56 protein-coding genes (2 of these 56 only partly in view) are annotated in these 54433 nt (G+C 68.3%); 37 read left to right on the plus strand and 19 right to left on the minus strand.

Annotation, left to right across the window (positions count from 1 at the left end; genetic code table 11):
- The 7 genes from ACUVYZ_RS08760 to ACUVYZ_RS08790 form a co-directional block, all read right to left on the minus strand.
- On the minus strand, positions 1–3302 hold the 5' portion of the coding sequence (locus ACUVYZ_RS08760) for a winged helix-turn-helix transcriptional regulator (protein ID WP_439934228.1). It extends 394 nt beyond the left edge of the window; 3302 of the gene's 3696 nt are visible here — the first part of the coding sequence; the start codon lies at positions 3300–3302; the stop codon falls past the left edge of the window.
- A gap of 97 nt (positions 3303–3399) precedes the next feature.
- Positions 3400–3837 (minus strand): barstar family protein, encoded by a 438-nt coding sequence (locus ACUVYZ_RS08765; protein WP_439934229.1) that lies wholly within the window; start codon positions 3835–3837, stop codon positions 3400–3402.
- The gene (locus tag ACUVYZ_RS08770) at positions 3834–4223 is read right to left on the minus strand and encodes a ribonuclease domain-containing protein (protein ID WP_439934230.1); all 390 of its coding nucleotides are present in this window, start codon (positions 4221–4223) and stop codon (positions 3834–3836) included. The genes ACUVYZ_RS08765 and ACUVYZ_RS08770 overlap by 4 nt, the downstream gene beginning before the upstream one ends.
- Positions 4224–4339: 116 nt before the next feature.
- On the minus strand, positions 4340–4699 hold the full coding sequence (locus ACUVYZ_RS08775) for a Lin0512 family protein (protein ID WP_439934231.1): 360 nt from the start codon (positions 4697–4699) through the stop codon (positions 4340–4342).
- Positions 4700–4728: 29 nt separating this feature from the next.
- Positions 4729–5712, minus strand: a complete 984-nt coding sequence (locus tag ACUVYZ_RS08780) for an NAD(P)H-quinone oxidoreductase (RefSeq protein ID WP_439934295.1) — start codon at positions 5710–5712, stop codon at positions 4729–4731.
- A 64-nt stretch (positions 5713–5776) separates the two neighbouring features.
- Positions 5777–6505: an enoyl-CoA hydratase/isomerase family protein gene (locus tag ACUVYZ_RS08785; protein WP_439934232.1), complete on the minus strand. Its 729-nt coding sequence runs from the start codon at positions 6503–6505 to the stop codon at positions 5777–5779.
- Complete coding sequence (locus ACUVYZ_RS08790) at positions 6502–7116, minus strand: cysteine dioxygenase (RefSeq protein WP_439934233.1); 615 nt, start codon at positions 7114–7116, stop codon at positions 6502–6504. Before ACUVYZ_RS08790 ends, ACUVYZ_RS08785 begins: the two co-directional genes overlap by 4 nt.
- A 168-nt stretch (positions 7117–7284) precedes the next feature.
- Here ACUVYZ_RS08790 and ACUVYZ_RS08795 point away from each other — a divergent pair, with 168 nt between their 5' ends.
- From ACUVYZ_RS08795 to ACUVYZ_RS08815, 5 genes are all read left to right on the plus strand, one after another.
- Entirely contained in the window at positions 7285–8313 is a 1029-nt protein-coding gene (locus ACUVYZ_RS08795) for an aldo/keto reductase (protein WP_439934234.1), read from the plus strand.
- A 16-nt stretch (positions 8314–8329) separates the two neighbouring features.
- The gene (locus ACUVYZ_RS08800) at positions 8330–9550 is read left to right on the plus strand and encodes a class I SAM-dependent methyltransferase (RefSeq protein WP_439934235.1); all 1221 of its coding nucleotides are present in this window, start codon (positions 8330–8332) and stop codon (positions 9548–9550) included.
- Positions 9547–10881 (plus strand): FAD-binding oxidoreductase, encoded by a 1335-nt coding sequence (locus tag ACUVYZ_RS08805; RefSeq protein ID WP_439934236.1) that lies wholly within the window; start codon positions 9547–9549, stop codon positions 10879–10881. The genes ACUVYZ_RS08800 and ACUVYZ_RS08805 overlap by 4 nt, the downstream gene beginning before the upstream one ends.
- A gap of 39 nt (positions 10882–10920) precedes the next feature.
- Positions 10921–11349 carry a carboxypeptidase-like regulatory domain-containing protein gene (locus ACUVYZ_RS08810; RefSeq protein WP_439934237.1) on the plus strand — a complete coding sequence of 143 codons (429 nt, stop codon included), beginning with the start codon at positions 10921–10923 and terminating at the stop codon, positions 11347–11349.
- A gap of 114 nt (positions 11350–11463) precedes the next feature.
- On the plus strand, positions 11464–11670 hold the full coding sequence (locus ACUVYZ_RS08815; protein ID WP_439934238.1) for a hypothetical protein: 207 nt from the start codon (positions 11464–11466) through the stop codon (positions 11668–11670).
- A gap of 3 nt (positions 11671–11673) precedes the next feature.
- Here the strand turns inward: ACUVYZ_RS08815 and ACUVYZ_RS08820 are convergent, their stop codons facing one another.
- From ACUVYZ_RS08820 to ACUVYZ_RS08835, 4 genes are all read right to left on the minus strand, one after another.
- A complete protein-coding gene (locus tag ACUVYZ_RS08820) occupies positions 11674–12441 on the minus strand; it encodes a fumarylacetoacetate hydrolase family protein (RefSeq protein ID WP_439934239.1) in 768 nt (255 codons plus the stop codon).
- 143 nt (positions 12442–12584) lie between these two features.
- Positions 12585–14021, minus strand: coding sequence for an efflux transporter outer membrane subunit (locus tag ACUVYZ_RS08825; RefSeq protein WP_439934240.1), 1437 nt, complete (start codon positions 14019–14021; stop codon positions 12585–12587).
- On the minus strand, positions 14011–17217 hold the full coding sequence (locus ACUVYZ_RS08830) for an efflux RND transporter permease subunit (protein WP_439934241.1): 3207 nt from the start codon (positions 17215–17217) through the stop codon (positions 14011–14013). Before ACUVYZ_RS08830 ends, ACUVYZ_RS08825 begins: the two co-directional genes overlap by 11 nt.
- Positions 17218–17234: 17 nt before the next feature.
- Entirely contained in the window at positions 17235–18389 is a 1155-nt protein-coding gene (locus ACUVYZ_RS08835) for an efflux RND transporter periplasmic adaptor subunit (protein ID WP_439934242.1), read from the minus strand.
- Positions 18390–18576: 187 nt separating this feature from the next.
- Here ACUVYZ_RS08835 and ACUVYZ_RS08840 point away from each other — a divergent pair, with 187 nt between their 5' ends.
- The 4 genes from ACUVYZ_RS08840 to ACUVYZ_RS08855 all read left to right on the plus strand — a co-directional run bounded on the left by ACUVYZ_RS08840 (position 18577) and on the right by ACUVYZ_RS08855 (position 22448).
- Complete coding sequence (locus tag ACUVYZ_RS08840) at positions 18577–19290, plus strand: TetR family transcriptional regulator (protein ID WP_439934243.1); 714 nt, start codon at positions 18577–18579, stop codon at positions 19288–19290.
- Between the two features lie 77 nt (positions 19291–19367).
- Positions 19368–19763: a hypothetical protein gene (locus tag ACUVYZ_RS08845; protein ID WP_439934244.1), complete on the plus strand. Its 396-nt coding sequence runs from the start codon at positions 19368–19370 to the stop codon at positions 19761–19763.
- A 276-nt stretch (positions 19764–20039) separates the two neighbouring features.
- On the plus strand, positions 20040–20699 hold the full coding sequence (locus ACUVYZ_RS08850; protein WP_439934245.1) for a DUF6781 family protein: 660 nt from the start codon (positions 20040–20042) through the stop codon (positions 20697–20699).
- A 60-nt stretch (positions 20700–20759) separates the two neighbouring features.
- The gene (locus ACUVYZ_RS08855) at positions 20760–22448 is read left to right on the plus strand and encodes an ABC1 kinase family protein (RefSeq protein WP_439934246.1); all 1689 of its coding nucleotides are present in this window, start codon (positions 20760–20762) and stop codon (positions 22446–22448) included.
- 102 nt (positions 22449–22550) lie between these two features.
- On the opposite strand, the gene ACUVYZ_RS08860 is transcribed toward ACUVYZ_RS08855, so the two are convergent.
- Positions 22551–23567 carry an alpha/beta fold hydrolase gene (locus ACUVYZ_RS08860; RefSeq protein WP_439934247.1) on the minus strand — a complete coding sequence of 339 codons (1017 nt, stop codon included), beginning with the start codon at positions 23565–23567 and terminating at the stop codon, positions 22551–22553.
- Positions 23568–23741: 174 nt separating this feature from the next.
- On the opposite strand from ACUVYZ_RS08860, the gene ACUVYZ_RS08865 reads away from it, so the two are divergent.
- On the plus strand, positions 23742–24023 hold the full coding sequence (locus tag ACUVYZ_RS08865; protein ID WP_439934248.1) for a CopG family ribbon-helix-helix protein: 282 nt from the start codon (positions 23742–23744) through the stop codon (positions 24021–24023).
- On the plus strand, positions 24011–24304 hold the full coding sequence (locus tag ACUVYZ_RS08870; RefSeq protein WP_439934249.1) for a type II toxin-antitoxin system RelE/ParE family toxin: 294 nt from the start codon (positions 24011–24013) through the stop codon (positions 24302–24304). The genes ACUVYZ_RS08865 and ACUVYZ_RS08870 overlap by 13 nt, the downstream gene beginning before the upstream one ends.
- A 56-nt stretch (positions 24305–24360) precedes the next feature.
- Here ACUVYZ_RS08870 and ACUVYZ_RS08875 read toward each other — a convergent pair whose 3' ends face one another.
- Entirely contained in the window at positions 24361–25398 is a 1038-nt protein-coding gene (locus ACUVYZ_RS08875; RefSeq protein ID WP_446033053.1) for a diguanylate cyclase domain-containing protein, read from the minus strand.
- 167 nt (positions 25399–25565) lie between these two features.
- Here ACUVYZ_RS08875 and ACUVYZ_RS08880 point away from each other — a divergent pair, with 167 nt between their 5' ends.
- Positions 25566–25979, plus strand: a complete 414-nt coding sequence (locus ACUVYZ_RS08880; RefSeq protein WP_439934251.1) for a hypothetical protein — start codon at positions 25566–25568, stop codon at positions 25977–25979.
- A 459-nt stretch (positions 25980–26438) separates the two neighbouring features.
- Entirely contained in the window at positions 26439–26783 is a 345-nt protein-coding gene (locus tag ACUVYZ_RS08885) for a type II toxin-antitoxin system VapC family toxin (protein WP_439934252.1), read from the plus strand.
- Between the two features lie 161 nt (positions 26784–26944).
- Here the strand turns inward: ACUVYZ_RS08885 and ACUVYZ_RS08890 are convergent, their stop codons facing one another.
- Together ACUVYZ_RS08890 and ACUVYZ_RS08895 are read right to left on the minus strand one after the other, a co-directional pair.
- Complete coding sequence (locus ACUVYZ_RS08890; RefSeq protein ID WP_439934253.1) at positions 26945–28255, minus strand: MFS transporter; 1311 nt, start codon at positions 28253–28255, stop codon at positions 26945–26947.
- Entirely contained in the window at positions 28245–29213 is a 969-nt protein-coding gene (locus ACUVYZ_RS08895) for a transcriptional regulator GcvA (RefSeq protein WP_439934254.1), read from the minus strand. The genes ACUVYZ_RS08890 and ACUVYZ_RS08895 overlap by 11 nt, the downstream gene beginning before the upstream one ends.
- A 147-nt stretch (positions 29214–29360) precedes the next feature.
- On the opposite strand from ACUVYZ_RS08895, the gene ACUVYZ_RS08900 reads away from it, so the two are divergent.
- Positions 29361–29531: an RSP_7527 family protein gene (locus ACUVYZ_RS08900; RefSeq protein WP_439934255.1), complete on the plus strand. Its 171-nt coding sequence runs from the start codon at positions 29361–29363 to the stop codon at positions 29529–29531.
- A gap of 198 nt (positions 29532–29729) precedes the next feature.
- On the opposite strand, the gene mdeB is transcribed toward ACUVYZ_RS08900, so the two are convergent.
- Positions 29730–32378 carry an alpha-ketoglutarate dehydrogenase gene (gene mdeB, locus ACUVYZ_RS08905; RefSeq protein WP_439934256.1) on the minus strand — a complete coding sequence of 883 codons (2649 nt, stop codon included), beginning with the start codon at positions 32376–32378 and terminating at the stop codon, positions 29730–29732.
- Between the two features lie 132 nt (positions 32379–32510).
- On the opposite strand from mdeB, the gene ACUVYZ_RS08910 reads away from it, so the two are divergent.
- Together ACUVYZ_RS08910 and ACUVYZ_RS08915 are read left to right on the plus strand one after the other, a co-directional pair.
- Positions 32511–32624: an AsnC family transcriptional regulator gene (locus ACUVYZ_RS08910; RefSeq protein WP_439934257.1), complete on the plus strand. Its 114-nt coding sequence runs from the start codon at positions 32511–32513 to the stop codon at positions 32622–32624.
- A gap of 175 nt (positions 32625–32799) precedes the next feature.
- A complete protein-coding gene (locus tag ACUVYZ_RS08915; protein WP_439934258.1) occupies positions 32800–33522 on the plus strand; it encodes an SDR family NAD(P)-dependent oxidoreductase in 723 nt (240 codons plus the stop codon).
- 4 nt (positions 33523–33526) lie between these two features.
- Here the strand turns inward: ACUVYZ_RS08915 and ACUVYZ_RS08920 are convergent, their stop codons facing one another.
- A complete protein-coding gene (locus ACUVYZ_RS08920) occupies positions 33527–34456 on the minus strand; it encodes a 2-dehydropantoate 2-reductase (protein WP_439934259.1) in 930 nt (309 codons plus the stop codon).
- Positions 34453–37341, minus strand: a complete 2889-nt coding sequence (locus ACUVYZ_RS08925) for a bifunctional diguanylate cyclase/phosphodiesterase (protein WP_439934296.1) — start codon at positions 37339–37341, stop codon at positions 34453–34455. The genes ACUVYZ_RS08920 and ACUVYZ_RS08925 overlap by 4 nt, the downstream gene beginning before the upstream one ends.
- Positions 37342–37587: 246 nt before the next feature.
- Between ACUVYZ_RS08925 and ACUVYZ_RS08930 the strand changes: the two genes are divergently transcribed.
- From ACUVYZ_RS08930 to tatC, 16 genes are all read left to right on the plus strand, one after another.
- A complete protein-coding gene (locus tag ACUVYZ_RS08930; RefSeq protein ID WP_439934260.1) occupies positions 37588–38757 on the plus strand; it encodes a pyridoxal phosphate-dependent aminotransferase in 1170 nt (389 codons plus the stop codon).
- A 9-nt stretch (positions 38758–38766) separates the two neighbouring features.
- Positions 38767–39882, plus strand: a complete 1116-nt coding sequence (locus ACUVYZ_RS08935; RefSeq protein ID WP_439934261.1) for an aminopeptidase — start codon at positions 38767–38769, stop codon at positions 39880–39882.
- Positions 39876–40394 (plus strand): CoA-binding protein, encoded by a 519-nt coding sequence (locus ACUVYZ_RS08940; protein WP_439934262.1) that lies wholly within the window; start codon positions 39876–39878, stop codon positions 40392–40394. Before ACUVYZ_RS08935 ends, ACUVYZ_RS08940 begins: the two co-directional genes overlap by 7 nt.
- 87 nt (positions 40395–40481) lie before the next feature.
- Entirely contained in the window at positions 40482–41150 is a 669-nt protein-coding gene (gene hisG, locus ACUVYZ_RS08945; protein WP_439934263.1) for an ATP phosphoribosyltransferase, read from the plus strand.
- The gene (gene hisD, locus ACUVYZ_RS08950) at positions 41143–42447 is read left to right on the plus strand and encodes a histidinol dehydrogenase (RefSeq protein ID WP_439934264.1); all 1305 of its coding nucleotides are present in this window, start codon (positions 41143–41145) and stop codon (positions 42445–42447) included. Before hisG ends, hisD begins: the two co-directional genes overlap by 8 nt.
- Positions 42448–42452: 5 nt before the next feature.
- A complete protein-coding gene (hisC, locus tag ACUVYZ_RS08955; protein WP_439934265.1) occupies positions 42453–43589 on the plus strand; it encodes a histidinol-phosphate transaminase in 1137 nt (378 codons plus the stop codon).
- 52 nt (positions 43590–43641) lie between these two features.
- Complete coding sequence (gene hisB, locus ACUVYZ_RS08960; RefSeq protein WP_439934266.1) at positions 43642–44229, plus strand: imidazoleglycerol-phosphate dehydratase HisB; 588 nt, start codon at positions 43642–43644, stop codon at positions 44227–44229.
- On the plus strand, positions 44226–44924 hold the full coding sequence (gene hisH, locus ACUVYZ_RS08965; protein WP_439934267.1) for an imidazole glycerol phosphate synthase subunit HisH: 699 nt from the start codon (positions 44226–44228) through the stop codon (positions 44922–44924). The genes hisB and hisH overlap by 4 nt, the downstream gene beginning before the upstream one ends.
- Before the next feature lie 56 nt (positions 44925–44980).
- Complete coding sequence (gene hisA / locus ACUVYZ_RS08970; RefSeq protein ID WP_439934268.1) at positions 44981–45727, plus strand: 1-(5-phosphoribosyl)-5-[(5-phosphoribosylamino)methylideneamino]imidazole-4-carboxamide isomerase; 747 nt, start codon at positions 44981–44983, stop codon at positions 45725–45727.
- The gene (gene hisF / locus ACUVYZ_RS08975) at positions 45728–46492 is read left to right on the plus strand and encodes an imidazole glycerol phosphate synthase subunit HisF (RefSeq protein ID WP_439934269.1); all 765 of its coding nucleotides are present in this window, start codon (positions 45728–45730) and stop codon (positions 46490–46492) included.
- A 13-nt stretch (positions 46493–46505) separates the two neighbouring features.
- On the plus strand, positions 46506–46913 hold the full coding sequence (hisI, locus tag ACUVYZ_RS08980) for a phosphoribosyl-AMP cyclohydrolase (protein ID WP_439934270.1): 408 nt from the start codon (positions 46506–46508) through the stop codon (positions 46911–46913).
- Positions 46910–47236, plus strand: a complete 327-nt coding sequence (locus tag ACUVYZ_RS08985) for a phosphoribosyl-ATP diphosphatase (protein WP_439934271.1) — start codon at positions 46910–46912, stop codon at positions 47234–47236. The genes hisI and ACUVYZ_RS08985 overlap by 4 nt, the downstream gene beginning before the upstream one ends.
- A gap of 42 nt (positions 47237–47278) precedes the next feature.
- Entirely contained in the window at positions 47279–47638 is a 360-nt protein-coding gene (locus ACUVYZ_RS08990; RefSeq protein WP_439934272.1) for a histidine triad nucleotide-binding protein, read from the plus strand.
- 15 nt (positions 47639–47653) lie between these two features.
- Complete coding sequence (gene tatA, locus ACUVYZ_RS08995) at positions 47654–47878, plus strand: Sec-independent protein translocase subunit TatA (RefSeq protein ID WP_439934273.1); 225 nt, start codon at positions 47654–47656, stop codon at positions 47876–47878.
- Between the two features lie 131 nt (positions 47879–48009).
- Positions 48010–48399 (plus strand): Sec-independent protein translocase protein TatB, encoded by a 390-nt coding sequence (gene tatB, locus ACUVYZ_RS09000; RefSeq protein WP_439934274.1) that lies wholly within the window; start codon positions 48010–48012, stop codon positions 48397–48399.
- A gap of 12 nt (positions 48400–48411) precedes the next feature.
- Positions 48412–49200 carry a twin-arginine translocase subunit TatC gene (gene tatC / locus ACUVYZ_RS09005; RefSeq protein ID WP_439934275.1) on the plus strand — a complete coding sequence of 263 codons (789 nt, stop codon included), beginning with the start codon at positions 48412–48414 and terminating at the stop codon, positions 49198–49200.
- A gap of 36 nt (positions 49201–49236) precedes the next feature.
- Here the strand turns inward: tatC and ACUVYZ_RS09010 are convergent, their stop codons facing one another.
- The gene (locus tag ACUVYZ_RS09010; protein ID WP_439934276.1) at positions 49237–50394 is read right to left on the minus strand and encodes a Do family serine endopeptidase; all 1158 of its coding nucleotides are present in this window, start codon (positions 50392–50394) and stop codon (positions 49237–49239) included.
- A 391-nt stretch (positions 50395–50785) separates the two neighbouring features.
- Here ACUVYZ_RS09010 and petA point away from each other — a divergent pair, with 391 nt between their 5' ends.
- The 5 genes in view from petA to ACUVYZ_RS09035 are tightly spaced (at most 48 nt apart) and all read left to right on the plus strand, a layout consistent with a single transcriptional unit that may run on beyond the window.
- Entirely contained in the window at positions 50786–51385 is a 600-nt protein-coding gene (petA, locus tag ACUVYZ_RS09015; protein WP_439934277.1) for a ubiquinol-cytochrome c reductase iron-sulfur subunit, read from the plus strand.
- 3 nt (positions 51386–51388) lie between these two features.
- Entirely contained in the window at positions 51389–52756 is a 1368-nt protein-coding gene (locus ACUVYZ_RS09020; protein ID WP_439934278.1) for a cytochrome b, read from the plus strand.
- Positions 52753–53499, plus strand: a complete 747-nt coding sequence (locus ACUVYZ_RS09025; RefSeq protein ID WP_439934279.1) for a cytochrome c1 — start codon at positions 52753–52755, stop codon at positions 53497–53499. The genes ACUVYZ_RS09020 and ACUVYZ_RS09025 overlap by 4 nt, the downstream gene beginning before the upstream one ends.
- A 48-nt stretch (positions 53500–53547) precedes the next feature.
- Positions 53548–54147, plus strand: coding sequence for a glutathione S-transferase N-terminal domain-containing protein (locus ACUVYZ_RS09030; RefSeq protein ID WP_439934280.1), 600 nt, complete (start codon positions 53548–53550; stop codon positions 54145–54147).
- A 22-nt stretch (positions 54148–54169) separates the two neighbouring features.
- On the plus strand, positions 54170–54433 hold the 5' portion of the coding sequence (locus ACUVYZ_RS09035) for a ClpXP protease specificity-enhancing factor (RefSeq protein WP_439934281.1). Its footprint extends 150 nt past the window's final position; 264 of the gene's 414 nt are visible here — the first part of the coding sequence; its start codon is at positions 54170–54172; its stop codon lies beyond the right edge, outside the window.

A 54433-nucleotide genomic window follows, 5' to 3' on the forward strand; every position in this document is an offset into this window, starting at 1 on the left:
CCGGTGACCGGGGCATCGCCCAAGTAGGCAGATAGCAGGGCGGCAAGGTCCACGCTCACCAGCTCGGCCTCGCCCCGTGCCGTCCAGACGCCGTTCCAGGCGAGGGCGCCGCTGCCCACTATGCGGCCGCCGTAGAGCAGGGCGTCGAACTGCTCCACCTCCAGCCGGCCGGGCGCCGCGGTGGCCTTGACCTGCAGGTTCTCGAAGACGAGGGGTCCGCCGAGGGGCGCTTTCCAGACCCGGCCGTTGGCCTGGATCTTGAGGCCGCCGCCCGAAGGCACGATCTCCCCGCTCAAGTTTCCATCCACCGCCCGGACGGCGATGTGCTGCACCGTGCCGTCGGAAGCCAAGGACAGCTCGGCGTCGAAGGGCGGGACTTCCATCCCCGCCCCCTCCAGCCGCACCTGGCGGGCCGAAATCCTTTCCAGGGCAGTCCCGGCGCCGGCGGCCACCGGCCGGTTCCAGGCCTTGAGGCGTTCCAGGGCGGCAGCGCTCAAGGCGACGTTTTCGATCCGGACGGCGGAAATCTCGTCGCCGCGGCCGAGCAGCCCGGCGAACCCCGCCACGGTGAGGGCCTCCGCGGTGAGGGCCCCGTCTCTGCCCACCTTGATGCCCTGCAGGCGTAGTTGGGGCGCGGGGAAGAGGGCTCCGTGCACTTCCTCCACCCTGACCGGCTCTCCCAGCCTGGCCGAGAGGACCGCCTGGGCGGCGGGCACGGCGAATTCCCAGGGAAGCACGTGGGCGAGGGCTACGGCGCCCGCTACCGTCACCGCGACGCCGAGGCCGACCCATCGCCCCAGGACCACGTTCCGGCGGCGGGGCCGGGGTGGGGCGGACACCGCTTCGCCAGCGGACAAAGGTGCGGATTCCCCTTCAGTCGCGGGCACGGTGGAAGGCACCGACGGGGTGCGGGTTTCGGCTTCGGCCCACAGGGCCCGTTCGGCTTCCGCCTGGGCTCGGAACAACGCCTCCTGGCGCGCCCGTTCCTCGGCTTCCAGGCGCTGGCGCTCCGCCTCCAGCCGCAGGCGTTCGTCCTCCTCTCGCTGTTTGCGGGCTCGCTCCTGGGCCTCCTGTTCCAGCTCCCGCTCCAGTTGGGCCGCGCTGGGCAGTTGCTGGGTGGTCTCGGGGTTGAACAGCTTGGCGTCCACCACTTCGATGCCCAGGGCGGCGAGGGCCGCCGTGTCCTCCGTCGCGGAGGGGGAGACCTCCGGGGCGCCGCGCTCGGCTTTCGGCGGGGAGCGCCGTTCATCTTCTTCCTGGGCCTGGGGTTTCGCCTTTTCCTGCGCGGCCGTTTCCTGGGGGAAGGGCTCCGGCGCTTCCTGAGGGCGCCCTTCCTCCTGGACCTCGGGTTCCGCTTGCTCCCTCCTTTGCCCCTCGGCCGCTTCCCGGGTGTGTCGTTGCACTTCCTCCTGGGCCCGTCGTTCTGCCTCTTCTCGGGCGAGGCGCTCCGTCTCTTCCCGCCGCCTTTCTTCCTCTTCGCGGGCCCGGTGTTCCGCCGCTTCCCGCGCCTGGCGTTCTGCGGCCTCCTGGGTGAGGCGCTCCCGCTCCTGGCGCCGGCTCTCCTCTTCTTCCCGCGCCCTTCGTTCCGCTTCTTCCCGGGCCAGCCGCTCGGCCTCTTCCCGGCGCTGGCGTTCTTCCTCTTCCCGGGCGTGGCGTTCGGCCGCTGCACGGGCTTGCCGCTCCGCCTCTTCTCTCGCCTGCCGTTCCGCTTCCTCTCGGGCCAACCGCTCGGCCTCGGCCCGGGCGTGGGCGGCGAGATCGGCGAACGCCTCCGTCTCTGCCATCGCCTGGGCGCGGGTGCAGTGAAGGGCATCGAGCCGGGCGGCCACGGTGGTGAGTTCCTGGTCCAAGGCGGCGGTCTCGGCTTGGACCCGCTGCAGGGTCTCTCGGAGGGGCTCGGTGTCCCCTTCGTTCTCTCCAATGGCCTCTTCGAGAGCGGCGGCCTGATTCCGTCCCCGGGCGAGGGCCTCGCGCAATGCAGGGATCATGGCCTCCAGCCCAGAAGCGGCGCTAGCCAGGGCCTCGGCCCAGGTTCGGGCCTGGGTCGCGGCGGCCTCGGCCGCCTGGGCCTGGTCTTCCGGGGACAGGTCCCGGCTCTGGGCCCGGGCTGCCAGGGGAGCCAGTTCCCGCGCCAGCGTCTCGGCCCGCTCCAGGGCTTGAGCCGTCTCCGGACGCTGTTTTTCTACCGCCTGGCGCGCCGCTTCGCGGGCGATCGCCTCCTGCTCGGCTTGGGCGAGGGCGGCTGCCGCGCGCTCGGCCCGGGCGGCCGCCTCGGCTTCGATCCGGGCCCGGGCCTCCGCCAGAGTTTTCCCTTCGGCCAGCGCCTCGGCCTGGGCTCGGGTCAGGGCCTGGACCACCCGATCGGCCGTGTCGCGGGCCTCCTGCAAGTCCTTAAGCTGTTCCTCGGTCGCGCCCCGCGCCTGGCCGAGTTCCGCTTTTTGCTTCTCGTCGGCGGCTTCCAACGCCCGCTCCAGGGCGGCGAGGCGCACTTCGGCGTGCCCGCACGCCAGGGCCAGGAGCTGGGCCTGGGAGGAAGCCTGCTCGATGGCGGTGGAGAGGGCCCGGGCCCTGGCTTGGGCTGCGGCGATGGCGCTGGCGAGGGCCTGCAGTTTCCCCTGGGACCCGGTTCCAGGAGCTTCGCTCTTGGCCTTGTGCTCGGCGAGATGCTTACCGTGGTGATCCGCCTCCGCGCGGGCTTTCGCCAGGGCGGTGGCGACCTGGTCCAGGCGGCGCTGGGTATCGGCCAGAACCCGGGCCGCGCCGTCCGCCTCCCGCCGAGCGCTGGCCGCGGCTTTGGCGCGCCGTTCGGCGGCGAGCCGCGCCTGGCGCGCCGCCTCTTCCCGGGCTTTCGCCTCCTCTTCCAGGCGGGCCCGTCGCTCCGCCTCCTCCCGGGCCCGGGCTGCTGCTTCCTCTCTCGCGCGCCGTTGCGCTTCTTCTCTGGCGCGGCGGCCCGCGTCCGCCTCGGCGGACCTGGGTCTAAGGGGCCCCGTATTGAGGATGATGGTGAAGTCCAGGGACTCGCCCTCGTCTTCCGGCGGCGGGGCGGTTCCAGGCCTGGCATTGGTGGCCTGGCTCGCGCCGCCGGGGGCGAACTCCTTGACGTAGCCTTCCTTCTCCAACTTTTCCATCGTCGCCAGCAGGCTCGCGGGGCTTAAGCCCGCGGCCTCGGCGAGCTGACGCACCGTCGACTTGCCGTCCACGAGCCTCAGCACCTTCATCAAGTCTCGGGGAAGCCGGCTCGCTCGGCTGGAGAGCTCCATGACCCCTTTGGCGCTCTTGGTGAATACGGTGCTTAAGTTCATGGAATAGGCCGCTACCCGGAAACTCCGTTGTCGCCCTTACAAGCCCGTGCGGCGCAGAAACGGAGGAAAAGCGTTCCTGGTCCACGTATCCGGCTCATTATATGGGGCTGATCCCCGGGCCGAAAGTGAAGTTTCCCCCGTCCTCCACCAGGACGACAAAGGGGGTGCCGGCGGCTTTCCATTGCCCCGCGGCCTCCTGCAGGATGCCGAGCAGGGTCGTGAAGGTCTCGGGTGCCTGGCGGGCCAGGCCTTCCGGCCGGATCACGTGCAGCACGTACCCCCGCGCGGGAAGCCAAGCGAGATCGTTCACGCACTCCTCAAAGGCGTCCCAGTTGCCGCCGAAATAGGAGGGGAACTGGAGCGCCTGGGCGGCGCGGGAGAGGAGCTCCTCCTTGGTTGCCACGCCGTCCAGATCCAGGGTGCAGACCCGGTAGCCCCGCTCGTGGGCGGCGGAGAGCAGCCGGGGCAGGGCAGCGGGGTCGGCGACTCGATAGACCCCAGAGACTTCGGCCCGGTCCAGATCGGCGGGGTTCATTCCCGGATGCGCATGAAGCTGCGGTAGTGGTCGCCGGTATAGTACGCCTCCCCCTGGGCTCCCATCACGATCCGCCGGGCGCCCCGGTCCCGCGCCCCGGGCGTGGGCACGGTGTATTCCCGGTAGTAGCCGGGGGGGTTGGGGGGCAGGCGCCCTTCCCGGTTGCGGAATTCCGTGCCGTCCTTGGCGTAGGGAAAGGGTCCTCCCTGCCGGATGAGGGCCAGGGTCTGCCGGGCCTCGAGGGGAAGCTCGGCGAGGCTCACCTCGGGAAAGGGAGCGTTCTCCCGCGCCGGGCCCCATTCCGGACCGAGAACGGCCAGGCCCGCCAGTACCGCCAGCGCCGCCGCCAGGAGGAGGGCGGCGGGGAGTAAGCGGTTTCGTCTCATGGGGGAAGGGGAAAAAGCGCAAGGGCGAAATACAGCCGGGCGAACGGTTCCCCCCGATGCCGCCCGAGGTGGCGGGCAGCGCCCGGGAACGCGAATCGCACCATCGCCCCGGAGCCTCAGAACCCCACTTTGACCGCGGCGTTTACCACGATCATCAGGTCGCTGGTGTCGCCTTTTTCCGGCAGCACAGTGCCACTGGGCACCAGCATGCCGCCGTCCACCACCTGAACCGTCACGCGCCCGTAGGGCAGGGCCTGGCGCACCCGCTCCACGTCCAGCTTGTCCCGGTCGCAGGGCAGCGCCAGGGTCACTTCCACTTCCATGGACCGGAAGTCTCCCCCGGGCAGCAGAGCCTTGAGCCCGGGCATGGCGTTGCGCCGGATCGCATCTTCCACTGCTCGCACCGCGGCCACGGTGACGTCTTGGCCGTGCTGGTCGATGCCCATGCCCAATTCGATCAGGTAGGCCAGATTCATCGCCGTTCCTCCAGGAAGCCCGCCGGCGGCTAACGCTCCACTACGAGGACGATCTTGCCGATATGGGTGCCGCTTTCCATGAGGGCGTGGGCCTGGGCGGCTTGCGCCAGAGGGAAGGTGGCGTGGATCACCGGCTTGATCTTGCCCGCCTCGATGAGGGGCCAGACCTTCTCCTGGAGGGCCCGGGCGATGGCCGCCTTCACGTCCACCGGCCGCGCCCGCAGGGTGGAGCCGGTGATGGTGAGCCGGCGCAGCATCACCTCGGCGAAGTTGACCGTCGCCTTGGCGCCGCCGAGGAAGGCGATCAGCACCAGACGCCCGTCGTCGGCGAGGGCCTTCAGCTCCCGGGGGATGTAGTCCCCACCCACCATGTCCAGGATCACGTCCACGCCGCGGCCTCCGGTCTCCTGGTGCACCACCTGGACGAAGTCCTCGGTCTTGTAGTTGATGGCCCGGTCCGCCCCCAGCTTGACGCAGGCGGCGCATTTCTCGTCGGAGCCGGCGGTGGCGAACACCCGGTGGCCGAAGGCCTTCACCATCTGGATGGCGGTGACGCCGATGCCGCTCGTGCCCCCCTGGACCAGAAAGCTCTCGCCCGGTTTTAGGCGACCCCGCTCGAACACGTTGTGCCATACGGTGAAGAAGGTCTCGGGGAGGGAGGCCGCTTCCGTCAGGGTCAAGCCCTTGGGGACGGGCAGGCACTGGGCGGCAGGGGCCGTCACGTACTCGGCGTAGCCGCCGCCTGCCAACAGGGCGCACACCGGGTCCCCCACCCGCCAGGGAGCCGCGCCGTTGCCCAGTTGGACGACGGTGCCCGCCACCTCCAGGCCCGGCAGGTCGGAGGCGCCGGGCGGGGGAGGATACTTGCCCTGGCGCTGGAGCACGTCGGGTCGGTTCACCCCGGCCGCGGCGACTTGGATGAGTACTTCCCCGGCCTGGGGCTGCGGCACCGGCCGAGTGGTCAGGATCAACGTCTCGGGGGGACCGGCTTCCTTGATCTCCACTGCCTGCATGGTCGTCGGTATTGCTTCGCTCATGACGTCCTCGATCAACAAGATATTAGCCACGGAGGCGCTTTCAGCCTTCAGCGCGGAACGCTCGGAGGCGCGCCTTGAGGCCCGGCCGGCCGACGGAACGGGCGAGCTCCGCCATGTCGGCGTCCCGGCTCTCGGTCACCGTCAGGGCGTTGAGCCGCGCCGCGCTCTCCAGGGGCAAGGCCCGGGCCTCCCGCGCCGCCTCGGCGATCAGGTCCTCCCACTCGTCCCGGGCGGCGATGCGGCTCAGAAATCCCGTGTCCATGGCTTCGTCGGCGCCGAAGGTGCGGCTCTCGATCAAGAGCCGCCGCGCCTCTTCCGGGCCGACCCGGTGCGCGAGCCGGCGGGTGCCCAGCACCACGCCGAAGCGCAGGCCCGGCATGCGAAAGGTGGCCTCGGGGGAAGCGATCCGCCGACTGCACGCCACCACCAGGTCGGCGCCGGCGCCGAAGTTGCGGCCGTGGGCCAGGGCGAGGGTCTGGAAGGGGGCGTGATAGATGGCCTGGAGCAGGGTCTCGATGCGCAGGAACCGCAGCGCCAGGTCGCCCTCGGTCTGGCTTTCGAAGTCGCTGAAGTCGAAGCCGGCGCAGAAGTGCTCGCCGCTGCCGTCCAGGATCAGGAGCCGGGTGCCGTCGCCCGCCGCCGCCTCCACCGCGGCGATCAGGGCCTCCACCAGGGCGCCGTCCAGGGCGTTCGCCTTGTGGGGCCGGTGGAGGGTCAAGCGCGCGACGCCCTCGGTGCGGGCGATGAGGAGCGGTTCGCCCGGATTCATGCGGCGGCCAGGGAGACGCGGACTTCCGCCGACCGATCCCAAATGTTAGGCAGGGCGGTGTTGGAATAGCCCGAGACGAACGGCTTCGCTTCCCCCGTCTCCGGCACGTACACGTGGCGCGCCACCGCGCCGATGTTGGCCCCGTAGACGTGGATCGACACCGAGGGGCGGTCTTGGAGCGCGTTCGACACCTGGTGCACGTCGCCGATGCGGGGGCTCACCAGGTCCACCTGGCCGGGCTGGAGGAGGTGCTCGTGACCGGCCGCGAGGGGGCGCCCGGGCCCCTGGAAATCGTACTCCCGGCACCGCTCCGCCCCGCGCATCATGCCTACCATGCCCCAGACCGTGTGATCGTGGACCGGCGTCGCCTGGCCCGGGCCCCACACGAAAGAGACCACGCTGAACCGTTCCAGGGGATCGCAATGGAGCAGGTATTGCTGGTAGTGATCGGGGTGGGGCCGGGCGAATTCTTCCTGCAGCCAGTCGTCATGGGACACCAGGGCCGAGAGGAGCTTCCTCCCCTCTTCCAGGAGGCGGGCTTCGTCGCCGCCGGCGGATTCCACCAAGCGGGTCATTTCCTGGACGAACGTGCGAAAGCGGGCCGTGTTCACTGTCTGCCTCCTGGAGCGGAAAGAAGGCTATGGTCTGCTTGAAACTCCATCTGCACCCCGTGCCGCGGTCGAGGGGCAGGGAGCGCGAGGGCTTTTGTGCGTCGGGGACGATAGGATAACATACCCCGCGCCCCGCTCCGCCGGGCCCCTTCCTGTCATCAGATCACCATGATCTACCGCCGCCTTGGAGAGAGCGGGCTCAAGGTTTCGCCTTTGTGCCTCGGCACCATGATGTTCGGCGACCGCACCGACGCCGCCGAGGCGGCGCGCATCGTCGCCTCGGCCTACGAGGCGGGGGTGAACTTCATCGACACGGCCGACAACTATGGGAAAGGAGAGTCGGAGCGCTTGACCGGCCGGCTCCTCCAACCCCACCGCCACCACTGGGTCCTGGCCACCAAGGTGGGGAACAAGGTGGGCGGCGAAGTCCATGCCGGGGGGCTGTCCCGCAAGTGGCTGGCGGTGGCCCTGGAGGCGAGCCTCGCCCGGCTCGGCACGGACTACGTGGACATCTACTACCTGCACCTGGACGATTACGATACGCCCCAGGAAGAGACCCTGGCCGCCCTCGGCGACCTGATCCGCGCCGGCAAGGCGCGCTATTGGGGCGTGTCCAACTTCCGCGCTTACCGCATCGCCTCCCTGGTTTGCCTGGCGAGGCAGATGGGCGTTCCGCCACCGGTCGCCTGCCAGCCCTATTACAACGCCATGAACCGGATGCCGGAGGTGGAGATCCTGCCGGCCTGCGGCGAGCTAGGCCTGGGAGTCGTCCCCTACAGCCCCCTCGCCCGGGGGGTGCTCACGGGCAAGTACCGGCCGGGGGAGGCGCCCCCCGAAGAGACGCGGGCGGGACGCCGCGACGAGCGGATGATGCAAACCGAATTCCGCCCCGAGTCCTTGGTCCTTGCCCAGGAAATCAAGGCTCGGGCCGAAGCCAAGGGCATGAGCGCCGGTCAGTGGGCCCTCAACTGGGTGCTGGCCAATCGGTTGGTTACCTCCGTGCTCGCCGGACCGCGCACGCTGGAACAGTGGCAGGAGTACCTGGGGGCCCTGGAGCACCGGCTGGACGCCGAGGACGAAGCCTTTCTCGATGCCCGGGTGCCTCCCGGGCATCCCTCCACCCCCGGTTACACCGACCCCAAGTACCCGGTCCGCGGGCGGGTGGTGGACGCGGCTCCCGCCCGGACGGGAAATTGAACCTCGACGGGGCGCCATGGGTGTGCTGAAACGAGTCTTCGCCGCGGTGGGCGCGAAGAGCGCCATCCCCTTCCGGGTGGTTTTCGCCGACGGCTCCAGCTACGAAAACCAGGCCGACGACGACCCGGCGTTTGTCATCACCTTCAAGACCCGGGCCGCCGAGCGGGCCACGGCCCTCTTCGGCCACGTGGGATTCCTGGAAGCTTACTTCGACCGGGAGATCGAGCTGGAGGGAGACTTAAGGCTCGCCATCCGCGCCGGCATGGAGGGCGGGTTCGACCGCCGCCCGGGCCCCTTGGTGCGAGCGCGCAACCGCTGGCACGAGCTGCGCTACGGTAACCGCACCGTCGAGCAGGCCAAGGCCAACGCCCGCTATCACTACGGCCTGGAGACGGCGTTCTACCGCTTCTGGCTCGACCACCCCTACATGATGTACACCTGCGCCTACTGGAAGGAGGGCACTCGCACCCTGGAGCAGGCCCAGCAGAACAAGCTGGAGCACGTGTGCCGCAAGCTGCGGCTCGCCCCCGGCGAGCGGGTAGTGGACATCGGCTGCGGCTGGGGTGGCTTTCTCTTCTACGCCCACGAGCGCTACGGCGTCACCGGCGTGGGCGTCAACACGACCCCCGAGCAGGTCAAGGCCATGCGGGAGGAGATCGCCCGCCGGGGGCTTGAGGACCAGATCGAGGCGGTGGAGGCGGACTTCCGCCAGGTGCCGGGGACCTACGACAAGGTGTGCTCCATCGGCGTGCTGGAGCACGCCGGGCGGGACCAGTTGGAGGAAGTGGTGCGCGCCCATGCCGATTGCCTGAAGCCTGGCGGGATCGGCGTGCTGCATTTCATTGGCCACGTGGGACGCTACGAGACCGAGTACTGGATCCGCGCCCATATCTTTCCCGGCGGCTGGATCCCGGCCCTCTCCGAGACCATCGAGGCGATGGAACGCGCCGGGCTCGAAATCCTGGACGTGGAGAACCTGCGGCGCCATTACGCCCTCACCCTGGACGCCTGGGCCGAGCGCTTCGACGCCCACTGGGAGGAAATCCACGCCCTCGATCCCCGGAAGTTCGACGAGCGCTTTCGACGCAAGTGGCGGGTCTATCTCTATTCCTGCGCGGAAATGTTCCGCTCCCCCCACGGGTACACCCATCTCTTCCAGATCGTGTACTCCAAGGGCAACACCACCACCTATCCCATGAGCCGGGCTTTCCTGTACCGGGGCGAAGCGAGCCCATGAACGGCGCGACCCACGCGGCCAAGGTGGAGCGGCTGCGGGCGCTGCTCGCGTCCCGGCAGGGGCCGGTGGGGCTGGCCAAGGGCACGTCCAACCTGTTTCGCGACCGGCGAGAGCAAGCCAAGCAGCGCCTCGACGTGGCGGACTTCGACACGGTGCTGCGGGTGGACCCGGCGGCCGGCCTGATCGAAGCCGAGGGCATGGTGACCTACGAGCGGCTGACCGACGCGGCCCTGGCCTGCGGCATGATGCCCGCCGTGGTGCCCCAGTTGAAATCCATCACCCTGGGAGGGGCCGTGGCCGGCGTGGGGATCGAATCCAGCGCCTTCCTCTACGGGCTGGTGCATGAGACGGTGGAGGAGCTGGAGGTCTTGACCGGGGACAGGCGCGTCGTCATCGCCCGCCGGGACAACGAGCACCGGGACCTGTTCTACGGCTTCCCCAATTCCTACGGCACCCTGGGCTACGCCCTGCGGCTCAAGGTGAAGGCGGTGCCAGTCAAGCCCTACGTGCGCCTGGAGCATCGGCGCTTCGGCGACGCCCGCCGCTTTTTCGAGGCGCTCGAGGGCGAATGCCACGGAGATGCGGACTTCATCGACGGCGTGGTGTTCGGGCGCGACGAGCTGGTTCTCACCCTGGGCCGTTTCGTGGACCAGGCGCCGTACGCGAGCGACTACCGTTTCGAGCGCATCTACTACCGCTCGCTGCGCAGCCGGCCGGAGGACTACCTCACGGTGCGGGACTACCTGTGGCGTTGGGACACCGACTGGTTCTGGTGCTCGAAGAACCTGGGGGCCCAAAACCCGCTGTTGCGGCGCTTCGTCTTCGGCCCGTCCCGGCTCAACTCGGTGACTTACACCCGCATCATGCGCTGGAACGCCCGCTGGGGGCTCACCCGGGTCTTGAATCGGGTGATGGGCTGGCACACCGAGTCGGTGATCCAGGACGTGGACATTCCGCTGTCGCGCTGCGCCGAGTTCCTGGACTTTTTCCTAGGCGAGATCGGCATTCTGCCCGTCTGGATCTGCCCCATCCGGGTGCACTCGGGGGATTACGCCCTCTACCCCATGCGTCCCGGGCAGCTTTACGTGAACTTCGGCTTCTGGGACGTGGTGAGGCGCCGCGAAGCCTTCCCTGCTGGATACCACAACCGGCTCATCGAAAAGAAGGTCCAGGCCCTGGGCGGAATCAAATCCCTCTATTCCGAGTCATATTTCACCGAGGACGAGTTCTGGCGGATCTACGGGGGGGAGGCCTACCACCGGTTGAAGACTCGATACGACCCGGAAGGGGCATTCCCTGACCTGTACCAGAAGTGCGTCCTGGGACGCTGATAGCCGTTGGTTTCCGTCGCTATAGAGGAAGAATTCGTTATGAGGCGTAAGAAAGTTGCGGGTTTCGGGCTCCTCGCTCTGGGGCTTGTCGCGGCGTCCGCCGCTGCCCAAGAGTTCGCGCTTCCTCCGGAAAGATCTCAAGGGTCCGTAACTTATCTCACCGGGGGCGTGGGCAAGGAGGAGTCGGACGCCATCAAGAGGGTCCAGGACCGCTACCCCTTGAGCTTGCTTTTCGTCGAGCGCGGTGGCCCGAACACCTGGCACTACCTGGCTAACGTACGGGTGAGCATCCAGGATGCCGCAGGTAAGAGCTTGCTGGAGACCACTGCCGAAGGGCCCTTCCTGCTGGCCAAGCTGCCGGAGGGCCGCTACACCGTGGTTGCGGAAGTGCGCGGTCAGCTCATCACCCGGCGGGTCGATCTTACACAGGGCAAGCGGGCCCAGCTCGTGTTCGAGTGGAGCCCATAGCGCCCTGAGCCGTTCATTCCCGGGGATGGACCCGGTCCTTTCTCGGGTCTGCTGAGGAAGGAACGCCCCCGCCGCCCGGCCGTCTAACGATTGTCCGTTGCGGGAGGCGTGGGTATGGACACAGAGCTCAAGGAGCGCGCCGAACGCATTCTCGCCAGCCTCAACGCGGTGGCCCGCCCGGACGGGGCCCTGGCGCACGCCCTGGCGCGCAATGCGAGCCTCGCCGTGATCGCCGACCACGCCCGGGAAGAGGGCTTCGAGGCCCAGGCCGAGGCGCTGGAGGAGATCGCCGCCGCCCTGGCCAAGGAAAGCGCCGGGTAAGGTTTACTCGAACCGGTTGGTGAGGATGCCGATCCCTTCGATCGCCACCTCCACGGTGCTGCCCGGCTTCATGGAGCCCACGCCCACCGACGTGCCGCAGGCGATCACGTCCCCCGGCTCCAGGGTCATGTCCCGGGAAATGAGGGCCACCAGCCGGTGCGGCCCGAAGATCATGTCGGACACGGGATAGTTCTGCCGCTCTTCCCCGTTGAGGATCGTGCGCACCGTAAGCCGGTGGGGGTCGAGGCCGGTGGCGATCGCCGGCCCGAACGGACCGAAGGTGTCGTAGCCCTTGGCCCGCACCCACTGGGGGAAGGTGGGATCCTTCTGGATGATCTCCGCCGCGGTCACGTCGTTCACGCAGGTGTAGCCGAAGATGTAGCGGGGGGCCTCTTCCTCGCTGCAGCCGCTCACCCGTTTTCCGATCACGATCCCCAGCTCCCCCTCGAACACCACCTTGCCCTCGTAGGCCCGGGGCGCGCGAATGGTCTCGCCGGGAGCGAGGAACGAGTTGTTGGCCTTGAGCAGGTAGAGGGGCTCGGGCGGCTCCGGCACCTTGAGCTTGGCGGCGAGGGCGTGGAAGTTGTTCCACAGGGCCACCATCTTGCCCGGCGCGCAGGGGGCGAGGAGCTTGACCTCGGCAAGGGGCAGGCGCTTCCCCGTAGGCCGGGGCGAGGCGAAGAGATCGCCTTCGTGCTCCGCGATGTCCTCCCCTTCCAGCGTTCCGAACCCGATGCGGCCTTCGGCCTCATAGCGTACCCATTGGGTCATTGAATCCTCTCTTGCGGCGGAAAAACGACGGCTAAGCGCAAAGAAGCCGCGCCCCAAATTTCGCGATGTGAATGGACGTATCGCGATCCGAGGCAAGCATACCGCGGATCGGCGCGGCCCGGAATAGCCGTGGAGGTTCCGGGTTACGGACGGGCTCGGGAAAGGCGGGCCGCCTCGCCCCAGCCGCCCCCCAAGGCTCTCACCAGATCGGCCACCGCCGCCCGCTGATCCCGCAGGGCGTCGATGCGGCTCAATTCCGCCGCAAGGAGACTGCGCTCGGCGTCCAGCACTTCCAACTGGCTGGAGAGCCCCTGGGCGTAGCGTACCCGGGCGAGCCGCAGGGTCTCGGTGAGGGCCTGCATGCGGCTGCCTTCCGCCTCAAAGATCTCCCGGGAGCGGGTCTGGCGGGCGAGGGCTTCCCGCACCTCGCTGAAGGCTTGCTGGATCGCTTTCCGGTACTGGGCCACCGCCTGGCGCTGCCGGGCCTTGGTTGCCTCCACTTCGGCGAGGAGCCGACCGCCCTGGAAGATGGGTTGCGTGAGCCCTGCCGCCAGTTGCCAGACGCCCGCCGGTCCGGAGAAGAGGTCCGACAAGGACGCGCTCTCGGAGCCGAGAAAGCCGGTCAGAGCGATGCGGGGGAAGAGGGCCGCCCGCGCCGCGCCGATATCGGCGTGGGCGGCGATCAGCGACTGCTCCGCTTCCACCAGGTCCGGGCGCCGCAGCAGGAGATCGGAGGGCAGGCCCTCCGGCACCACCACGGCGGGCGGCGCGTCCCGGTGGGCTCCCCGCTCCACCTCGCCCTCGAGAATGGCCCGGGGGCTGCGGCCCAGGAGCAGGGCGAGGGCCGCTTCCTCCGCTTCCCGGGCGCGCTCGAGGGCGGAAAGCTGGGAGCGGGCCGAGGCCACTTCCGCTTCCCGCTGCCGCAACTCGAATTCGCCGATCAAGCCGCTCCGATGCCGGACCCTCTGCAGTTCCAACTCTTCCAGGCGCAGCGCCAGGGAGCGGCGGGTGGCCTCCACCTGGCCGTCCAGGGCGGCCAGATTGAAATAGGACCGGGTCACCTGGGCGGTGAGGACGAGGCGCACGGTTTCCTGGGCGGCACGGGTCGCGAGCAGGCGGGCGCGGGCGGCCTCGGCGGCGTTCTTCAACCGTCCCCACAGGTCGAGCTCGTAGGCCACGTTGAGGGTGCCGCGGTAGGTATCCTGGGTGGCGGGGGTCCCCGGCGGCAGGGGAAAGGAGGAGCGCTCGGAGCGCCGGCCGCGGCTCGCCTCCGCCGCCGCGTCCACTGAGGGCAGCCGCTGGGCCTCCGCGATCCGGGCGAGGGCCCGGGCTTCATCCACCCTGGCCACGGCGAGCTGCAGATCCTGGTTGTGGGTCAGGGCTTCTTCCACCAGCCGGTCGAGGGCGGGCTCCCCGTAGAGCATCCACCACCGGTCGGCCGGGGCGGCGACGCCGTCGGCGGGCGCCACCTTCCACGCGGCCGGCAGTTCCTGGGCTGGCCACTCGTCATCCGGGGCGAGGGATACGCAGCCCGTGAGGAGAGATACCACCAGGAATGACAGAAGCAGCTTATGCGCCACCGCTGCCTCCTTTGCTGGTGGGATGCCGATGGGGCATGGCGGGCGCGGGCCGATGGGCCAGCGCCCGGGCGTGCTCCGCCTCCTGCAGGATGTCTTCCGTCGAGCGGGGCTCCCGCAGCGTGCGCGCCGTGATCAGCTTGAAGAACAGGGGCACGAAGAAGATGGCGAGGAAGGTGGCGGCCAGCATTCCGCCCACGACGCCCGTGCCCACCGAGTGGCGGGCGCCGGCCCCGGCGCCGGTGGATACCGCCAGCGGCAGCGCACCGAAGATGAAGGCGAGCGAGGTCATCAGGATGGGCCGGAAGCGCAGCCGTGCCGCCTCCACCGCCGCGGCGCTGGCGGACATGCCCTCGTGGAATTTCATCGAGGCGTATTCCACGATCAAGATGGCGTTCTTGGCGGCGAGGCCCAGCAGGGTCACCAGCCCGATCTGAAAATAGACGTCGTTGGTGAGCCCCCGCAGCCACACCGCGGCCAGCGCTCCGAAGGTGCCGAAGGGCAGGGCGAATAGCACCGACAGGGGCAACGACCACTTCTCGTACTGGGCGGCGAGGATCAGGAACACCATCACCACCGCCATCACGAGGGCAAGAGTGGAGGCGCCGCCCGCCTTCTTCTCCTGGTAGGAGGCGCCGCTCCAGTCCAAGCTGAAGTCGGGGGGCAGCACTTCCCGGGCGATGCGCTCGATGGCCTCGATGGCCTGGCCGGAGCTCACGCCCGGGGCGCCCGCGCCGAAGATCTTGGCCGCCGGCAGGTTGTTGAACCGGTCCAGGGTCTCCGGCCCCGAGGTGTAGCGCACCGCGGCCAGCGACGCGAGGGGCACCATTTCGCCCCGCTGGCTGCGCAGCCACACGTGACCGATGTCGTCCGGCGCCTTGCGGTAGCGGGGCTCCGCCGACATGAGCACCTGCCAGGTGCGCCCGTACTTGTTGAAATCATTGACGTAGAAAGTGCCCAGCGTCGCCGCCACCGTGTCGAACAGCTCGTCGATAGGCACCCCCAGCGCCTTCGCCTTTTCCCGGTCCACGTCCACGTAGAGCTGGGGTGTGTTGGATCGCCACAGGGTGTTCACCTGGACAAACGTGGGGTCCTGCGCTACCCGGGCGAGAAACTGCTGGGTGACCTGGGCGAGCCGCTTGGGGTCGCCTTCGCCGCGGTTCTGCAGGTATAGTTCGAAGCCGCCGGCGTTGCCGAGGCCGAAGATGGGCGGCGGGTTGAAGGCCAGCACCAGCGCCTCCTGGAGATGGGCGGTTTTCATGAACAGGTCTCCGATGAGGGCCTGCACGGGCACGTCCCGCTCGTCCCAGTGCTTCTGGGTGACGAAGATGGTGGCGGCGCTGTTGCGGAAGGCGCCGCCCAAAAAGTCGAAGCCGGTGAAGGCCACCGCATCCTCGTTAGCCGGGTTGGACCGGATCGCCTTCAGTACCTCGCCCACCACCTGGTCGGTGCGCTCGAGGCTCGCCCCGTCCGGCAGCAACACCGCGGCGATGTAGTAGCCCTGGTCCTCGTCCGGCACCAGGGAGCCGGGCGTCAAGCGCCACAGCCCGGCGGTCAAGGCCGCCATTCCGGCGAAGAGCAGGATGCCGATGCCGCTGCGCCGGATCATCCACGTCACGCCCCGGGTGTAGCGCCGGGTGACCCATCCGAATCCCTCGTTGAACCAGTGGAACACCCAGCCGGGCTGCTTGTGCTCCCGCTTCAAGATGAGCACGCACAAGGACGGCGTCAGGGTGAGGGCCACCAGGCCGGAAATGACCACCGAGATGGAGATGGTGACGGCGAACTGGCGGTAAAGCTCGCCGGTCAAGCCTCCCAGGAACGCGATGGGGATGAACACCGCGCACAGGGTGAGCACGATCGCCACCACCGGACCGGTCACCTCCCGCATCGCCTTGATCGCCGCCTCCCTCGCCGAAGCGCGATCCTCGTGCATGATGCGCTCCACGTTCTCCAGCACCACGATGGCGTCGTCCACCACGATGCCGATGGAGAGCACCATGCCGAACAGCGTCAGGGTGTTGATGGAGTAGCCCAGGGCGAGCAGTCCCGCGAAGGTGCCGATCAGGGACACCGGCACCGCGATGATGGGGATGAGGGTGGCGCGGACGTTTTGCAGGAACGCGTACACCACCAGGAGCACCAGGAGCATCGCCTCGCCCAGGGTCTTCAGCACTTCCCGGATGGAAACCTCCACGAAACGCGTGGTGTCGTAGGGGATGGCATAGGCTAGCCCGTCGGGGAAGCGCTGGGCCAGCTCGGCCATGGTGGTCTTCACGCTTTGCGCCACGTCCAGGGCGTTGGCCCCCGGCTGCAGGAAAATGCCCACCAGGGTGGCGGGCCGGCCGTTGTAGCGGCCGATGAACTCGTAGTCCTTGGAGCCCAGCTCCACCCGGGCCACGTCCTTGAGCCGCAGCGTCGAGCCGTCCGGGTTCGCCCGCACCACGATGTTCTCGAACTCCGAAACGTCGCTGAGCCGGCCTTTGGCGTTGACGGTGTAGGTGAGCTCCTGGGGCCCGCCGGTGGGCGTCTGGCCGACCTTGCCGGCGGCGAACTGGGCGTTCTGCTCGTTGATGACACGTACCAGGTCGGCCGTGGTGAGCTTTAACTGGGCGAGCCGGTCGGGGCGCACCCAAATGCGCATGGCGTAGTCCTTGGCGCCGAAGATCTGCACGTTGGTGGTGCCGGGGACGCGCTTGAGCACGTCCAGCACGTTGAGCGTCACGTAGTTGCTGGTGTAGAGATCGTCGTAGCGCCCGTCGGGCGAATAGAACGCCAAGACCTGGAGGAACGCCGACGAGCCTTTCTCCACCGTGACGCCCTGGCGCCGCACTTCCTCGGGCAGGCGGGCCTCCGCTTGCTTGACCCGGTTGTTGACGTTCACCGCCGCGATGTCCACGTCGGCGCCGATGTTGAACGTCACCTGGATCTCCACCACCCCGTTGGAGGCGGACGTGGAGCTCATGTACAGCATGTCCTCAATGCCGTTGATGGCGTTCTCCAGGGGCGCCGCCACGGTCTGCTCCAGGGTCTCGGCCGAGGCCCCGGGATAGACCGCCCGCACCAGGACCACCGGGGGCGCGATCTCCGGGTACTGGGCGATGGGAAGGCTTCGCATCGCCGCCAGCCCGGCGATCACGACGAAGAGGGAGAGCACGGCCGCGAAGATCGGCCGGTCGATGAAGAAGCGGGAGAACATGGATCGGCCCGGCTATTTCACGAAGACGCCCCGGGCCGTTGTTCCGGCTGCGGGGTCGTGACGGTCACCGGCACGCCAGGCCCGATCTTCATGACGCCGTCCACGATCACCCGCTCGCCCGCGGCGAGGCCTTCCCGGATCACCCAGGATTCCCCGTTCCACGGCCCGGCCTGTACCGGGCGCGGCTCTGCCTTGCCTTCGGCGTTGACCACGTACACGAACTTCCCGCCCGGGCCCTCCAGCACCGCCCGCTGGGGAACCAGCACTGCCTGGGGGCGCACCGCGCCGTGGAGCGCCACGCGCACGAACTCTCCGGCCCGGAGCCAACCTTCCGGGTTGGGCACCTGGGCGCGGGCCTCGGTGGTGCCGGTCTGGGCGTTCACCCGCACATCGGTAAAGTCGAGGGTTCCCCGATGGGCGTAGGTGCGGCCGTCCGCCAGATTGAGCACCACCTTGAAACGCCCATCCGGCGGAAGCTTGAGGCGCCCGCTTTCCGCCTCTTCCCGGATGGCCATGCGCTCCCGGTCGGGGATGCCGAAGATCACGTACATGGGGTCGGTCTGGGTCACCGTGGTGAGCAGCACGTTCGGGCCGGAGACGAGCGTTCCCTCGGAGACCAGCGCTCGCCCGGAGACGCCGGAGATGGGCGCTTCCACCCGGGTGTAATCCAGGTTGAGCCGGGCCTCGGCCACGCGGGCCCGGGCCGCCTGCACTTCGGCCTCGGCGATCCGCTCGGCGGAAACGGCGTCGTCGTAGTCCTTCTGTGCCACTGCCTTGGCCTCGAACGCGGGCGCAAGCCGCGCCGCGTCCCGCCTGGCCTGGGCGAGGCGCGCCTCCGCCACGGCCAGATCCGCCTCGGCCCGATGGAGCGCCACCTGGAACGGCGCGGGATCGATGAGGAACAGGGACTGCCCCTCCTTCACCGGCGCGCCTTCCCGGTAGTGGCGCTTGAGCAGAATGCCGGTCACCCGGGCCCGCACCTCCACTTCCCGGAAGCCGGCGGTCTGGCCCACGTATTCGTAGGTGACGGGCAGATCCCGGGGCTCCACGGTCACGACGCTCACCGCCGGCGGGGGCGGAGGGGCGGGCGGCGCGCCGGCGGGCTGGCATCCGGCCATGAGCACAGGGAAACCGGCCAGAAAGAGGGCTCGGGAACGGAACCTGGTTGGCATCGTCGTAAAATCCACTCACGGACAGCGGTCACACGCCTGGGGCCACGGCGTTGAGCGTTAGCAAAATAGAGGAACACCGCTGGGGCGCCAGTGTACATACAGACATGAATGTATGTAAAGTAGACACCTGACGCTGCTTTGTACCGTAACAGTTGCGCTTTTCATTTACTCGAAGGTGTAAGGGACCGTGGCGAGACGCACCAAGGAGGAAGCCCAGGAGACCCGCAGCCGCATCCTGGACGCGGCGGAGCGGGTATTCCGCGACAGGGGGGTGTCCGGTACGTCCCTGGAGGACATCGCCGATGCGGCGGAGGTTACCCGGGGCGCGATCTATTGGCATTTCGCCAACAAGGCCGACCTATTCCTGGCCATGTCCGACCGGGTTACCCTGCCCATGGAGGAGATGGTGAAGCAGGCGGCGGACGACGCCATCGCCGATCCCCTGGCGCGGCTACGGGAGGCCTGCGTGCATGCCCTCAAGAAGACGGTGGAGGACCCGCGCTGCCGGCGGGTGTTCGAGATCCTGTGCTACCGCTGCGAATACGTGGGGGAGCTCTCCGCCATCCTGGATCGCCACCGGCAGTGCCGGTCCTCTGCGCTCATCCTGATCGAGCGGGCGCTGCGCAATGCGGTCACCCGGGGCCAGCTTCCGCCCAAGACCGACGTGCGCCGCATGGCCATCGGGCTGGACGCTTATTTCTTCGGCCTGATCTACACCTGGCTGTTGGACCCGGCCTCTTTCGACCTGGCGAAGGACGCCGAACGGCTGGTGGACATCTACCTGGACAGCGGGGCGGTCCGCCGCCTGCCGGCTCAATCCGCCCCGCGCCCGGGGAAGTCCAGCGCCACGAATCCCCACTCCGCCCGCCGCCGGGCGGGCGCCGGCTCGTCGCGAAGGTAGGGGGCCGCGCCCCTGCTTCAATCCCGCCATCGCGGCCTCTATACTGATGTCGTCTTTGCGCGTTCCCGTCGACCGCCATGGCCTTCGTCGCCCTCACCCGCATACGCCTGCGCTCCCCCCATCTCCTGCTGCCCTTCATGCTCCATACCGGGCGGGCGTTGCGCTTTCTGCGGCACGCTCCCGGGTGGGTGGTGACCCAGACCCGCAAGACCCGGGGCCTCACCTTCTGGTTCATGTCCGTCTGGGAGAGCGCCGCCGACCAGCGGGCCCACCGGGGCGTGGGCGCGCCCCTGGTGGACCTGGGCAAGTTCCGCGACTGGTGCGAGGAAATCGCCACCGCCGAATGGACCCAGCCGTCCGCGGAGCCCCCCTCCTGGGAGCAGGCGGAGGAGCGGCTCAAGAACTCGGCGCGGCTGCACCGCGTGGAACATCCGTCCCCTTCCCAACGGGCCTGGATGATTTCGACCGACTGAGAGCGGAAAAGGAGGGGCGGCATGAGGCACCCGGCGAGGGGGCCGCTGAAGGGCGGAAGAGGTGCCCCAGCGTCAAGCTGGGGATCTGACCCCGAAGGGGGGCCATGGCGGTCGGCGGCCCCTTGCGTCCGAGCTCGGATCGCATCCCCATCGTGGCGATGGGGCCCCTGCTCCGCCTCGCCGACCGCCCCTTAGGGGGATCGACGGCAAGGCGAATGCCGTCGGTCGCCGACGCCCGAGCGTTTGCAGACCGGAAGCGGAAAAGGAGGCGACCCCATGACCGAGAAGCAGCCACAAGGAACTTCCCGGGAAGAGCTCAAAGCGGAGAAAGTCTTCCAGGAAGGGCAGGACATCCGCACCCAGGTTCATGACCTCACTCTGGAAGCCCTGGCGGGCCGCCGGTTCGACCCGGAAGGCATCCGAGACGTGGTGCGGACCATGGGGGAAAGCATCGCCTCCGGAGCCCAGCGCAGCGGGGAAAATACGCGCCAGGCGGTGTCGGAAGCCCTGGCGGGGCTGGACCAGGCCCTCATGCGCTCGGTGGAAGCGGGGCGCCTCGCCCTGGAGCAGCTCCTGGCCGAGGGGCGGCGTCTGTCCGAGCGGGAGCTCCAGGTGGCCTTCGACGGCCTGCGGCGCCTGGAAGAGGATTTCCTCGCCACCGTGGAGCAGGTGGCCGAGGCCGCGGGCGAGGGAGTCCGGCCGGAGCTGCGGGAAGCCCTGGCCCAGGCGCGGCGCAACGGCACCGAAACCGGGCGCGAAGTCGCGCGCCTGATGACCGAGCTGGGGCAGCGCATCTCGAAGGCGACCCTGCATGCCGCGTTCACCGGCGTGGAGACCGCGGTGGAGGTGGGCGCGCGCTTCGCCCAGGTGGCGGGCGGGATCCTCTCGGGCCTCGCCGATTCCCTGCGCGAGCGGCGCTCCGAAGCGAAGCGATAGTCTTCGGTGGCCGGGGGCGGCTTCGCCCCAGGGGCCGTCGCGTCAGGAGCGGGAGCCTCGATGTTCAGGGAGACGCTCAGTTTCATGCGGGACCTTCCGCGTCTGCATGAGATCAGCTCGGTTCTGATCCGCCACGGCCTGGGCGACCTGGTGCGCCGGCTCGGCATCGGCACCCTGCTGGAGCGGGCCGGGCAGATCCTGCAATGGGGCGAAGCGGGGACGGGCACCGGGCTGGAGCCGCCCCAGCGCATCCGGCTCGCCCTGGAAGAGCTGGGGCCCACCTTCGTCAAGCTGGGCCAGGTCATGGCGACCCGGGTAGACGTCTTCCCGCCCCAGTGGATCGCCGAGTTCGAAAAGCTCCACAGCGAGGTTCCGCCGGTGCCCTTCGAGGCGCTGCTGCCGGAGCTGGAGAAGGCCCTGGGCCGCTCGCCGTTCGAGGTGTTCCGGGACCTGGAAACCCGCGCTTGCGCCTCCGCCTCCATCGCCCAGGTGCACCGGGCGCGGCTCCAGGACGGAGCCCCCGTCGTTCTCAAAGTCCGGCGCCCCGGAATCCGCCAGAAGGTGGAGGCGGACTTGCGCATCCTCACCTATCTGGCGGGGCTGATCGAAGCGGAGCTGCCCGAGGCGCGCCGTTACCAGCCCGTGCAGATCGCCGCTCAGTTCGTGGGCTCCATGGAGCGGGAGCTGGACCTTTCGGTCGAGGCGCGCAACATGGAGCGCTTCGCCAAAAACTTCGCCCGCCACCCCTACGTGGTCATCCCCCGGGTCTACTGGGAATGGACCAGCGAGACGCTCAACGTGCAGGAGCGCATCGACGGCGTTCCCGCCACCCAGCTCGCGGCGGTGGAGGCGGCCGGGCTGGACAAGCGGGTGCTGGCGGCGCGGGGGGCCGAGGCGGTGCTCAAGATGATCCTGATCGACGGCTTCTTCCACGCCGATCCCCATCCGGGCAACGTGTTCTACCTTCCGGGCAACCGCATCGTCATCATCGACTGCGGCATGGTGGGGCGCCTCACGCCCCCGCGCCGCAACCAGGTGGTGGACCTGCTGGCAGGCCTCGCCCGCATGGACGAGGAGCCCATGCTGGAGGTCCTGCTCGACTGGGCGGGGGACGCCTACGTGGACGAAGCGAAGCTCGCCGCCGACATCAACGAGCTGGTGTTCAACTACGAGGACATGCCCCTCAAGGACATCCGCATCGGCGCGGTGCTGCGGCAGTTCGCCGGCATCATCCGGGAGCATTCCATCGTCATGCCGGCGGATCTCGCCCTCATGTTCAAGGCGCTGATCACGCTAGAGGGGCTGGGGCGCCAGTACGACCCGGATTTCCACATCGTCGATCACCTGACTCCCCTGCTGCGGCGGGCCCTTGCCCAGCGGCTGCGGCCGGCGGAGCTGCTGCGGCGCGGCCGCCATTCCCTCGCCGATTTCGTGAACGTGATGGGCAGCGTACCCCGGGACCTGGCGCGCCTCGTCCGGGAGGCGCGGCGGGGCAAGACCCGCATCGACCTGGATCTGAAGCGGCTGGACGACTTCGGCCAGCAGTTGGACCGCACCCTGGACCGGGTCACCATGGGCATCATGACCGCCTCCCTGGTGATTGGCTCCTCTATCGTCATGACCGTGACCTCCGGCCCGCGGGTACTGGGCTTGCCCCTGTTCACCGTCCTGGGCGTGTTGGGCTACGTGGTCGCCTTCTTCAACAGCGTCTGGATCATCGTGGGCATCTGGCGCTCCGGCCGGCGGTAGAGTAAAAAAAGGTGGAACCACAGAGGCGCAGAGACACAGAGAAAAGAAGAAAAAGAAATTTTCAACGCGAAGGGTGCAAAGGGCGCGAAAGGAAAAACTTTTTTAATCCTCCGTCAACAGGAATTCCCGCACCACGCCGATCTGGTCTTCGGTCATGAGCCAGGGGGCGTGGCCGACGCCGGGGAACTCCACTACCCGGGCCTGGGGCCCGCGCTGCGCCATCTCCCGCGCGGTGCTCGCGAGCAGCAGATCCGACTCGGCGCCCCGCAGCACCAGGGTCGGGCAGCGCACCGCGTCCCACACGGGCCAGAGATCCACGCCCATGAGGAAGTCGGTGCCGAACTCGATCCCTTCGGTGTTGTGGTTGCGCAGGGCGCTGACGATGCCGGGGTCGTAAGCGAGGGCGTAGCTTCCATCCTCCAGTTGCCGGGCGCTGTGGCGGGCCACGTGCCGCCACTTGGCGTCGTCCAGAGGCCCGAAGCTGGCGCAGACCGCCCGCAGATGGGCCTCCACTTCCTGCAGGTCGCGAAAGCGGTCTTTGCGCCGGGCGTGGAGGCCTTTGAGCCTCGCCAGGCCGGACCAGGGCACCAGGGGACCCACGTCGTTCAGCACCAGCCGGCGGATGGGGGTGCCGGCCTTCGACGCCAGCATCATGCCGATCAGCCCGCCCATGGACGTGCCGATCCAGTCGAGGCGCGGCGGGCGCTCCCGCGCGAGGAGTCGCCGCAGAAAGGTCCCTGGACCCTCGGGCGCGGGGGCGGTGACGTGGGCGATGAGGGTGGCGGCGTCCGAGAGGTACAAGGGAAAGCCGTAGTCCGCCTTGTCCTCGAGCCAGTCGCTGTCGCCGCGCCCCGCCACGTCCATGCACACGACCCGGCAGTGCCGGGCCAAGGCCATGGCGAGGAAGTCGAAGTCCCGGCTGTTGCGGGTGAGCCCATGGACGCACACCACCACGTGGGGATTAAACCGCTCGCCCCACTCGGCGTAGGCGATGCGGTGAAAGCCGTGGGGGTCGAGGCACAGGAGGTGGCCGTGGCGGGGACTCATGGCGTCGGGACGGCCGCTGCGCGATCCGTGGCGGACGAATGCATGGCCGCCGATGATACCGCGGCCCGCCATCCCGCGGCAGGTTCATTGGAATCTTGCCGCGATTGCGGGGATCGGCGCTCCCGGAACGGGGCGGCACGTCCGGGGAAGGGCTTGCCCGGCCTGGACGATCCGGCGATCTTGTCGCGCGCCGGCAGCGGGTGCTACCATGGTGTCACTATACATTCGTACCTACCGCTTGCCGGCATGGGTTCCACGACCACACTGAAGTTGCCGCAGCAGCTCAAGGAGCGCATCGCGGCGCTGGCCGAGCAGACGGGGCGTTCGCCCCATGCGCTCATGCTGGAGGCGATCGAGCGCGAGGTGGCGCGCGGCGAGAGGATGCGCTCGTTCGTCGAGGAGGCCATCGCGGCCGATCGGCGCATCGACGCGACAGGCGAGGTATTCGCGGCCGACGAGGTTCATGCCTGGATCGAGCGGCTCGCCCGCAAGAGGAAGGCGGCCCGGCCCAAGCCGTGGCGCAAGTAGTCTATTCAGCCAATGCGCTCGCTCATTTGGAGCGCCTCTTCGATTACCTGGCGGATTACGATCCCGGTGCAGCTCTCGACTCCGCCCGGGCCATTCGCAGCGCGATCGAAGCGCTTGCCCAACATCCCTTGATCGGGCGCCGCGTGAGCGGCGAGCTCAGGGAACTGGTGATCTCCTACGGCAAGACCGGTTACGTGGCCCTGTACCGGTTCGTTCCCGCAAAAGGTCAGGTGCGCGTTCTGGCCATCCGGCATCAGCGGGAGCTGGACTATCCCGTCTGATTGCCGTAAGCATGACGGGCACCGGTCCGGCTGGCCGTCGCCCCGAAGAACCTTGTCTATCCCGACGCCGCCACGCGCCAGGTATCGCCGCCCGCCGCCTTGGCCTGGTACATGGCCGCGTCGGCGGCGGCGAGCAGGGCCCGGGAATCGCGCCCGTGTTGGGGGTAAAGGCTCACGCCGATGCTCACCGTCATAGGGAGTTCCAGGTCTCCGATGGCGTAAGGCCGTGCGCCGGTGGCCACCAGCCTTTCGGCGATTGCGCGCAGCGCCCCGGCTTGCTGGATGACCTCGACCAGGGCGACAAACTCGTCCCCGCCCCAGCGCCCCAGGGTATCCCCGACCCGCAGGCCCGCCTGTAGACGGTGGGCGACAGCGGCGAGCAGCCGGTCTCCCACGGCGTGCCCCAGGGTGTCGTTCACCTGCTTGAACTGGTCCATGTCGATGCACAGGACCGCGAACGACGAATGGTGGCGCTGGCCGTGGGCGATCGCCAGGCTCAGGCGGTCCTCCACCAGAGCCCGGTTGGGAAGGCCGGTCAGCCCGTCGTAGAAGGCCAGGCGCCGCAGGGACTCCACCAGCCGCTGGCTGGTCATGTCCTGCACGAAATGGACGAATCCGGCAACGGGCCCGCCGGGCTCCCCCACCGCGCACACCGTTTCCAGGGCGGGCAGGAAGCCGGCCGCCCGGTCCCGGTAGCGCACTTCCCCCTCCCACCGGCCCCGGGCCAGCAGGAACGGCCGGATCTGGTCCAGCCGGGCGCCCTCGTCCGCGCAGCGGATGGCGTCGATTCCCAGGCCGAGGGCCTCCTGGAGCGAAAGGCCGGTCACGGCGCTCAAGCGGGGATTTACGTACTCCAGGATCCCGTCCGGGCGGGTCATGGCGACGCCGATGGGGATCTGGTCGATGGCGGCCAGCAGCCAGCGCATCGGCCGAGGAAGGCCCTCCGCCGCGCCCGCCGGGGGTTCCGGTTCCCGGGCCAGCGCCCGGGTGGACGGGCTCAGGGAAGGGTATTGCGCCTCGCCGCCCTTCGGCGCGGCGGGCTGGGGGGCCGGGTGCATCGTGACCTCGTTCTTCGCGGGATCGGTTTCGCTCATGGGCCGAGAGGCGGCACGGGGCATTCCACCATGCTCTTCCGGAGAGATCGAGGCGCCATGCGCGCGACCCACGCCAGGTATTCGAGTTGCATAGGTTATCAGCGGTTACTGATATATGCAACCTCGGGTTGGCATATGGTCTCGTGCTTGGTGCTACCGTTGCCGGCATGGGTCTGACCGATGAAAAGCGGGCTTTCAGCAAGCGACTCGTGGAAGCGATGCGCAAGGCCGGCATCGACACCCTCAGCCCCACCCACGTGGCCCGGGCGTTCAATCTGCGCTACCAGGGCGATCCGGTCAGCACCCAGAGCGTCAGAAAATGGCTCACGGGCCGCGCTCTGCCTTCCCAGGACAAGCTGCGCGTCCTCGCCGAATGGCTCGGCGTGGCGCCCCAGTGGCTGCGCTTCGGCGACGGCGCTGGCGAGGGCGCCCGGCGTGCCGGCGTCCTTCGTCAGGAGACGCGCCCCTACCGGCGCGACCAGGACATCCTGCTAGAAGTCTTCGGCCGCTTGAGCGAGCGGCACAGGAAGCTGGTGCTCGACCTGGCAGAGGCGCTGGCGGCGGCCGAACGGAAGCGGTGAGGCCTACGCGCCGGGGCGTGACTTGCCGGCGCTCGGGAAGGCGGGCTGCAGGCCCCGTGGTCCAACGCAAGCGGTCCCCATCCGCGGTTTATGCGTTTCCCTTGGAAACACCGTTCGTTCGGGCGCAGGTTGACGCAAGTCTGTACAGCTTGCACAGTTCTGGGCCGGAGGTGAACCTCCCTGAGCGGCATCAAGAGAAGCGGCGTCGAGGCGGCCCGCAAGAACCTTCCCACCTTGCTCGAGCAGGCCCACCGCGGCGAGCCGTGCCTGATCACGAAGCACGGCAAGATCTATGCGGCCATCGTTCCTCCTCTTATCCGGGCAAGCACCCGGGGGGGGCCGGACCTTCGTGCCCTGCGGGGGAGCGGCAAGGGGCTCTGGGACAGGTCGGTCAAGCGCGTCATCGCGCGAATGCGGGACGAATGGCGCTAGAAACCCCGGCAGAGCCCCCGAGCGGCTGTGTCCTGCTCGTCGATTCGGCACCGATCATCTACTTCCTCGAGGCCATCCAACCCTCGCGGATCGGTTTCAGCCTCTTTCGACCGTGCAGCGGCGGGAGACCTGAACCTCGTCGTTTCGACCATCACCCTGGCCGAGGCGGTCTCGGGACCTTTGGCTGCGGGCAACGAGTACCTGGCCGAGCAATACCGGCTCGCCATGACGAGGGGCCCGGGTCTGGCCGTTGTCGCCGTGACCGAGACGATCGCCGTGACTGCGGACCGTTTTCGTGCGCGATACCGGCTGCGCTTGCCCGATGCGATCCAGTTGGCCAGGCGGTGGAAGTCGGCGCCTACGCCTTGGTGACGCACGACCACGGCTTTCGCCGAGTCGAAGAAGTGCGGATATCGGGCCAGGCTCTCTCCCGGAAATAATCTGCCGACTCTGTTCAGCGGCGTTGCAGTATCGGGCGCCTGGACTACGCGCCAGCACGCCTTTGCCGTCAAGCCATCATCCGGCCGACGGTTTCAAGGGCCAGCCAGGGATGGCGCGGGCAGATGGCGCTTGAAACGCGTGAGGCAGGCGAAGGACAGCAGCGCACACCCCAGGATCAGGGCGAAGCCGGCGTGGAAGGCCGCCCGCCCGAAAAGCGGAGCGTTTCCGAGCGGCGCGTCGCTGGATAGCAGGTCCAGCACCCATCCGAAAAGGGGCTGCAGCAGCAGGGGCCCGGCGATGGAGCCCATGTTGACCAGCCCGCTGGCGGTGGCGGCGAGCCGGCGGGGCACCCGGTCCCGCGCCAGGGTGTAGCCCAGCACGATGGTGCCGGCGCCCGCCGCGGCGACCGCCAGCAGCGGGAGCAGCAGTCCGAGGGGCAGCCCCGGCACCCCGGCGATCACCCCCCAGGCCGCCGCCGTCGCCAGCGTTCCACCCCGGTAGAGGGCCCCGGCGCGGCCGGTGCGGTCCGCGAGCCACCCCCAAAACGGGCTGCTCGCGCCGAAGAGAACGATCAAGAGGGAGCACGTCAGGGCCGCGTCGGCCACCGGCATGCCATAGTGCATGTGGAAAAACGGCACGCCCCACAGGCCGGCGAAAGCGAACACCGAAGCCAGCACCCCTCCGCCGGCCGCCACCAGCAGCCACAGGGCCCGGTAGCGGGCGGTTTCCCGCAGGAGGCCGAGCATGCACCTGAGGGCTTCGTCTTCGGCGCTGGCGAGCGGCATCCAATGGCTGTGGTATCCAGCCTCCGACGGGTCGTCCCGCATCCGCTTCCACACCAGGAAGGCGAGGGTGAGGGCGGCAAGGGCGGTCGTCCCCAGGGCCGGCCGCCAGCCCAGGGCTTCCACCAGGAGCCGCAACGGTAGGCCGGCGGTGAGCGCCCCCAGCACGCCCGCCATCAGCAGCATGCCGCTCGCGAAAGAGAACTGTCGCGGCGGCATCCAGTGGCTGGAGAATTTCAGCATGCACACCCAGGTGACGGAGGTGCCGACACCGATCAGCAGGCGGCCGATGAAAAGCGAGGGGAGCCCGCCGGCGGCCGCGAACATCAAGGTGCCGGCGGCGGTCAAGAGGGCTCCAGCCGCCAGAATGCGGCGCGGACCCCAGGTGTCCACCAGCAACCCGGTGGGCACCTGCAGCATCAGGTAAGCATAGAAGTAGCTGGCCGACAGCAGCCCGAGCCCCGCGGCGCTCAGGGCGAAATCGGCCACCAGCTCGCCGGCGATGACCGACGGCGCGACCCGGTGCAAATAACCCAACAGGTAGAAGGTGGCGCCGATGGCCCACAGGCTCCAGGTGAGCCGGCCCCCCGGGTAGGGAGTGGAGACGGAATCAGTCGGCAACCGGGACCGCCTCCCGCTTGCGGGCTTCTTCCAGCAGCCACTCCCGGAAACGCGCCACCTGGGGCCGGTCGGCGGTGGCCTGGGGGCATACCAGGTAATAGGCGTACCCGGCCTCCACGGCAATGTCGAACGGTGCCACCAGCTTTCCCGAGGCCAGGTCCGGACCCACCAGCTCCAGGACGCCCAGGGCGACGCCCAGGCCGTCCTCCGCCGCCTCGATGGCGAGGGCCGAGTTGGTGAAACGGGGTCCCCGGGACGTGTCGATGCCGGTGACCCCGGCCGCTTCGAGCCAGGCCTCCCAACTGATCCACCGGCGGGCGTTCCGCACCGTGTCGTCGTGGATCAGGGCATGGAAGCGCAGGTCCGCCGGCGTGCGCAGGGGCCGCTGGCTTCGCAGGAGCTGGGGGCTGCAGACCGGGGCGTAGGTCACGGGGAAGAGCTTGTCCGCCCGCCAGCCGGGATAGCGGCCATGGCCGAAGCGGATCGCCACCTCGGCCCCCAGGTCCGAGGCCTCGGGCGTGGCGAATCCGCCCGGGCTGTCCTCCCCGTCCCGATCCACCATGGCCTCGCTCTGGGAGATGCGCAAGGTCACCTCCGGATGGAGGGCCGTGAAGCGCTGCAGCCGGGGCACCAGCCAGCGGGTGGCGAACAGGGGCGGGGCGCTGACGCCCAGCGGCCCCAGCCGGGCGTGGCTGCGGGTGCGTTCCACACCGGCTGCCAGCGCCTCGAAGCCCTCCCGGATCTTGGGCAGGGCGGCCCGCCCGGCTTCGGTCAACTCCAGGGCCCGGGTGAGGCGCCGGAACAGGCGCACCCCGAGAAAGTCCTCGAGGCCCTTTACCAGGTGGCTCACGGCCGCTGGGGTGACGTTCAGCTCCTCGGCCGCCTTTTTGAAGCTCATGTGCCGGGCGGCGGCTTCGAAGGCGCGCAGGCTGTTCAAGGGCGGCAGGCGATAGGCCATGGGATATGGATTAGTCCAGCTAATTCATCACATAATAATAAATCATTTGTTGCGGCGCAAAAAATCTCTATATTGACCCTGTAGGCAACGTCGCAACAAGTGCTGCGATGAAAGGAATTCGATCACTCGACAGTGTAGAGAACGGATATGAATTTTGACCAAGCCGACGCAGTCCTCCACGAGGCCAGGCAGCTACGGGCGCAGGTCCTCAGACAATTGCTCGCCCGGGCCTGGACCGGCATCAAGGCGGTCTTCGTAAAGACTGTGCAGCCGGGCAAGACCGGCACCGGGAAGGGGGGAGCGCCGGCAGCCTGCTAGGGATTCAGGTCTTTACCGACCCGGGCGTCCGCCCCCCCGGCGGGCGCTCGCAGGGCCCGGTTCGCGCTCTTCCTCCTCCTCGCGAACCGGTGATTCAAAGGGCGCGCCTCAAGCGCGCCCTCTTTTTTGGCTGGGACGGGAACGGGCGTTCGGCGGACCCGCCCGCTCCGCGCCGCCGTCTTTCCCCTGCCCCACGCCTTAGCACGACCAGGGCGCGGGCTTCGTAGGGTCGATGCCGTAGCGCTCGGCCGCCCGGGCCAGCATCGAGGGCTCGACGGCTTTTTCCTCATGGAGGGCGGCAAGGGCCGCAAACGCGATATGTTCCCGGCTCACTTCGAAAAAGCGGCGCAGGTTCGCTCGGGTGTCGCTGCGGCCGAAGCCGTCGGTGCCCAGGGCGACGTAGCGGCGGTGGACCCAGGGACGGATGAGATCGGCCACCGCCGAGACATAATCGCTCACCGCCACCACCGGCCCTTCCGTCGGGCCGAGGCAATCTTCCACGTGGCTTTGTTGCCGGGGCTCGCCGCCGGTGAGCCGGTTGCGACGGGCCGCGGCGAGCCCGTCCCGGCGCAGCTCGGTGAAACTGGTGACGCTCCACACGTTGGCGGGAATGCCCCAGTCCCGCTCCAGCAGCTCGCCGGCGGAAAGGGCCTCCCGCAGGAGCGTGCCGCTGCCCAGGAGCTGCACTTTCGCGCCTTCCCGGGGCTTGAAGAGGTACATGCCCCGCAGGATGCCGGCTTCCGCCCCGGACGGCATGGCCGGATGGGGGTAGTTCTCGTTCATGACCGTGACGTAGTAGAACACGTCCTCCCGGGCTTCCAGCATGCGGCGCATGCCGTCCTGGAGGATCACCGCCAGCTCGTAGCCGAAGCAAGGATCGTAGGCCCGGCAGTTGGGGACGGTGGAGGCCACCAGGTGGCTGGAACCGTCCTGGTGCTGCAGTCCCTCCCCGGCCAGGGTGGTGCGGCCGGCGGTCGCCCCGAGGAGAAAGCCCCGGGCGCGGGAGTCCGCCGCCGCCCAGATGAGGTCCCCGACCCGCTGGAAGCCGAACATGGAATAAAAGATGTAGAAGGGCAGCATGGGTACCCCGTGAGCCGAATAGGCCGTGGCGGCGGCGAGCCAGGAGGAGAGGGCGCCCGCCTCGGCGATGCCTTCCTCCAGGATCTGCCCGTCCTTGGCTTCCTTGTAGTAGAGCAGCTCGTCCCGGTCCTCCGGCTCGTAGAGCTGGCCCACCGAAGAGTAAATGGCCACCTGGCGGAACAAGGACTGCATGCCGAAGGTGCGCGCCTCGTCGGCCACGATGGGCACGATGCGCTGGCCGATGGCGGGATCCCGCAGGAGCTGGGCGAGCAGCCGCACGAACGCCATGGTAGTGGACTCCTCCCGCTCGCCGGAGCCTTCCAGGATTTTCGCGAACGCCTCCAGCGGCGGCGCCGGCAGCGGCTGCGCGTCGCTGCGGCGCACGGGCAGGTAGCCGCCCAGAGCGCGGCGGCGGGCATGAAGGTATTTCATCTCCGGCGTGTCGTCGGCGGGCTTCAGGAAGCACAGGCGCTTCACCGCCTCGTCGGAGAGGGGCACGTTGAAGCGATCGCGGAAGGCGAGAAGGGCCTCGTCCTCCAGCTTCTTCTGCTGGTGGGCCCCCATCCTGCCCTGGCCCCAGTGGCCCATGCCGTAGCCCTTCTTGGTCTGGGCCAGGATCACCGTGGGCTGGCCGCGATGATTCACCGCGGCGTGATAGGCGGCGTAGATCTTCAGGGGATCGTGGCCGCCCCGGTGCAGCCGGTCGATGTCGTCGTCGGAGAGATGGGCGACCAGGGCTTGCAGCTCGGGGTACTTGTTAAAAAAGTGCTCCCGGTTGAAGCGGCCGTCGGTGGCGGCGTATTTCTGCAACTCCCCGTCCACCGTCTCGTGGAGCCGCCGGAGCAGGATCCCTTCCCGGTCCCGGGCGAAGAGGGGATCCCAGTCGGAGCCCCACAGCACCTTGATCACGTTCCAGCCGGCGCCGGCGAAGAGACCTTCCAGCTCCTGCACGATGGAGCCGTTGCCCCGCACGGGGCCGTCCAGCCGCTGGAGGTTGCAGTTGACCACGAAGATCAGGTTGTCCAGCTCTTCCCGCGCGGCGAGGGAGAGCCCGGCCAGGGACTCGGGCTCGTCCATCTCCCCGTCGCCCACGAAGGCCCACACCTTGCGGCCCCGGGTGTCCAGGAGCCCCCGGTCCGCCAGGTACTTCATGAAGCGGGCCTGGTAGATGGCGTTGAGGGGCCCGAGGCCCATGGAGCCGGTGGGAAACTGCCAGAAATCGGGCATCAGCCACGGGTGGCAGTAGGAAGAGAGGCCCTTCGGGCCGCCGAGCCCGGTCTCCCGCCGGTAGCGGGCCAGCCGCTCTTCCGGCAGGCGTCCCTCGAGGAAGGCGCGGGCGTACACGCCCGGGGCGGAGTGGGGCTGGAAGTAGACCAGATCCCCCAACTGGCCCGCCCGGAAGAAATGATTGAAGCCCACCTCGAATAGATCGGCCGCCGAGGCGTAGCTGGCGATGTGGCCCCCCAGCTCCGGGTGCTCGCGGTTCGCGCGCACCACCATGGCCAGCGCGTTCCAGCGCACCAGCGCCGTCACCCGTTCCTCCAGGGCCGGGTCGCCGGGGTAGGGGGGCTGCTCTTCCAGGGGGATGGTGTTCGCGTACGCCGTGGTGGCATTGAAGCGCAGCCGCCGGCAGGACCGGCGGGCTTTGTCGAAGAGCTTCTGCAGCAGGTACTCGGCCCGCTCCTCGCCTTCTTCCTCGATCAAGGCTTGCAGGGCCTCCAGCCACTCGCGGGTTTCCTGGGGATCGATGTCGGTGGGGTGTCCCATGGTGCGGTCTCCGGGCGTTTCGCTGCTAGGAAAAAGATTACGCCGATTCCAGCGGGAAGGATTGCGAAAATCCTCGAATGGGCGCCCAATAGCGCCATGTTGTTGCGCCTCGCACCCCTAGGGAGGTCAAGAATGCCAACCGTCGAGCTAGACGCCATCGATCGCAAGATCCTGGAGATCCTGCAGTGGCAGGCGCGGATCCCCAACGTGAAGTACAACACCGCCCTGCCTTTGCCCCACGACTGAGGCTGCGGTCCGGTTGAGAACCCATCGCCGTTTGCCGCCGTCCAGGCGCGGGGCACGAACGGGGGCGGCGACGATCTAATGAAGCATCCCGCAGCGTGTCGAGGGGAAGGAGGCGGGCGGAGAAGCGGCAACCGAGCCCGCGGGCGCGGTCGGGACAATCGAGGAGGTGACTGCCATGGCGGACGTCTTGAAAGGCAAAGTTGCGCTGGTGACGGGGGTGAGCGGCGGCGGCCAGGTGGGCATCGCCGTGGCCCAGGCCTTGGGGGCGGAAGGGGCATGGCTGGCCATCGCCGCCCGCAGCCGGGACAAGGTAGAGGCGCGGGCGGAGGAGCTCAAGGCAAGCGGCGCGCGGGTCGTGCCCATCGCGGCGGACCTTACCGACGAGGCGCAAGTGAGCCAGACGATCGAGCGGGTCATGGGCGAGTACGGCCGGCTCGACGTGCTGGTGAACCTGGCCGGCGGGCTCACCCGCTACAAGCCGGCGACGGAGCACACGCTGGAGGACTGGCATCACGAGGTGGGCAACAACCTGCTCTCCGCCTTCCTCTGCGCTCGGGCCGCTTTTCCGCGCATGAAAGAGGCGGGTGGCGGCGCCATCATCAACTTCTCCCGGGCGGGAACGCCTCAAGCGAACATGGTGGCCTACAACTGCGCCAAGGCGGGCGTAGACGCCCTCACCCGGACCCTGGCCCTGGAGGGAAGGGACTACGGCATCCGGGTGAACGCTGTCGCGCCCGGGTTGGTGGACACCGCCACCAACATCGAGGCCATGAAGCCCAAGGACCTCAAGAAGTGGACCAAGCGGGAAGACATCGCCCGGGTAGTGGTGTTTCTCGCCTCCGACGCGGCGGCGGGAATCACCGGGCAGACGATTCCGGTTACCGGCTGGGGAATTTGAAAGATCATGGGAGCGCCGCGGCACCGTCCGCGTGGAGCTTCAGCGCGGCGTAAATCGCCCGGTTGAGGGGCGTAGGGACGCCGGCTTCCCGGCCCAGCCGCACCACCGCGCCGGAGAGCCAGGGCACTTCGAGCCGGTTGCCCCGCCGCAGGTCCCCCAGCATGGAGGAAACCATGTCCCGGGGCAGACCGTCGGTGAACCGCATCTGCTGGTCCACCGTGTCGGGGGGCAGGTCGATCCCCTTGACCCGGGCCACCGCCACCACCTCGTTCATCACGTCCCGCAGCAACTCCCGGGTGACCGGGTCTTCCCGGATCGGGCCGATGGGCATGCGGGTGAGGGAGGTCATGCCGGAGAGCCCCACCAGGAACACGAACTTCTCCCAGATGGCCCGCTGGATGTCGCCGGAGAGGTGGGCCTCGATCCCTGCTCGCGTGCAGGCTTCCAGGAAGGCCTTGGCCCGGGGGGAGGCCGTTCCGTCCAGCTCGCCGAAGGTGAGTTTGGCCATGGTGCCGTTGTGGCGGATGACGCCCGGGGCTTCGATCAAGGCCGCGATGTGGGCCACGCCTCCCATAGCGTGGGTACGCCCCAGGCGGCGGATCAGGATGTCCACGGCGTCCACCCCGTTCTGGAAGGAGACCACCCCCGTGTGCGGCCCGAGGAGGGGTTTCGCCGACTCTACCGCCTCGTCGGTGCTCCAGAGCTTGACGGCGATGATGGCGAGATCCACCGGGCCCACGGCCGCCGGGTCGTTTGTCGCCCTGACCGGCTTAAGGTGCAAGTCCCCCAGGGCCGAGCGCACGATGAGCCCCGCCTTCTGCATAGCCTCCAGATGAGCGCTCCGGGCGATGAAGGTCACGTCCTCTCCCGCGGCGGCGAGCCGCGCGCCAAAATATCCACCGACGCCCCCGGCGCCCACGATGGCGATCTTCACGGATCAAGCCTCTTTGATTTCAGGAACCGCCCTTCGAATTCGACCCCTGGCAGGGGCGGGGCGAAGAAATAACCTTGTCCGGCATTACACCCGAGCTCTTGCAGGAGTCGGAACTGGTCTTCAGTTTCGACCCCTTCCGCGACGACGCACAGGTCGAGGTTCTGGCCCAAGGCGATCACGGATTTTACGGCAACGGCGGCGCTGGGGTCGGTCACCACCTCCCGGACGAAGGAGCGGTCGATCTTGAGCGTGTCTAGGGGAAGCTTGCGCAGGTAGGCGAGGCTGGAGTAGCCGGTGCCGAAGTCGTCGATTGCCACGAAAAGCCCAAGCTCTCTCACCGCTTGGAGAGTATGCGCCGCCTGTTCCAGATTGTGCATCAGTGCCGACTCGGTGATTTCGAGCCCCATCTGGACGCAGCGCTGGTCCAAGCCCGATTCCTTGAGCAGCGCCGCGATGCCCTGGGCGAACCCCGGCTGGGCGAGCTGCCGGGTGGAGATGTTCACTGCTAGCCGGAAGGGTTGTCCCAATGCCTCGGCCCATTGCTGCGCCTGGGCGCAGGCGGTGCGCAAGATCCACTCCCCCAGGGGGACGATGAGGCCGGTGGCTTCCGCGATCTGGATGAACTGGTCCGGGCGCACCGGCCCGAGGATGGGGCTCTCCCAGCGGATCAGCGCCTCCGCTCCGACCACCTCGCCGGTCCACAGGTCCACGACGGGCTGGTAGTGCAGGGCCATCTCGCCCCGCTCCCAGGCGTTGGCCAGCCCCGACTCAATGGCCTGGCGCGCTCTCACCCGCTCCCCTATGTCTGCGGAGAAGAACGCGAGGGCGTGCCCCGTTTCGGGGGCGACGGAGCGCATGGCGAGCTCCGCATGATGGACAAGGGTTTCGCCATCCTCGCCGTCTTGAGGGAAGACCGCCACGCCGGCAGCAAGGCTGAAGGTCACCTCCCCTTGGGGGCCCGGCACGGCACCGGGACAGCGGTCGAGGAGGCGCTTCGCCACGGTGGCGGCGTCCTCCGCCCGGGCGAGGTCCGCCAGCAGAAGACCGAACTGGTGCCCCCCGAGCCGGGCGATGGTGTCCCCCTCCCGCAGCCCCGCGGCGAGGGCTTCGCCGACGGTCCGAAGCACCGCGTCTCCCGTGGCCTGGCCGAAGGTGTCGTTGATCTGGATGAGCCGGTCCACGCTTACCGCCGTAATGGCCATGGACCGCCCGCCGTGCCGGGCGCGGGCCAGGGCCTGGGCCGCCCGGTCCCGGAACAGGGCGCGGTTGGGGAGCCCGGTCAAGGGATCATGGAAGGAGAGGTATTGGACCTGGGCCTCCTTCTCCGTCATGGCGAGACCGAAGGCGGCGTCGGCCGCGATTTCCCGCAGAAGCCGCAGGCTCTCACCTTCGAAGTAGCGGGGCGCCGCGGCGTAGAGATTAAGGGTTCCGTAGAGGCGCTCGCCCTTGAGCACGAGCACTGCACACGATTGGCAGCCCAGGAGGCGAGCGAGCTGGAAGAACGGCCCTCCCGGATCGGATGTTTCAAGCTCGGGGCAGATCACATCCTCGCCACGACGGAGGGCGTCCCAGGTCGGGGCATCCGGGTGTGCCGTTTCGGGCTCGAGCCCCGAGCGCAGGGCGGCCGAAAGCTCCGGATCGCCCGCATGGGCCGTGAGGCGGGCGGTCCCGGTCTTCTCCTCGTATTCGACCGCCGCCACCAGCAGGAAGCCGCCGAAGCCCTGGGTGATCCGGCAGATCTCCGTGAGCAGCTCCTCCCGGTCCCGCAGCCGCACGATGGTGCCGTTCACCGCGGACAGGGTGGCGTAGAGGCGGTTCAGGGTCTCGATTTCCTGGACGCGCCTCTCCAGGGCCTCGGCCATGGCGTTGAAGGCCGACCCCAGCTCCTCGATTTCCGCGATGCCCCCCGACACCTGGGCTCGGGCGCCCAGGTCGCCGGCCTGAAGCCTTTGAGTCGCGCGCCGCAGATCGTCGACCTGGCGCAGGAGGAAGACGTTTCCGCCCCAGCCCATGAGGAGGGAGAGCGCCACGATGGCGAGGCCAACGGCGCCGATTCCCGTGGCGAGCTGGGTGGTCGCCTCGGCGTAGGCCACGGACTCGGGGATGCCGACGGCAAGATGCAAAGGGTCTCCGCCCGAGCTCTCGTGAAAGGGAACGATCCCGTAGAGGCGTTGTTTGCCGTCGAGCCCGCGGGCGCTCGCCGTGGCCTCTCCATGGGCCGAGGCGATCGCCTGCCCTACTTCGGTGTCGCCGATGGTCCTGCCGGTCCACTCCTGGCCGTCCGGGAGGTAGGCCAGGACTCGCTGGGCGGGGTCGGTCACGATCACCTGGGAGCCCTCGGGGAGCGCCCGCCGATCGACGTGCTCGCGAATCCAGCGCAGCGACACGGCGGCGTAGAGGACCGAGGTGCCGGCTGGGTCCTGGCCGAGCAGGGGCAGGGCGAACACGATGCTGGGTTCGCCGGTCACCCGGCCCACGATATAGTTGCCGGCCACGAAGTCCCGGGTGCGAAGCGCCCGCTGGAAGTATTCCCGGTCGGACATGTTCAGGGGCAGGGAGAAAGGCACGGCGCTGCAGAACAGGGCCCCGTCCGGCCGGATGACGCCCAGGTTGGTAAAGGTGCTGGTCGTCCGCAGCACCCGGCGCAGGGTCTCGCTGCAGGCGTCGGGGTCATCGCCCCTCAGCTCGGGGGAGAAGGCGAGGCTCAGCAACAGGTTCCGGGTTTGCTCCACCAGACGGCGGTGATGGGACGCCGCGTCCCGCGCCACCTGGAGGGCGGCGCGCTGGGCGTCCTCGATCGCCTCAAGCCTTCTCTCCTCGGCGAGGAACGCCACCAGGGCCAGCGCAGGGAACGACGCCAGCAGCGCCAGCAGCAGGAGCCGCACGCGCAATCGAGAGAAAACCCGTCCTCGCAACTCTCCCCTCCATCGTCGTTCCACTCCTGCACCCGAGAAGGGTGGCGGGAGGCTGGAGGCGGATGGTCGCCATCCGAGCCTTCCGTAAGCGTAGGCCAAGGAGCCAGGAAATTCAATCATCATATGAACATGGAAAAAACTATTAAGAAATCGCTGTAAGCGGACGCCGCCCGGTTCGCTACAATAGGCGAGAAAGTCGATCGCTCCCGTCCTTCCATGCCCCTCCCAGAGCCTCCCGCCGCCCGGCGCATGGGCGCCATTCGGCCATTTCAGGTGATGGAGCTCCTCGCCCGGGCCAGGGCGCTGGAAGCCGAGGGGCGTTCCATCGTCCACATGGAGATCGGGGAACCCGATTTCGACACGCCCGCGCCGGTGGCGGCCGCGGCGCGCCGGGTGCTGGAGGGGGGCTCGGTGCCCTATACCCCGGCGGCGGGGCTCCCGGCTCTGCGGGAGGCGATCGCCGGCTGGTACCGGCGCCGTTACGGGGTGGAAGTGGCGCCGTCCCGCGTCCTGGTGACGCCTGGAGCCTCCGGCGCCCTGCTGCTCGCGGCGGGCGTACTCCTCGACCCCGGGGACCGGGTCCTGATGGCCGACCCGAGCTATCCGTGCAACCGGAACTTCGTGCGCTTCGTCGGCGCCGAAAGCGTAGGCGTGCCTGTGGGGCCCGAGTCCGCCTACCAGCTTTCCCCAGCCCTGATCGATGCCCACTGGAACGGTGCGGTCCGTGCGGTCATGCTCGCCTCCCCCTCCAACCCGACCGGGACGGTGATCGCGCCCGAGACCCTGCAGGCCATCGCGGCCCAGGTGGAGCCCCGCGGTGCCCGGCTCATCGTGGACGAGATCTACCACGGCCTCACCTACGGGCACGAGGCGGGCACGGCCCTCGCGGTCTCCTCTGAAGCGTTCGTGATCAACAGCTTCTCCAAGTACTTCGGCATGACGGGCTGGCGCCTCGGCTGGCTGGTGTGTCCTGAGGGCTACGGGCGGGAGGCGGAAAAGCTCGCCCAGAACCTCTTCATCTCCGCGCCCACCCTGTCCCAGCACGCGGCGCTGGCGGCCTTCACCCCCGAGTGCGCGGAAATCCTGGAAGCGCGCCGGCGCGAGTTCGAGGGGCGGCGGGACTTCCTGGTGCCGGCCCTGCGGTCCCTGGGCTTCGATATCCCCCTCGTGCCCCAGGGCGCGTTCTACGTGTACGCCGGCTGCGGGCGCTTGACCAGCGACAGCTTCCGTTTCTGCTTCGACCTGCTGGAGCGGGCAGGCGTGGCGGTGACGCCGGGCGTCGACTTCGGCGAACACCGCGCCCGGGAACACGTGCGCTTCGCCTACACCAACTCCCTCGAGCGCCTGGAAGAGGGCATCGAGCGTCTGCGCCGGTTTCTGGGCTAAGATCGGATCATGGTTTCCTCGGCAGGTCGCATCGCCTGGGTCCTTCCCGCGCTCCTCTTCGCCGGCTGCTCCAACGTGGGCTATTACGCCCAGTCGGTGAGCGGGCACCTGGAGGTGATGCGCCGCGCCCAGCCGATTCCCCAGGTGCTGGCCGATCCCGCCACCCCCGATCCCGTGAAGCATCGGCTCGAACAAGTGCTGGCGATCCGGGAGTTCGCCAGCCGGGCGCTGGGGTTGCCGGACAACGGGAGCTACCGCCGCTACGCCGCCCTGGACCGGCCCTACGTGGTGTGGAACGTGTTCGCCACCCCGGAATTCTCCACCCGGCTCAAGGAATGGTGCTTTCCGGTGGCGGGCTGCGTGGGCTACCGGGGCTACTATGCCCGGAAGGAGGCGGAGGCTTTCGCCGCGGGGCTCAAGGCCCGGGGCTACGACGTGCTGGTGCGGGGCGTGCCGGCCTATTCCACCCTGGGCTGGTTCGACGATCCGGTGCTCTCCACCATCCTCCGCTATCCCGAAACCGAGATCGCGCGCTTGATCTTCCACGAGCTCGCCCACCAGGTGGTGTACGTTCGGGACGATTCCGTGTTCAACGAGTCCTTCGCCACGGCGGTGGAGCGGGAGGGGGTGCGCCGCTGGCTTGAGGCCCAGGGCACCGAGGCCATGCGCGCCGTCGAGGCCGCGGCCCGGGGGCGCCGAGAGGATTTCGTCCGGCTGGTGCTGGAGTACCGGGATCGGCTGGAGGAGGTCTACGGCGCCGATCTTCCCCGGGAGGAGAAGCGGGCGCGGAAGGGCGAGCTCCTCGGCGCCCTTGCGAAGGATTACCGGCAGCTCAGGGAACGCTGGGGCGGCTTTTCCGGCTATGACTCCTGGTTCGACGGAGAGCTTAACAACGCCTACCTGGCGTCGGTGGCGGCCTATACCCAGCTCATGCCGGCTTTCGAAGCGCTCCTTGCCCGGGAAGGAGGCGATCTTCCGCGCTTCTACGCCGCGGTGAGGGCCCTGGCCCGTCAGGACAAGGCAGCGCGCCTGGCGGCCCTGGAAGCCCTGGCCGCCCGCGCCGGCGGGACCGAGCCCGGGCGGTCGCCGCCCCAAGATGCCAGGATGCAGAGGGCGGAATGGTAAAATCGGCCGCAGCCGCCAATGCCTCCGCCCCCATGTACCAGGAACCCGACATCCCCGCCCTGCGGCGCATCCTCAAGGAGAACCGGGTGATCGCCGTGGTGGGCATCTCCGCCCACTGGTACCGGCCGAGTTATTTCGCGGCGAAATACATGCTGGACCACGGCTACCGGGTGATCCCGGTCAACCCCTCCTACGGGGAGGTGCTGGGACAGAAGTGCTACCCCAGCCTGCTGGACATCCCGGAGAAGGTGGACATCGTGGACTGTTTCCGTAAGAGCGCCGACATTCCTCCCATCGCCGATCAGGCCATCGTCATCGGCGCCAAGGTGCTGTGGATGCAGATCGGCGTCATCCACTTTGAGGCAGCGGAGAAGGCCCTGGCCGCTGGGCTGGAGGTGGTGATGGACCGGTGCGTGAAGATCGAGCACGCGCGCCTGTTCGGGGGCCTCAACTGGGTGGGGGTCAACACCCGGGTCATCTCCGCCAAGCGGCCCCGGTGGCTGCCCTATTGAGCCTGTCCGGCCCTGGCAAGGGCGGCCGCGCTCCGGCGCTCCCGCGCCCTCTGGGGTAAGATAACGGAAATCTTCGATTTTCCCGACGTGAGCGGAATCACCATCGCCCTGTCCAAGGGCCGCATTCTGGAGGAAGCCCTGCCGCTCCTCGCCGCCGTGGGCATCGTTCCCCGGGACGACCCCGCCCGGTCCCGCAAGCTGATCCTCACCACTTCCCGGGAGGACCTGCGGCTGGTGATCGTGCGGGCGGCCGACGTGCCCACCTACGTGGAGCACGGGGCCGCGGACCTGGGGATCGCGGGCCGGGACGTGCTGGTGGAGCACGGGGGAGCGGGCCTCTACCAGCCCCTGGATCTGGGCATCGGCGCTTGCCGCATGATGGTGGCGGTGCCGGCCGGGTTCGACTACGCCGCCGCCGTGTACCGCGGCGCCCGCTTGCGGGTGGCCACCAAGTACGTGACGGCGGCCAGGGAGCACTTCGCGGCCAAGGGCGTGCACGTGGACCTGATCAAGCTCTACGGCTCCATGGAGCTCGCCCCCTTGACCGGGCTCGCCGACGCCATCGTGGACCTGGTGAGCACGGGCAACACCCTCAAGGCCAACCGCCTGGTGGCGGTGGAGGAGGTGATGACGGTGTCCTCCCGCCTGATCGTGAACCAGGCCGCGTTGAAGCTGCGCCGCGCCGAGATCCAGCCCCTGATCCGGGCCCTGTCCAAGGCCTGCGCGGGGCAGGGGCGGGAGCTGGCCCATGGTTAGGCTACGGCGCCTGTCCACGGCCCAGGCCGATTTCGACGCGAGGCTCGCCGAGCTGCTGGCGTTCGAGTCCGCCCAGGATCCCCGGGTGGACGCCGCCGTGGCGGAAATCCTGGCGGAGGTGCGGCGCCGAGGGGACGCGGCGGTGCTGGAATACACCCGCCGCTTCGACGGCCTCGACGCCCGGTCGATGGCCGAGCTGGAGCTGCCGGCGGAGCGGTTGCGGCAGGCCCTCGCGCGGCTCCCCGCCGCCCAGCGGGACGCCCTGGATCAGGCCGCGGTGCGCATCCGAGCCTATCACGAGAAGCAGAAGCAAGCCTCCTGGTCCTACACGGATGAAGAAGGGGTTTTGCTCGGGCAGCAGGTGACGCCTCTGGACCGGGTGGGGCTCTACGTGCCCGGCGGCAAGGCGGCGTACCCCTCCTCGGTGCTCATGAACGCCATTCCCGCCGCCGTGGCGGGGGTGCCCGAGCTGATCATGACGGTGCCGGCGCCCCGGGGAGAGCTGAGCGAGCTGGTGCTGGCGGCGGCGGCCCTCGCCAGGGTGAACCGGGTGTTCACCATTGGCGGCGCCCAGGCGGTGGCGGCCCTCGCCTACGGCACCGGGACGGTTCCCCAGGTGGACAAGATCGTGGGACCCGGCAACGCTTACGTGGCGGCGGCCAAGCGCCGGGTCTTCGGGGTGGTGGGGATCGACATGGTGGCCGGTCCCTCCGAGATCCTGGTGATCTGCGACGGATCCACCGCCCCCGACTGGATTGCCATGGACCTCTTCTCCCAGGCCGAGCACGACGAGCTGGCCCAAGCCATCCTGGTGTCCCCCGATGCCGCCTACCTGGAGGCGGTGGCAGCCAGCATCGAGAGGCTTCTCCCCCGGATGGAGCGCCGGGAGGTGATCCGGGCGGCCCTGGAAGGCCGCGGCGCCCTCGTCGCCGTGCGCGACCTGGAAGAGGCGTGCGCGGTGGCCAACCGCATCGCCCCCGAGCACCTGGAGCTGTCGGTGGAAGATCCCGACCGCTGGCTGCCGAAAATTCGCCACGCCGGTGCCGTCTTCCTCGGCAGGTACACCTCCGAGGCCCTGGGAGACTATTGCGCAGGCCCCAATCACGTGCTTCCCACCTCCCGCACGGCCCGCTTTTCCTCGCCCCTGGGGGTCTACGACTTCCAGAAGCGCACTAGCGTCATCCGCGTCTCCGCCGCGGCCGCCGCCCGCCTAGGCCGTGTTGCCGCCACCCTGGCCCGGGGCGAAGGGCTAGAGGCCCACGCCCGCTCGGCGGAGCTGAGGGTGGAACAACTGTAAAAATTATGCCGCTGAAGCCCGAACAGCTCGTCCGCCCCGAGATCCTGGCCCTCTCGGCCTATCCCGTGCCTCCGAGCCGGGGCATGGTGAAGCTGGATGCCATGGAAAACCCTTATCGCCTGCCCCCCGAGGTGCAGGCGGAGGTGGGGCGACTCGCCGCGGAGACGGCCCTCAACCGCTACCCCGACCCCCAGGCGCCGGCCCTCAAGGAACGGTTGCGGGCGTTCTTCGGGCTGCGGGCGGACACCGGGCTCATGCTGGGCAACGGCTCGGACGAGCTGATCCAGATCGTCGCCCTGGCTCTCGCCCGGCCTGGGGCTGTGCTGCTTTCGGTGGAGCCCACCTTCGTTATGTTTCGCCTGATCGCCACCTGGGCCGGCATGGCCTACGAAGGGGTGCCCCTCAAGCCGGACTTTTCCCTGGACCTGGAGGCAGTCCTCGTCGCCATGGAGCGGCGCCGGCCCGCCCTTATCTTCATCGCCTATCCCAACAATCCCACCGGCAACCTGTTCGACCGCTCGGCCCTCCTTCGCCTGATCGAGGCGGCCCCCGGGCTGGTGGTGATCGACGAGGCTTACCACGCCTTCGCCGAAGAAAGCCTGCTGGACGCCCTGGAGCGCTACGAGCACGTGCTGGTGATGCGCACCCTGTCCAAGCTGGGCTTGGCCGGCCTGCGGCTGGGGGCGCTGATGGGCCCGCCCGCCTGGCTGGAGCAGTTGGAAAAGGTACGGCTGCCTTATAATGTGGGCGTGTTGACCCAGGTGGTGGCCGAGTCCGTTCTGCAGCGATCCGACGTGCTGATCCAGCAGGCCGCCGCCATCCGCGGCGAGCGGGAGCGGCTCGCCCGGGCGCTCGGGCAACGGCCCGGCGTTACCGTGTATCCGAGCCGGGCCAATTTCCTGCTATTCCGGGTCGCCCGGGCGCGCGAAGTGTTCGAGGGCCTGAAACGACAGGGCGTGCTGATCAAGGATCTGAGCGGTTCCCACCGGCTGCTCGCCGATTGCCTGCGGGTGACCGTGGGTACGCCCGAGGAAAACGAGCGTTTCCTTGTGGCCCTGGACGCGAGCCTCCCCGCGGCGGCCGGCATCGGGCGCTCCCCCGGACTTCCCGATCTCGCTCCCATCGCGCCGTCCAAGCCCTGACCCGAATCTGGATGCGCTATCGCCCCCTTCCACGATGCCGGAGAGCGTAGTCGTGCGCCAAGCCACCGTCACCCGCAACACCCAGGAGACCCGGATCACCGTCGCCCTCCACCTGGACGGCAACGGCGCCGCTCGGCTCGCCACGGGCGTGCCGTTCCTCGACCACATGCTGGACCAGGTGGCGCGCCACGGGCTGCTGGATCTGGAGGTGAAGGCGGAAGGGGATCTGCATATCGACGCCCATCACACGGTGGAGGACGTGGGCATCACTCTGGGCCAGGCGCTGGCCCAGGCCCTAGGCGACAAGCGGGGGGTGCGCCGCTACGGCCACGCCTACGTGCCCCTGGACGAGGCGCTCTCCCGGGTGGTCATCGACCTCTCCGGGCGGCCGGGCCTGTGGTTCCATGTGCCCTTCACCCGCGCCCGGGTGGGCGAGTTCGACGTGGACCTGGTGCGCGAGTTCTTCCAGGGCTTCGTCAACCACGCCATGGTGACCCTGCACGTGGACAACCTTTCGGGCAGCAACGCCCACCACCAGGCGGAGACCGTGTTCAAGGCTTTCGGGCGGGCGCTGCGTATGGCGGTGGAGCTGGACCCGCGCCAGGGGGGCGCGCTGCCGTCCACCAAGGGGGCCCTGTGAGCGCGGGACGCATCGCGGTCGTGGACTACGGGATGGGCAACCTGCGCTCGGTGGCCAAGGCCCTGGAGCACGTGGCCCCCGGCGCCCGGGTGGAGGCGACCCGGGATCCCGCGGTGGTGGAGGCCGCCGACCGGGTGGTCTTCCCCGGCCAGGGGGCCATGCCCGATTGCATGCGGGAGCTAGAGGCCACCGGCCTGCGGGAAGCGGTGGTGGCGGCGGCGCGGGAGAAGCCCTTCCTGGGCATCTGCATCGGCTTGCAGATGCTCTTCGAATGGAGCGAAGAGGGGAGCGTGGCGGGGTTGTCGGTGCTGCCGGGCAAAGTGCTGCGTTTCCCGTCCCACGCCATGGTGGACGCCGAGGGGCGCAAGCTCAAGGTGCCCCACATGGGCTGGAACCAGGTCTATCCGGTGATCGAGCACCCTCTATGGCGGGGCATCGCGGCAGACGCCCGGTTCTACTTCGTCCACAGCTATTACCCGGAGCCGGGCGATCCCGCCTTGGTGGCCGCCTACAGCCTTTATCCCTTCGCCTTCACCTGCGCCGTGGCGCGGGGGAACGTCTTCGCGGTGCAGTTTCACCCGGAAAAAAGCCAGGCGGCGGGGCTGCGGCTGCTCGCCAATTTCGTCGCCTGGGACGGAAGCTCCGGGAGCTCCGCCGCGGCCTCCCGGGTCGAGACGGGCGCGGTGCGGGCATAGCGGGCCGATCGGGCGTGACGGGGAGAGGGTAGAACGGTTTCAACGCAGGGGTGGGCATGCTGATCATTCCGGCGATCGACATCAAGGACGGCAAGTGCGTGCGGCTCAAACAGGGGGTAATGGATACGGCGACCGTCTTCTCCGAGCGTCCGGCGGAGATGGCGCGGCATTGGGTGCAACTAGGGGCCCGCCGGCTGCACCTGGTGGACCTGAACGGGGCCGTCGCCGGCCGGCCCAGGAACGCAGCGGTAATCAAGGAAATCGTGGCGGAGGTGGGCGATGAGGTGCCCCTGCAACTCGGCGGCGGCATCCGGGACCTGGAAACCATCGAGCGCTACCTGGACGACGGCATTTCCTGGGTGATCATCGGCACCGCGGCGGTCAAGACGCCGGGATTTGTGCACGACGCCTGCTATGCCTTCCCGGGCCACATCATGGTGGGCCTGGACGCCAAGGACGGGAAGGTGGCGGTGGACGGCTGGTCCAAGATGACCGGCCACGACGCCCTCGACCTCGCCAGGAAGTACGAGGACTACGGGGTCGAGGCCATCATCTACACGGACATCGGTCGCGACGGCATGCTCGCGGGGATCAACATCGACGCCACCGTGTCCCTGGCACGGCGGCTCAAGATCCCGGTGATCGCGAGCGGCGGGGTGACCGGCCTGGAGGACATCCGAGCCCTGTGCCGGGCGGAGGACGACGGAGTGATCGGCGCCATCACCGGGCGGGCCCTCTACGAAGGCCGGCTCGATTTCGTCCAGGCGCAAAAGCTCGCGGACGAGCTGAGCGGCAAAACGTAGATGGGCCTTGCGAAGCGCATCATCCCCTGTCTGGACGTGGACAAGGGCCGGGTGGTCAAGGGGGTCTCCTTCGTCAACCTGCGGGATGCGGGCGATCCGGTGGAAATCGCCCGCCGCTACGACGAGCAGGGGGCGGACGAGCTCGCCTTCCTGGACATCACCGCCAGCGCCGAGGCGCGGGACACCATCGTCGGCATCATCGAACGGGTGGCGGAGCAAGTGTTCATCCCCCTGACCGTGGGGGGCGGCGTGCGCACGGTGCAGAACGTGCGCACCCTGCTCAACGCCGGCGCGGACAAGGTGAGCATCAACACGGCGGCGGTGGAGAATCCGGATTTCGTGGCCGAGGCAAGCGGCCGCTTCGGCGCCCAGTGCATCGTGGTGGCGATCGACGCCAAGCGGGTCGACGGCGCCGAGCGCTGGGAGGTCTACACCCATGGCGGGCGCCGGCCGACCGGGCTCGACGCCGTGGAGTGGGCGCGCCGCATGCAGGCCCTCGGGGCAGGGGAGCTGCTGCTCACCAGCATGGACCGGGACGGCACCCGGAGCGGCTTCGACCTGGCCCTTACCCGGGCGGTCTGCGACGCGGTGGACATCCCGGTGATCGCCAGCGGCGGCGTGGGCCGCCTGGACCATCTGGTGGAAGGGATCGTGCAAGGGCACGCCGACGCGGTGCTGGCGGCGAGCATCTTCCATTACGGCGAATACACGGTGCGCCAGGCCAAGGAACACCTGGCGCGCCACGGCATCGAGGTGCGATGGTGAGGGGCGGGCAGAAGTGAGCTGGCTCGACGAGGTGGCGTGGGACGAACGGGGGCTGGTGCCGGCCATCGCCCAGGATGCCCGCACCGGCCGGGTGCTCATGGTGGCATGGATGAACCGGGAGGCCCTGGACGAGACCGCCCGCACCGGCCACGCCGTGTACTGGTCCCGCTCCCGGGGCCGGCTGTGGCGCAAGGGGGAGGAGTCGGGCCACGTGCAGCGCGTGAGAACGATCCGCCTGGATTGCGACGGCGACGTGGTGCTCCTCATCGTGGAGCAGGTCGGGGGCATCGCCTGCCACACGGGGCGGGAGCGCTGCTTTTTTCGCGAGCTGCAGCAGGGGCGGTGGGTCACCACCGAGCCGGTGCTCAAGGACCCGGGGGAAATCTATCCGGGAGCCGGGGAGAAGGGGGCTGGATCATGATCGACGCGAACGTGCTCAAGCGCCTGGGGGAAGTCATCGCCGCCCGCCGCCAGGCGAGTCCGGATAGCTCCTACGTGGCCCGGTTGTTCAGCCAGGGGGAGGATGCTATTCTTCGAAAAATCAGCGAGGAAGCCACCGAGACGGTGCTCGCCTCCAAGTCGGGGGACAAGCTCCACCTGGTGCGGGAGACCGCCGATCTGTGGTTTCACAGCCTGGTGCTTCTCGCCTATCATGGTCTCGGGCCGGACGACGTCCTGGCGGAGCTGAGGCGGCGCGAGGGCATTTCGGGCATCGACGAGAAGGCGAGCCGGGTCGATCGTTGAAAAACTCTTCTGGTTCTTGAGCGTCTAATCAAAAGCTAAATAATGGACAGTTGCGTGTTCTGCAGGATCGTGCGGGGGGAGCTCCCCAGCCGCAAGGTCTACGAGGACAATGATATCCTGGCATTCCACGACATCAATCCGCTCGCCGCGGTGCATTTCATGATCATCCCCAAGCTGCACGTGGAATCCCTCATGCACGTGACGGATGCCCACCGTGACGTCCTCGGCAAGATCCTGGTGATGGCGCCGCGGCTCGCCCGGGAGCAGGGGTTGAACGACGGCTTTCGCGTGATCATCAACACCGGGCGCATCAGCAGGCAGGAGGTGTTCCACCTGCACGTGCACGTCATCGGGGACAAGGAAGTCCTGCCGCCCATGCTCGTGCGCTCGCGCGCGGCCTAGCACAGGAGTCACTCCATGGGTACCTTCAGCATCTGGCACTGGCTCATCGTTCTGCTGATCATCCTGCTGGTGTTCGGCACCAAGAAGCTGCGCAATATGGGCGCCGACCTGGGCGCCGCGGTCAAGGGCTTCAAGCAAGGGATGAAGGAGGGCGAGGCCGAAAAGGACGAGGGTCAGTCCCAGATTTCCAAGCAGACGATCGAGGGCGAAGTCAAGGAAAAGACCGAAACCAAGGCGTAGAGGCCGTGAAAAACGACTCGTGAACGCTGAAAGGCGGCGGCCGAGGCGCCGGGGATCGGGACGCCCGGCTTTTCATCCGACCTTTCTCCGCCCGCCCATCCTAGGTCTGCCCCGAGCGTTTCACGCACAAAATGTTCGACATCGGTTTCTCAGAGCTTCTCGTCATCGCCCTCGTCACCCTGATCGTCGTCGGTCCCGAGCGGCTGCCGAAAGTGGCGCGCACGCTGGGGCACATGCTCGGCCGCTTGCAGCGCTACGTGAACGACGTGAAGGCCGACATCGCCCGGGAGATGGAGCTGGAGGAGCTGCGCAAGATGCGCGCTTCGGTGGAGGAGTCGGCGCGGGAAATCGAGCGTTCCATCCAAGAGGAGGTGAACCGGGCCGAACGGGAGGTGCAGTCGGTGGCGGAGGCGGTGGAAAAATCGGCGGTCGAGGGCGCCGCCGCGGCCGAGGCCTCTTCCATTCCGTCCCGGGACGGGGAGGCGCGGGAGCGGCCCGCCGCCGACGAGCAAAAGCGCTGAGCCCGCCGCGCCATGGACCAGCAGGAAACCTTCATCTCCCACCTGGTCGAGCTGCGCGACCGGCTGCTCAAAGCCCTGATCGCCTGGCTGCTGGTGTTCGTTGCCCTGTTCCCCTGGGCGCGCGACTTGTACACCCTGCTCGCCAAGCCGCTGCTGGCCAAGCTTCCCCAGGGCGGGCAGATGATCGCCACCGAGGTGGTGACGCCCTTCTTCGTGCCGGTCAAGGTGGCGATGCTGACGGGCTTCCTGGTGGCGCTGCCCTACATCCTGTACCAGCTCTGGGCCTTCGTCGCCCCCGGCCTCTACAGCCACGAGAAGCGGCTGGTCCTGCCCCTGGTGGTGTCCAGCACCGTGCTGTTCGCCGCCGGCATGGCGTTCGCCTATTTCCTGGTGATGCCGGTGGTGTTCGGGTTCATCACCGCCATCGCCCCGGAAGGGGTGGCGGTGATGACCGACATCAGCAAGTACCTGGATTTCGTCATGACCCTGTTCCTCGCCTTCGGCATCACCTTCGAGGTGCCGATCGCGGTGATCGTGCTGGTGCGCTTCGGCGTGGTGAGCATCGACAAGCTCAAGCAGGCGCGCCCCTATGTCATCGTCGGCGCCTTCGTGATCGCCGCCATCGTCACGCCTCCCGACGTGATCTCCCAGATCATGCTGGCCGTGCCCCTGTGCCTGCTCTACGAGGCCGGCATCCTCCTCGCCCGGTTCTTCGCCCGCCCCGCCGCGGAGGGCTACCGCCCCATGTCGGACGAGGAAATGGAGCGGGAGCTGGACCGCATCGAGCGCGGGGAGAATTGACCCGTCCGGGGCGCCCGCTGGCGGGCCGCCCCTCTTTCAGGACGCGCCGGGCCGCGGCCGCTTGCCCACTTGCACCGTCACCTGCAGCTCCTTCTGGTTGCGCAGGAGGGTGAGCTGGGCCTTCTGGCCGGGCTTGAGGGCCGCCACCAGGTTGAGCAGGGCGGAGGCGTTGGCCACGGGCTTGGATTCCACCGCCACCAGGACGTCGCCGGGCTTCACCCCCGCCCGCTCCGCCGGCTCGCCCTTCATCACCTGGGTGACCAGGGCGCCCCGGGTCGAGCCGAGGCGGAAGGATTCGGCCAGCTCCGGGGTGAGATCCTGGATCTGGACGCCGATCCAGCCCCGGGTCACGCCGCCTTCGGCGATGATCTGCTCCATCACCTGCCTGGCCAGGCTGGCGGGAATGGCGAAGCCGATTCCCATGGAGCCGCCGTTTTGGGAATAAATGGCCGTGTTGATCCCGATCAGGTTGCCGTCGGCGTCCACCAGCGCGCCGCCCGAGTTGCCGGGATTGATGGCGGCGTCGGTCTGAATGAAGTTCTCGAACGTATTGATGCCGAGATGGGTGCGGCCGACCGCGGACACGATGCCCATAGTGACCGTCTGTCCCACGCCGAAGGGGTTGCCGATGGCGAGCACCACGTCCCCTACCCGGGAAGCCTCGGGGCGCCCGAAAGTGGCCGGGTGCAGGGGCGCCAGGTCGATCTTGAGGACGGCGAGGTCGGTCTCCGGGTCGGAGCCCACCAGGCGGGCCTTGGCGCTGCGCCCGTCGGCCAGAGCCACCTCGATCTCGTCGGCTTTTTCCACCACGTGGTGATTGGTGAGGACGTAGCCCTCGGGACTGACGATGACCCCCGAGCCGAGGCTGGAACTCTGGCGCGCCTCGTCGTCGAACTCGTCGCCGAAAAAGCGGCGGAACAGGGGATCGTCCAGCAGGGGATGGCGGGGAGCGGTGACCACTTTGGACGTGAAAATGTTCACGACCGACGGCATGGCCTTCGCCGCCGCCGTCCTCAGGGTCCAGGGGCCGGGAGACCCCCCGGCCGGCGCAGGGGCCTCGGCTTCCCGCACGGTGGCGACGGTTTCCGCCGGCTTCGTCCAGGGCAGAAGCTCCGGCCGCAAAGTCGCCACAACGAAAAACACCGCCAGGGCGATGGTCGCGGTTTGAGAGAAAGTCAGCCAGAGTTTGCGCATGGATAGGCGCCCCCTCCGGGCCCGGCGCCGGAGGCTAAGTGCGCCCGGCAAGGCGGGGGGATTCAAGGGCGGGACTCAGGATAGGTGGATCGAAACCCGAAGATGTTGAAACCCGTTAGGCGAACCTGCGGCAAGTCGTACGTTACCGAAATTATTGCCCAAACGGGTGGCAGGGGGAAGGCCAGGAGGCCGGCGTGGGGCGCGCGTTGCCGTCGATGGCGCCTCCGACCGGCAGCGGGCGAGGGCGAAAGCCGGGGGGCGGTTTGCCGCCCCCGCAAAACGGGCCGAGGCCCTTGAATCTCTGCGCCTTTTGCACTCCGGGACTTAAGTTTGCCGTCCACTTTCGGTAGAATGCACAAATTTTTCTGATCAACTCAGTCAGGGAGCGGGCATGAGCGATCAACAGGTGGATGCCGGTCGCAGGAGGCTCCTGATCGCCGCCACCAGCGTGGTGGGAGGCATCGGGACCGTGGCGGCCCTCTGGCCTTTCATCGACAGTATGAACCCGAGCGAGCGGGCTCGGGCCGCGGGCGCCCCGGTGGAGGTGGACATCGACAAGCTGGAGCCGGGGATGCTGATCCAGCAGGAGTGGCGGGGCAAAGTGGTCTGGGTGCTGAACCGCACCCAGGAGATGCTAGCCGCGCTGCCCAAGCTGGCCGAGGAGGGGGCGCTGGCGGACCCGAATTCGGACCGCTCGATCCAGCCAGAGTACTGCAAGAATCCCCACCGGTCGATCAAGCCGGAATATCTGGTAGCGGTCGGGATCTGCACCCACCTGGGTTGCTCGCCCACTTACCGGCCCGACGTGGCCCCCGCCGACCTGGGACGCGACTGGCTCGGCGGCTTCTTCTGTCCCTGCCACGGCTCCAAGTTCGACCTGGCCGGGCGCGTGTACAAGAACGTCCCTGCGCCCACGAACCTGGACATTCCTCCCCACAAGTACCTCACCGACACCCGCATCCTGATAGGCGAAGACACGAAAGGGGCCTGAGCGATGAACGGCATGCTGACGGCGTTGATCCGCTGGTTCGACGAAAGGTTCCCGCTCACCGCGACCTGGAAGCGGCACCTCTCCGAGTATTACGCACCGAAAAACTTCAATTTCTGGTACTACTTCGGCTCGCTGGCGCTGCTGGTGCTGGTGATCCAGATCGTCACCGGCATCTTCCTCACCATGCACTACAAGCCCGACGCCGCCCAGGCGTTCGGTTCGGTCGAGTACATCATGCGCGACGTGAACTGGGGCTGGCTCATCCGCTACCTGCATTCCACCGGCGCCTCGGCCTTTTTCATTGTCGTCTATCTGCACATGTTCCGCGGCCTGATGTACGGCTCCTACCGCAAGCCGCGGGAGCTGGTGTGGCTGATCGGCATGGGCATTTACCTGGCCCTCATGGCGGAGGCGTTCTTCGGCTACCTGCTGCCCTGGGGGCAGATGTCCTACTGGGGAGCCCAGGTGATCGTGAACCTGTTCTCCGCCATTCCGCTGGTTGGACCGGACCTGGCGGTGTGGATCCGCGGCGACTACGCGGTGTCGGACGCGACGTTGAACCGCTTTTTCGCCTTCCACGTGATCGCCTTGCCGCTCGCGCTGGTGGGGCTCGTGTTCGTGCACATCGTGGCGCTGCACGACGAGCATGTTGGATCCAACAATCCCGACGGGATCGAGATCAAAAAGAAAAAGGGACCGGACGGCAAGCCCCTGGACGGCATTCCGTTTCACCCCTATTACACGGTCAAGGACATCGTGGGGGTAGTGGTGTTCCTGATGGCATTCTCGGCGGTGGTCTTCTTTGCCCCGGAGATGGGGGGGTATTTCCTCGAGCACAACAATTTCATCCCTGCCGATCCGCTCAAGACCCCTGAGCACATCGCCCCGGTGTGGTATTTCACCCCTTACTACTCGATCCTGCGGGCGACCACCTCGGACTTCATGTGGGTGGTGGGGGCGTTCACTGTCGTAATCGCCGCCCTCGTCGTCTTCTCCCGGGGAAGCGCGGCGCGCAAGACCGCCGCGGTGGCCATCGCCGCGATTCTGCTCCTTGGCTACGCGACCCTGGATCCCAAGTTCTGGGGCGTGGTCCTGATGGGCGTGTCGGTGCTGATCTTCGCCCTGCTGCCGTGGCTCGACAAGAGTCCGGTCAAGTCGATCCGCTACAAGGGCCCGATCTTCAAGCTGGCGCTGGCGCTGTTCGCGGTGAGCTTCCTGATCCTGGGCTACCTGGGCGTGCTCCCGCCGACACCGGGACGTACTCTCCTCGCCCAGGTATGCGCCGTGATTTATTTCGCTTTCTTCGCGCTCATGCCGTGGTACTCGAGCGTGGACAAGACCAAACCTGAACCGGAAAGGGTGACGGGGTGATGAAGATCAACAACTTTTTCATAAGCGCCTTGTTGGCCTTGCTGCTCGCGCCGGCGGCGGCCTGGAGTGCCGGCGCCGAAGTCAAGCTGGACAAGGCGCCCATCGATCTGGAGGACGGGCTGTCCCTGCAGAGGGGCGCGCGGCTTTTCGTGAACTACTGCCTGAACTGCCACAGTGCCGCTTACATGCGCTACAACCGGCTCACTGACCTGGGCCTGTCCCAAGAGGAGATCGAGAAATACCTGATCTTCACCGGTGCCAAAGTGGGCTCCACCATGACCGTGGCCATGAACGTGGACGATGCCAAACAATGGTTCGGCGCCGCCCCTCCCGACCTCACAGTCATCGCCCGCTCGCGGGGACCGGACTGGCTGTACACCTATCTTCGCACCTTCTACCGGGACGACTCCCGCGCCCTCGGCTGGAATAACCTGGCCTTCCCCCAGGTGGGCATGCCCCACGCGCTGTGGGAGCTGCAGGGCGTGCAGGTGCTCAAGGAGGAAGAGGTGGAGTCCCACGGCGAGAAGCGCGTGGTCAAGCGGCTCGTCCTGGCGGAGCCTGGAAAGCTCTCCAAGACCGAGTACGACGCGGCGGTGGCGGACCTGGTGAATTACCTCGTCTACATGGGGGAGCCCGCCCGGCTCAAGCGGATCCAGATCGGGATCGTGGTGCTGCTGTTCCTCGCGGTGCTGTTCGTCCTGACTTATCTCCTCAAGAAGGAGTTCTGGAAGGACGTGCACTGAGCCGGCCTAGCGTCGCCGCTCATCCGACAATAACGTGGAAACGCTGCCATGATGAGGCTCTATTCAGGCACCACCTGCCCGTTCAGTCACCGTTGCCGGATCGTTCTGTACGAAAAGGGGATGGACTTCGAGATCATCGACGTCGATCTCTACAACAAGCCCGAGGATCTGGCGGTCATGAACCCGTACAACCAGGTGCCGGTGCTGGTGGACCGGGACCTGATCCTGTACGAATCCAACATCATCAACGAATACATCGACGACCGCTTCCCGCACCCCCAGCTCATGCCGGCAGACCCGGTGATGCGGGCGCGGGCGCGGCTGTTCCTGTTCCGCTTCGAGCAGGAGCTGTTCTCCCACGTGCAATCGATCGAAAAGGGCAGCCAGAAGGCGGCGGAAAAGGGCCGCCAGCTTATCCGCGAGAGCCTGATCCAGATCGCCCCGGTATTTACCCGTCAGAAGTACATGCTGGGCGATGAGTACACCATGCTGGACGTGGCGATCGCGCCGCTCTTGTGGCGGCTCGACCATTACGGCATCCAGTTGCCGAAACAGGCGGCGCCGCTCATGAAGTACGCGGAACGGATCTTCTCCCGGCCGGCGTTCATCGACGCCCTTACCCCGTCGGAGAAAGTCATGCGAAAATGAAAATTTGGACGATCCTGCGGCCATGCGCGAGCTCTCCACCAAGCCCTATTTGATTCGCGCCATCTACGAGTGGTGCGTCGACAGCGGCGCCACCCCCTACCTCTCGGTGACGGTCGACGCCAACACCCGCGTTCCCATGGAGTACGTTCGCGACGGGCAGATCGTGCTCAACATCAGCCCCGACGCCACCCGCAACCTCACCATTGGCAACGACCTGATCCAGTTCTCCGCCCGCTTCGGCGGCGTGTCGCGGGAGCTGTCCATCCCCATCGACGCGGTGGCGGCC

The organism is Pelomicrobium sp. P1 (assembly GCF_052805615.1).

Excerpts from the sequence above, each read along its gene's own strand:
- ACUVYZ_RS08765 (WP_439934229.1), bottom strand. The coding sequence starts at position 3,837 with ATGAACCCCGCCGATCTGGACCGGGCCGAAGTCTCTGGGGTCTATCGA.
- ACUVYZ_RS08770 (WP_439934230.1), bottom strand. The coding sequence starts at position 4,223 with ATGAGACGAAACCGCTTACTCCCCGCCGCCCTCCTCCTGGCGGCGGCG.
- ACUVYZ_RS08775 (WP_439934231.1), bottom strand. The coding sequence starts at position 4,699 with ATGAATCTGGCCTACCTGATCGAATTGGGCATGGGCATCGACCAGCAC.
- ACUVYZ_RS08780 (WP_439934295.1), bottom strand. The coding sequence starts at position 5,712 with ATGCAGGCAGTGGAGATCAAGGAAGCCGGTCCCCCCGAGACGTTGATC.
- ACUVYZ_RS08785 (WP_439934232.1), bottom strand. The coding sequence starts at position 6,505 with ATGAATCCGGGCGAACCGCTCCTCATCGCCCGCACCGAGGGCGTCGCG.
- ACUVYZ_RS08795 (WP_439934234.1), top strand. The coding sequence starts at position 7,285 with ATGATCTACCGCCGCCTTGGAGAGAGCGGGCTCAAGGTTTCGCCTTTG.
- ACUVYZ_RS08800 (WP_439934235.1), top strand. The coding sequence starts at position 8,330 with ATGGGTGTGCTGAAACGAGTCTTCGCCGCGGTGGGCGCGAAGAGCGCC.
- ACUVYZ_RS08805 (WP_439934236.1), top strand. The coding sequence starts at position 9,547 with ATGAACGGCGCGACCCACGCGGCCAAGGTGGAGCGGCTGCGGGCGCTG.
- ACUVYZ_RS08810 (WP_439934237.1), top strand. The coding sequence starts at position 10,921 with ATGAGGCGTAAGAAAGTTGCGGGTTTCGGGCTCCTCGCTCTGGGGCTT.
- ACUVYZ_RS08815 (WP_439934238.1), top strand. The coding sequence starts at position 11,464 with ATGGACACAGAGCTCAAGGAGCGCGCCGAACGCATTCTCGCCAGCCTC.
- ACUVYZ_RS08820 (WP_439934239.1), bottom strand. The coding sequence starts at position 12,441 with ATGACCCAATGGGTACGCTATGAGGCCGAAGGCCGCATCGGGTTCGGA.
- ACUVYZ_RS08830 (WP_439934241.1), bottom strand. The coding sequence starts at position 17,217 with ATGTTCTCCCGCTTCTTCATCGACCGGCCGATCTTCGCGGCCGTGCTC.
- ACUVYZ_RS08835 (WP_439934242.1), bottom strand. The coding sequence starts at position 18,389 with ATGCCAACCAGGTTCCGTTCCCGAGCCCTCTTTCTGGCCGGTTTCCCT.
- ACUVYZ_RS08845 (WP_439934244.1), top strand. The coding sequence starts at position 19,368 with ATGGCCTTCGTCGCCCTCACCCGCATACGCCTGCGCTCCCCCCATCTC.
- ACUVYZ_RS08850 (WP_439934245.1), top strand. The coding sequence starts at position 20,040 with ATGACCGAGAAGCAGCCACAAGGAACTTCCCGGGAAGAGCTCAAAGCG.
- ACUVYZ_RS08855 (WP_439934246.1), top strand. The coding sequence starts at position 20,760 with ATGTTCAGGGAGACGCTCAGTTTCATGCGGGACCTTCCGCGTCTGCAT.
- ACUVYZ_RS08860 (WP_439934247.1), bottom strand. The coding sequence starts at position 23,567 with ATGGCGGGCCGCGGTATCATCGGCGGCCATGCATTCGTCCGCCACGGA.
- ACUVYZ_RS08865 (WP_439934248.1), top strand. The coding sequence starts at position 23,742 with ATGGGTTCCACGACCACACTGAAGTTGCCGCAGCAGCTCAAGGAGCGC.
- ACUVYZ_RS08875 (WP_446033053.1), bottom strand. The coding sequence starts at position 25,398 with ATGAGCGAAACCGATCCCGCGAAGAACGAGGTCACGATGCACCCGGCC.
- ACUVYZ_RS08880 (WP_439934251.1), top strand. The coding sequence starts at position 25,566 with ATGGGTCTGACCGATGAAAAGCGGGCTTTCAGCAAGCGACTCGTGGAA.
- ACUVYZ_RS08895 (WP_439934254.1), bottom strand. The coding sequence starts at position 29,213 with ATGGCCTATCGCCTGCCGCCCTTGAACAGCCTGCGCGCCTTCGAAGCC.
- ACUVYZ_RS08900 (WP_439934255.1), top strand. The coding sequence starts at position 29,361 with ATGAATTTTGACCAAGCCGACGCAGTCCTCCACGAGGCCAGGCAGCTA.
- mdeB (WP_439934256.1), bottom strand. The coding sequence starts at position 32,378 with ATGGGACACCCCACCGACATCGATCCCCAGGAAACCCGCGAGTGGCTG.
- ACUVYZ_RS08910 (WP_439934257.1), top strand. The coding sequence starts at position 32,511 with ATGCCAACCGTCGAGCTAGACGCCATCGATCGCAAGATCCTGGAGATC.
- ACUVYZ_RS08915 (WP_439934258.1), top strand. The coding sequence starts at position 32,800 with ATGGCGGACGTCTTGAAAGGCAAAGTTGCGCTGGTGACGGGGGTGAGC.
- ACUVYZ_RS08930 (WP_439934260.1), top strand. The coding sequence starts at position 37,588 with ATGCCCCTCCCAGAGCCTCCCGCCGCCCGGCGCATGGGCGCCATTCGG.
- ACUVYZ_RS08935 (WP_439934261.1), top strand. The coding sequence starts at position 38,767 with ATGGTTTCCTCGGCAGGTCGCATCGCCTGGGTCCTTCCCGCGCTCCTC.
- ACUVYZ_RS08940 (WP_439934262.1), top strand. The coding sequence starts at position 39,876 with ATGGTAAAATCGGCCGCAGCCGCCAATGCCTCCGCCCCCATGTACCAG.
- hisD (WP_439934264.1), top strand. The coding sequence starts at position 41,143 with ATGGTTAGGCTACGGCGCCTGTCCACGGCCCAGGCCGATTTCGACGCG.
- hisC (WP_439934265.1), top strand. The coding sequence starts at position 42,453 with ATGCCGCTGAAGCCCGAACAGCTCGTCCGCCCCGAGATCCTGGCCCTC.
- hisA (WP_439934268.1), top strand. The coding sequence starts at position 44,981 with ATGCTGATCATTCCGGCGATCGACATCAAGGACGGCAAGTGCGTGCGG.
- hisF (WP_439934269.1), top strand. The coding sequence starts at position 45,728 with ATGGGCCTTGCGAAGCGCATCATCCCCTGTCTGGACGTGGACAAGGGC.
- ACUVYZ_RS08985 (WP_439934271.1), top strand. The coding sequence starts at position 46,910 with ATGATCGACGCGAACGTGCTCAAGCGCCTGGGGGAAGTCATCGCCGCC.
- ACUVYZ_RS08990 (WP_439934272.1), top strand. The coding sequence starts at position 47,279 with ATGGACAGTTGCGTGTTCTGCAGGATCGTGCGGGGGGAGCTCCCCAGC.
- tatA (WP_439934273.1), top strand. The coding sequence starts at position 47,654 with ATGGGTACCTTCAGCATCTGGCACTGGCTCATCGTTCTGCTGATCATC.
- tatB (WP_439934274.1), top strand. The coding sequence starts at position 48,010 with ATGTTCGACATCGGTTTCTCAGAGCTTCTCGTCATCGCCCTCGTCACC.
- tatC (WP_439934275.1), top strand. The coding sequence starts at position 48,412 with ATGGACCAGCAGGAAACCTTCATCTCCCACCTGGTCGAGCTGCGCGAC.
- ACUVYZ_RS09010 (WP_439934276.1), bottom strand. The coding sequence starts at position 50,394 with ATGCGCAAACTCTGGCTGACTTTCTCTCAAACCGCGACCATCGCCCTG.
- petA (WP_439934277.1), top strand. The coding sequence starts at position 50,786 with ATGAGCGATCAACAGGTGGATGCCGGTCGCAGGAGGCTCCTGATCGCC.
- ACUVYZ_RS09020 (WP_439934278.1), top strand. The coding sequence starts at position 51,389 with ATGAACGGCATGCTGACGGCGTTGATCCGCTGGTTCGACGAAAGGTTC.
- ACUVYZ_RS09030 (WP_439934280.1), top strand. The coding sequence starts at position 53,548 with ATGATGAGGCTCTATTCAGGCACCACCTGCCCGTTCAGTCACCGTTGC.